51 protein-coding genes (2 of these 51 cut by a window edge) are annotated in these 57,671 nt (G+C 53.2%); 26 read left to right on the top strand and 25 right to left on the bottom strand.

Features of this window, described 5'->3' with window-relative positions:
* Positions 1–481: the 3' portion of a Si-specific NAD(P)(+) transhydrogenase gene (gene sthA, locus FDX14_RS23605; RefSeq protein WP_042313339.1), read on the top strand. The gene continues 920 nt to the left of window position 1, outside the view; only the last 481 of its 1,401 coding nucleotides appear in the window; its start codon lies beyond the left edge, outside the window; it ends in the stop codon at positions 479–481.
* On the opposite strand, the gene oxyR is transcribed toward sthA, so the two are convergent.
* The 4 genes from oxyR to argC all read right to left on the bottom strand — a co-directional run bounded on the left by oxyR (position 464) and on the right by argC (position 4,959).
* Complete coding sequence (gene oxyR, locus FDX14_RS23600; protein WP_038636079.1) at positions 464–1,381, bottom strand: DNA-binding transcriptional regulator OxyR; 918 nt, start codon at positions 1,379–1,381, stop codon at positions 464–466. The genes sthA and oxyR overlap by 18 nt on opposite strands.
* Before the next feature lie 298 nt (positions 1,382–1,679).
* Positions 1,680–3,053: an argininosuccinate lyase gene (gene argH / locus FDX14_RS23595; protein ID WP_137350367.1), complete on the bottom strand. Its 1,374-nt coding sequence runs from the start codon at positions 3,051–3,053 to the stop codon at positions 1,680–1,682.
* Between the two features lie 117 nt (positions 3,054–3,170).
* Complete coding sequence (gene argB / locus FDX14_RS23590; RefSeq protein ID WP_042313345.1) at positions 3,171–3,944, bottom strand: acetylglutamate kinase; 774 nt, start codon at positions 3,942–3,944, stop codon at positions 3,171–3,173.
* 10 nt (positions 3,945–3,954) lie between these two features.
* A complete protein-coding gene (argC, locus tag FDX14_RS23585) occupies positions 3,955–4,959 on the bottom strand; it encodes an N-acetyl-gamma-glutamyl-phosphate reductase (RefSeq protein ID WP_137350366.1) in 1,005 nt (334 codons plus the stop codon).
* 155 nt (positions 4,960–5,114) lie between these two features.
* Here argC and argE point away from each other — a divergent pair, with 155 nt between their 5' ends.
* The 6 genes from argE to gldA all read left to right on the top strand — a co-directional run bounded on the left by argE (position 5,115) and on the right by gldA (position 14,110).
* Positions 5,115–6,266 carry an acetylornithine deacetylase gene (gene argE / locus FDX14_RS23580; RefSeq protein WP_047025879.1) on the top strand — a complete coding sequence of 384 codons (1,152 nt, stop codon included), beginning with the start codon at positions 5,115–5,117 and terminating at the stop codon, positions 6,264–6,266.
* Positions 6,267–6,545: 279 nt separating this feature from the next.
* On the top strand, positions 6,546–9,197 hold the full coding sequence (gene ppc / locus FDX14_RS23575; RefSeq protein WP_079225698.1) for a phosphoenolpyruvate carboxylase: 2,652 nt from the start codon (positions 6,546–6,548) through the stop codon (positions 9,195–9,197).
* 209 nt (positions 9,198–9,406) lie between these two features.
* Positions 9,407–11,140, top strand: a complete 1,734-nt coding sequence (locus FDX14_RS23570) for a phosphoethanolamine transferase CptA (protein ID WP_042313354.1) — start codon at positions 9,407–9,409, stop codon at positions 11,138–11,140.
* A gap of 85 nt (positions 11,141–11,225) precedes the next feature.
* Complete coding sequence (locus FDX14_RS23560) at positions 11,226–12,086, top strand: helix-turn-helix transcriptional regulator (RefSeq protein ID WP_137350364.1); 861 nt, start codon at positions 11,226–11,228, stop codon at positions 12,084–12,086.
* Positions 12,087–12,331: 245 nt separating this feature from the next.
* Positions 12,332–12,994 carry a fructose-6-phosphate aldolase gene (fsa, locus tag FDX14_RS23555; RefSeq protein WP_137350363.1) on the top strand — a complete coding sequence of 221 codons (663 nt, stop codon included), beginning with the start codon at positions 12,332–12,334 and terminating at the stop codon, positions 12,992–12,994.
* Between the two features lie 12 nt (positions 12,995–13,006).
* On the top strand, positions 13,007–14,110 hold the full coding sequence (gene gldA, locus FDX14_RS23550) for a bifunctional L-1,2-propanediol dehydrogenase/glycerol dehydrogenase (protein WP_137350362.1): 1,104 nt from the start codon (positions 13,007–13,009) through the stop codon (positions 14,108–14,110).
* A gap of 85 nt (positions 14,111–14,195) precedes the next feature.
* On the opposite strand, the gene katG is transcribed toward gldA, so the two are convergent.
* The 3 genes from katG to FDX14_RS23535 form a co-directional block, all read right to left on the bottom strand.
* Complete coding sequence (gene katG / locus FDX14_RS23545; protein WP_042313364.1) at positions 14,196–16,376, bottom strand: catalase/peroxidase HPI; 2,181 nt, start codon at positions 16,374–16,376, stop codon at positions 14,196–14,198.
* A 167-nt stretch (positions 16,377–16,543) separates the two neighbouring features.
* Positions 16,544–17,431 (bottom strand): methylenetetrahydrofolate reductase, encoded by an 888-nt coding sequence (gene metF / locus FDX14_RS23540; protein ID WP_038636049.1) that lies wholly within the window; start codon positions 17,429–17,431, stop codon positions 16,544–16,546.
* Positions 17,432–17,588: 157 nt separating this feature from the next.
* Complete coding sequence (locus FDX14_RS23535; RefSeq protein ID WP_137350361.1) at positions 17,589–18,497, bottom strand: LysR family transcriptional regulator; 909 nt, start codon at positions 18,495–18,497, stop codon at positions 17,589–17,591.
* 89 nt (positions 18,498–18,586) lie between these two features.
* Here FDX14_RS23535 and FDX14_RS23530 point away from each other — a divergent pair, with 89 nt between their 5' ends.
* Complete coding sequence (locus FDX14_RS23530; protein WP_137350360.1) at positions 18,587–18,964, top strand: carboxymuconolactone decarboxylase family protein; 378 nt, start codon at positions 18,587–18,589, stop codon at positions 18,962–18,964.
* Between the two features lie 38 nt (positions 18,965–19,002).
* Here the strand turns inward: FDX14_RS23530 and FDX14_RS23525 are convergent, their stop codons facing one another.
* Entirely contained in the window at positions 19,003–20,559 is a 1,557-nt protein-coding gene (locus FDX14_RS23525; protein ID WP_137350359.1) for a bifunctional metallophosphatase/5'-nucleotidase, read from the bottom strand.
* A gap of 133 nt (positions 20,560–20,692) precedes the next feature.
* Between FDX14_RS23525 and FDX14_RS23520 the strand changes: the two genes are divergently transcribed.
* Positions 20,693–21,877 carry a cytoplasmic protein gene (locus FDX14_RS23520; RefSeq protein ID WP_137350358.1) on the top strand — a complete coding sequence of 395 codons (1,185 nt, stop codon included), beginning with the start codon at positions 20,693–20,695 and terminating at the stop codon, positions 21,875–21,877.
* A 26-nt stretch (positions 21,878–21,903) separates the two neighbouring features.
* Here FDX14_RS23520 and metL read toward each other — a convergent pair whose 3' ends face one another.
* Both metL and metB read right to left on the bottom strand, forming a co-directional pair.
* Positions 21,904–24,336, bottom strand: a complete 2,433-nt coding sequence (metL, locus tag FDX14_RS23515; RefSeq protein ID WP_042313376.1) for a bifunctional aspartate kinase/homoserine dehydrogenase II — start codon at positions 24,334–24,336, stop codon at positions 21,904–21,906.
* 2 nt (positions 24,337–24,338) lie between these two features.
* On the bottom strand, positions 24,339–25,499 hold the full coding sequence (gene metB, locus FDX14_RS23510) for a cystathionine gamma-synthase (protein ID WP_137350357.1): 1,161 nt from the start codon (positions 25,497–25,499) through the stop codon (positions 24,339–24,341).
* A 265-nt stretch (positions 25,500–25,764) separates the two neighbouring features.
* Between metB and metJ the strand changes: the two genes are divergently transcribed.
* Complete coding sequence (metJ, locus tag FDX14_RS23505; RefSeq protein WP_003825168.1) at positions 25,765–26,082, top strand: met regulon transcriptional regulator MetJ; 318 nt, start codon at positions 25,765–25,767, stop codon at positions 26,080–26,082.
* A 52-nt stretch (positions 26,083–26,134) separates the two neighbouring features.
* Here metJ and rpmE read toward each other — a convergent pair whose 3' ends face one another.
* Positions 26,135–26,347 carry a 50S ribosomal protein L31 gene (gene rpmE / locus FDX14_RS23500; RefSeq protein ID WP_003028810.1) on the bottom strand — a complete coding sequence of 71 codons (213 nt, stop codon included), beginning with the start codon at positions 26,345–26,347 and terminating at the stop codon, positions 26,135–26,137.
* 257 nt (positions 26,348–26,604) lie between these two features.
* Between rpmE and priA the strand changes: the two genes are divergently transcribed.
* From priA to rraA, 7 genes are all read left to right on the top strand, one after another.
* Positions 26,605–28,803, top strand: a complete 2,199-nt coding sequence (gene priA / locus FDX14_RS23495) for a primosomal protein N' (RefSeq protein ID WP_137350356.1) — start codon at positions 26,605–26,607, stop codon at positions 28,801–28,803.
* 154 nt (positions 28,804–28,957) lie between these two features.
* Positions 28,958–29,983, top strand: coding sequence for a DNA-binding transcriptional regulator CytR (gene cytR, locus FDX14_RS23485; RefSeq protein WP_042313387.1), 1,026 nt, complete (start codon positions 28,958–28,960; stop codon positions 29,981–29,983).
* A 93-nt stretch (positions 29,984–30,076) separates the two neighbouring features.
* Complete coding sequence (gene ftsN, locus FDX14_RS23480) at positions 30,077–31,051, top strand: cell division protein FtsN (RefSeq protein ID WP_137350354.1); 975 nt, start codon at positions 30,077–30,079, stop codon at positions 31,049–31,051.
* Between the two features lie 91 nt (positions 31,052–31,142).
* Entirely contained in the window at positions 31,143–31,673 is a 531-nt protein-coding gene (gene hslV / locus FDX14_RS23475; protein ID WP_003028805.1) for an ATP-dependent protease subunit HslV, read from the top strand.
* A 9-nt stretch (positions 31,674–31,682) separates the two neighbouring features.
* Positions 31,683–33,014, top strand: coding sequence for an ATP-dependent protease ATPase subunit HslU (gene hslU, locus FDX14_RS23470; RefSeq protein WP_003028803.1), 1,332 nt, complete (start codon positions 31,683–31,685; stop codon positions 33,012–33,014).
* Between the two features lie 67 nt (positions 33,015–33,081).
* A complete protein-coding gene (gene menA, locus FDX14_RS23465) occupies positions 33,082–34,011 on the top strand; it encodes a 1,4-dihydroxy-2-naphthoate polyprenyltransferase (RefSeq protein ID WP_038636012.1) in 930 nt (309 codons plus the stop codon).
* A 92-nt stretch (positions 34,012–34,103) separates the two neighbouring features.
* Entirely contained in the window at positions 34,104–34,589 is a 486-nt protein-coding gene (gene rraA / locus FDX14_RS23460) for a ribonuclease E activity regulator RraA (RefSeq protein WP_008787034.1), read from the top strand.
* Positions 34,590–34,810: 221 nt separating this feature from the next.
* On the opposite strand, the gene zapB is transcribed toward rraA, so the two are convergent.
* Positions 34,811–35,056: a septal ring assembly protein ZapB gene (gene zapB, locus FDX14_RS23455; protein ID WP_019077914.1), complete on the bottom strand. Its 246-nt coding sequence runs from the start codon at positions 35,054–35,056 to the stop codon at positions 34,811–34,813.
* 428 nt (positions 35,057–35,484) lie between these two features.
* On the opposite strand from zapB, the gene FDX14_RS23450 reads away from it, so the two are divergent.
* From FDX14_RS23450 to fpr, 4 genes are all read left to right on the top strand, one after another.
* Positions 35,485–36,330, top strand: coding sequence for an MIP/aquaporin family protein (locus FDX14_RS23450; protein WP_038635996.1), 846 nt, complete (start codon positions 35,485–35,487; stop codon positions 36,328–36,330).
* Positions 36,331–36,352: 22 nt separating this feature from the next.
* Positions 36,353–37,861: a glycerol kinase GlpK gene (gene glpK / locus FDX14_RS23445; protein ID WP_085049741.1), complete on the top strand. Its 1,509-nt coding sequence runs from the start codon at positions 36,353–36,355 to the stop codon at positions 37,859–37,861.
* Positions 37,862–38,001: 140 nt separating this feature from the next.
* Positions 38,002–39,012 carry a class II fructose-bisphosphatase gene (glpX, locus tag FDX14_RS23440; RefSeq protein WP_038635990.1) on the top strand — a complete coding sequence of 337 codons (1,011 nt, stop codon included), beginning with the start codon at positions 38,002–38,004 and terminating at the stop codon, positions 39,010–39,012.
* 95 nt (positions 39,013–39,107) lie between these two features.
* Entirely contained in the window at positions 39,108–39,854 is a 747-nt protein-coding gene (fpr, locus tag FDX14_RS23435; RefSeq protein WP_137350353.1) for a ferredoxin--NADP(+) reductase, read from the top strand.
* 39 nt (positions 39,855–39,893) lie between these two features.
* Here the strand turns inward: fpr and FDX14_RS23430 are convergent, their stop codons facing one another.
* A complete protein-coding gene (locus tag FDX14_RS23430; RefSeq protein ID WP_042313402.1) occupies positions 39,894–40,322 on the bottom strand; it encodes a DUF805 domain-containing protein in 429 nt (142 codons plus the stop codon).
* A gap of 100 nt (positions 40,323–40,422) precedes the next feature.
* Here FDX14_RS23430 and FDX14_RS23425 point away from each other — a divergent pair, with 100 nt between their 5' ends.
* Together FDX14_RS23425 and tpiA are read left to right on the top strand one after the other, a co-directional pair.
* Complete coding sequence (locus FDX14_RS23425) at positions 40,423–41,022, top strand: YiiQ family protein (protein ID WP_042313405.1); 600 nt, start codon at positions 40,423–40,425, stop codon at positions 41,020–41,022.
* A 108-nt stretch (positions 41,023–41,130) separates the two neighbouring features.
* Entirely contained in the window at positions 41,131–41,898 is a 768-nt protein-coding gene (gene tpiA / locus FDX14_RS23420; RefSeq protein ID WP_038635981.1) for a triose-phosphate isomerase, read from the top strand.
* A gap of 39 nt (positions 41,899–41,937) precedes the next feature.
* Here tpiA and FDX14_RS23415 read toward each other — a convergent pair whose 3' ends face one another.
* The 7 genes from FDX14_RS23415 to cpxP all read right to left on the bottom strand — a co-directional run bounded on the left by FDX14_RS23415 (position 41,938) and on the right by cpxP (position 49,648).
* Entirely contained in the window at positions 41,938–43,410 is a 1,473-nt protein-coding gene (locus FDX14_RS23415) for a DASS family sodium-coupled anion symporter (RefSeq protein WP_137350352.1), read from the bottom strand.
* A 113-nt stretch (positions 43,411–43,523) separates the two neighbouring features.
* Positions 43,524–44,828 carry an SLC13 family permease gene (locus FDX14_RS23410; protein ID WP_137350351.1) on the bottom strand — a complete coding sequence of 435 codons (1,305 nt, stop codon included), beginning with the start codon at positions 44,826–44,828 and terminating at the stop codon, positions 43,524–43,526.
* Positions 44,829–44,901: 73 nt separating this feature from the next.
* Positions 44,902–45,651, bottom strand: a complete 750-nt coding sequence (locus FDX14_RS23405) for a CDP-diacylglycerol diphosphatase (RefSeq protein ID WP_042313414.1) — start codon at positions 45,649–45,651, stop codon at positions 44,902–44,904.
* Positions 45,652–45,755: 104 nt separating this feature from the next.
* Positions 45,756–46,745, bottom strand: coding sequence for a sulfate/thiosulfate ABC transporter substrate-binding protein Sbp (sbp, locus tag FDX14_RS23400; RefSeq protein ID WP_042313417.1), 990 nt, complete (start codon positions 46,743–46,745; stop codon positions 45,756–45,758).
* A gap of 204 nt (positions 46,746–46,949) precedes the next feature.
* Positions 46,950–47,912 (bottom strand): 6-phosphofructokinase, encoded by a 963-nt coding sequence (pfkA, locus tag FDX14_RS23395; RefSeq protein ID WP_006686196.1) that lies wholly within the window; start codon positions 47,910–47,912, stop codon positions 46,950–46,952.
* A 185-nt stretch (positions 47,913–48,097) separates the two neighbouring features.
* Positions 48,098–49,000, bottom strand: coding sequence for a CDF family cation-efflux transporter FieF (gene fieF / locus FDX14_RS23390; protein ID WP_038635968.1), 903 nt, complete (start codon positions 48,998–49,000; stop codon positions 48,098–48,100).
* A gap of 147 nt (positions 49,001–49,147) precedes the next feature.
* The gene (cpxP, locus tag FDX14_RS23385; protein ID WP_042313421.1) at positions 49,148–49,648 is read right to left on the bottom strand and encodes a cell-envelope stress modulator CpxP; all 501 of its coding nucleotides are present in this window, start codon (positions 49,646–49,648) and stop codon (positions 49,148–49,150) included.
* Positions 49,649–49,798: 150 nt separating this feature from the next.
* Between cpxP and cpxR the strand changes: the two genes are divergently transcribed.
* The gene (cpxR, locus tag FDX14_RS23380; RefSeq protein ID WP_038635960.1) at positions 49,799–50,497 is read left to right on the top strand and encodes an envelope stress response regulator transcription factor CpxR; all 699 of its coding nucleotides are present in this window, start codon (positions 49,799–49,801) and stop codon (positions 50,495–50,497) included.
* On the top strand, positions 50,494–51,867 hold the full coding sequence (gene cpxA / locus FDX14_RS23375; RefSeq protein WP_042313425.1) for an envelope stress sensor histidine kinase CpxA: 1,374 nt from the start codon (positions 50,494–50,496) through the stop codon (positions 51,865–51,867). The genes cpxR and cpxA overlap by 4 nt, the downstream gene beginning before the upstream one ends.
* Before the next feature lie 40 nt (positions 51,868–51,907).
* On the opposite strand, the gene FDX14_RS23370 is transcribed toward cpxA, so the two are convergent.
* The 4 genes from FDX14_RS23370 to yiiM all read right to left on the bottom strand — a co-directional run bounded on the left by FDX14_RS23370 (position 51,908) and on the right by yiiM (position 55,837).
* Positions 51,908–53,158 (bottom strand): MFS transporter, encoded by a 1,251-nt coding sequence (locus FDX14_RS23370; RefSeq protein WP_087856673.1) that lies wholly within the window; start codon positions 53,156–53,158, stop codon positions 51,908–51,910.
* A gap of 117 nt (positions 53,159–53,275) precedes the next feature.
* Positions 53,276–54,232 (bottom strand): sugar phosphate isomerase/epimerase family protein, encoded by a 957-nt coding sequence (locus FDX14_RS23365; protein WP_042313589.1) that lies wholly within the window; start codon positions 54,230–54,232, stop codon positions 53,276–53,278.
* 7 nt (positions 54,233–54,239) lie between these two features.
* Positions 54,240–54,944: a GntR family transcriptional regulator gene (locus FDX14_RS23360; RefSeq protein ID WP_042313430.1), complete on the bottom strand. Its 705-nt coding sequence runs from the start codon at positions 54,942–54,944 to the stop codon at positions 54,240–54,242.
* Between the two features lie 218 nt (positions 54,945–55,162).
* Positions 55,163–55,837, bottom strand: coding sequence for a 6-hydroxyaminopurine reductase (gene yiiM / locus FDX14_RS23355; RefSeq protein ID WP_137350350.1), 675 nt, complete (start codon positions 55,835–55,837; stop codon positions 55,163–55,165).
* A 152-nt stretch (positions 55,838–55,989) separates the two neighbouring features.
* Here yiiM and FDX14_RS23350 point away from each other — a divergent pair, with 152 nt between their 5' ends.
* Positions 55,990–56,886 (top strand): dihydrodipicolinate synthase family protein, encoded by an 897-nt coding sequence (locus FDX14_RS23350; RefSeq protein WP_137350349.1) that lies wholly within the window; start codon positions 55,990–55,992, stop codon positions 56,884–56,886.
* Positions 56,887–56,927: 41 nt separating this feature from the next.
* On the opposite strand, the gene kdgT is transcribed toward FDX14_RS23350, so the two are convergent.
* On the bottom strand, positions 56,928–57,671 hold the 3' portion of the coding sequence (gene kdgT, locus FDX14_RS23345; protein ID WP_038635946.1) for a 2-keto-3-deoxygluconate transporter. Its footprint extends 240 nt past the window's final position; only the last 744 of its 984 coding nucleotides appear in the window; the start codon falls outside the window, past its right edge; it ends in the stop codon at positions 56,928–56,930.

Below are 57,671 nucleotides of genomic sequence, written 5' to 3'. Positions count from 1 at the left end.
TGCTGTAGGGGATGTGATCGGCTATCCGAGTCTGGCATCGGCGGCCTACGATCAGGGACGTATTGCCGCCCTGGCACTGGTGAAAGGCGAAGCCACCGCGCATCTGATCGAAGATATCCCAACCGGGATTTATACCATTCCTGAAATCAGCTCCGTTGGTAAAACCGAACAGCAGCTTACGGCGATGAAAGTCCCATACGAAGTCGGCCGCGCCCAGTTTAAACATCTGGCACGTGCGCAAATCGTGGGCATGAGTGTCGGCACGTTGAAGATTCTGTTCCATCGCGAAACCAAAGAGATTCTGGGGATCCACTGCTTTGGGGAACGCGCGGCCGAAATTATTCACATCGGTCAGGCGATAATGGAGCAAAAAGGTGGTGGTAACACCATCGAGTACTTCGTTAACACCACCTTTAACTACCCAACCATGGCCGAAGCCTATCGGGTAGCGGCGCTAAATGGCTTAAACCGCCTGTTTTAACGCACTGTCGAAATGGCCATCCATTGATCCACGGATGGCCTCTGCCAGCTGTTCATAACGGCTGCGCAGCGGCGAACCTGGACGATACACCAGGCCAATCGTGCGGCGCGGTTCTGGCTTAATGCATGGCAGATAGACAACACCATCACGCTTACGCTCCGACGGAACAGCCAGCGCAGGCAGTAACGTAATACCGCTACCTGCCGCCACCATATTACGCAGCGTTTCCAGACTGGTTGCCCGGAAATGGGTATCTTCATCCGCACCGGCTTCAAAGCAGAAGCCCATGGCCTGATCGCGCAGGCAGTGGCCATCTTCCAGCATCAGCAGTTTTTCACCCGCCAGATCGGACATCGGTACACAGTCACGGTTTGCCCACGGATGATCTTCATAGATCGCCAGCATCATTGGCTCATCAAATAACGGAACTTCGATGAATGCCTCACTCTCTTTCACCAGCGCCAGAATGACGCAGTCGAGCTTACCGCTATCCAGTTGCGCCAACAGCTGATGCGTCTGCGCCTCATGCAGATACATTTCCAGTTTTGGGAAGGTCTGGTGCAACATAGGAATGATATGCGGCAGTAGGTATGGCCCCACTGTTGGGATCAAACCTATATGCAGCGGGCCAGACATCGTCTCGCCTTGTTGGCTTGCCATCTCCTTGAGCACTTTGACCTCGCGCAGCACGGTGCGCGCCTGATCCACCAGCAGCAGACCTGCCTGAGTGAACAGCACCTTACGACTCGTACGCTCCAGCAGCATGACGCCCAGCTCATCTTCCAGCTTACGGATCTGTCCGCTCAGCGTTGGCTGGCTAACGTGACAGGAGTCTGCCGCCCGTCGGAAGTGACGATGTTCGGCAAGCGCCACCAGGTATTCAAGATCACGAATATTCATTATTCATCCTCCATCGCCACGATAGTTCGTAGCGATAGGTAGCATAGCAACGAACGATTATCCCTATCAAGCTTTCTGTTTAATAATGCACCACAGAAACGGAACGGTACCCCTTTAACCCTTGAAGCTACTGTCCGTTTAGAGAGTTTCTCTCATACTCGAAATAACTAAAGCCAACGTGAACTTTTGCGGACCTTGCGTCCGCATTTTTTTTGCATAAAAAAGCCCGGCGTGATGCCAGGCTCTGATCACTGTTTGCCTGATGGCGCTATGCTTATCAGGCCTACAAAGACAAAAGTTACGCCAGACGCGCCTTCGCGTAATCAATCGCTTGCGCAACCTGCTGCGGCGACACGCCACCTTTCGCCGCACGTTTATCCAGGCAAGATTGCAACGAGAGGATCGGGTAAACGTCATCGCCAATCACCTGGCTAAACTTTTGTAAGTCGGCAAGCGACAGCGCTTCCAGCGGTTTGCCCTGGCGAATCGCCTCAACCACCGTTTCGCCCACAATGTGGTGCGCTTCGCGGAACGGAACACCTTTCGCTACCAGATAATCCGCCAACTCAGTGGCGTTGGCATAACCCTGCTGCGCCGCTTCCTGACAACGTGGACGTTTCACCTGAATGCCATCCAGCACCAGCGCGGCCATATGCAGACAATCCAGCCAGGTGTCGAGCGCATCGAACAGCCCTTCTTTGTCTTCCTGCATATCTTTGTTATACGCCAGCGGTAGGCCTTTTAAGGTCATCATCATCCCGGTCAACGCTCCCTGCACACGACCGCATTTACCACGGATTAATTCCAACGCATCCGGGTTTTTCTTCTGCGGCATCAGGGATGAACCAGAGGTCACTCGATCGGACAGCTCGACAAAGCCCGCTTCACCGGTATTAAAGAAAATCAGGTCTTCAGCAAAACGCGACAGGTGCACCATGCCGATAGAGGCGTCGGAGAGTAACTCCAGCACGTGGTCACGATCGGAAACGCTGTCCAGACTGTTGCGCGTTGCCGAAGCAAAGCCCAGCCAGCCAGCCAGTTGTTCGCGATCGATTTCATATGCCGTACCCGCCAGCGCGCCGCAGCCCAGAGGACTGACGTCCAGACGCTTAAGCGCATCCTGCAGACGGCTCTCATCACGCGCCAGCATTTCGACATAGGCCAGGCACCAGTGGGCAAACGTCACCGGCTGCGCACGTTGCAGGTGGGTGTAACCCGGCATCACGGCATCCTGGTTATTCTCCGCCGTCACCACCAGCGCGCTTTGCAACTGGCGGTTGGCAGAGAGTAATTCAATAACCGTGTCTTTACACCACAGTTTAAGATCGGTCGCCACCTGATCATTACGGCTACGCCCGGTATGCAGTTTTTTACCAAGCTGGCCGACTTTATCAATCAGCTTACCTTCCACCCAACTGTGAATATCTTCGGCATCGCTTTGCAGGATCTGTTGCGGATTGGCACGAACCTCTTCCAGCAGCGTGTTCAGCGCCTCTTCCAGTTGCAGCTGTTCATCGGCAGTCAGTACGCCGACCGTTACCAACGCTTTGGACCAGGCCACAGAGCCGACAATATCCTGTTCTGCCAGGCGGTAGTCAAAACGCAACGAGTCGTTGAACTGTTTGAACCGCTGATCTGCTGCCTGTGTAAAACGCCCACCCCAAAGTGCCATAACATGCTTCCTTAAATTCTTTTAATTTCAATGCCGGATGGCGCTACGCTTATCCGGCCTACAGGTTCTGTTCACGTAGGCCCGATAAGGCGTAGCCGCCATCGGGCATACAAATACTTAAGCCAGAATACGGGTACCGATAGGCGTGCCGTTAAACAACGCCGGGAGTTGCTCAGCATGACGCCAGGAGGCGATATCCACCGGGCGGCCCAGCGTGCGTGCGGCATCCAGCGCCGCATTGACCTTCACGATCATGCCATCGGTAATAATCCCCTGGTCGATCAACTGCTCCGCTTTCGCGGCGGTCATTTCGGCAATGCGCTGACCTTTACCATCCAGAATACCACTCACATCAGAGAGCAGGATCAGATCCGCACCCAACGTTGCCGCCAGCGCTGTTGCCGCCTGATCGGCGTTAACGTTCATCAGCAGTCCATCTTCAGTGACGCCAATGGAGCTGACTACCGGCAGAAAGCCGCTTTCCAGCAGCGTGTTAATTAGCTTAGGCGAACCCGGTTGCGCGAGTCCAACATGACCTAGCTCTTTATCGAGCGGCGTCACTTTTACGCTGTCGCCATCGCCAAGATACAGGCCCACAGAGGCGATTTGATGTTTTTTCGCCCAGGCCAGTAAGGTTTTATTCGCCGTACCCGCCAGGGCGCCAGTGATAATGTCTATCTGATCGGCAGGGGTGACGCGCAGACCGTTTTTCTTTTTCACCGGCAGATTCAACTGCTTCATTAGTTCATCAACCACGCAGCCGCCGCCGTGCACAATAATCAGCGGACGCTGATGCGACTCACGATAATTCACCAGGGCGGTAAACAGTCGCTCCAGCGCCTCTTCGCTATCAAGTAAAACACCGCCCAGCTTGATAATTAATGGATTCATTGTTGCACCCTTAAATAAGAGACTGCGTTTCAGCAAAGCCGAAACGGATATTTGCGCACTGCATCGCCTGTGCCGCCGCGCCTTTTAATAAGTTATCTTCGGTCGCCACCACGATCAGGTGCTCTCCCTGCACGGCGAACCCAATATCACAAAACGGTAAGCCCACCACATTCTTCAGGGCCGGAACGCCTTTATCGTACAGGCGTACCAGTGGTTTATCACCATACGCTTGTTGCAGTGTCTGGGCCACCTGCGCATGGGTTACGCCCGCTTTCAGACGGCAAGTGATCGTTTCCAGAATTCCGCGCGGGAAGTTCCCCAGATGCGGGGTGAAGATCACTTCCGCGCCGAGGTGAGTTGCGATTTCCGGCTGATGACGATGGGTAAACACGCCATACGGCTGCAGGCTCACTTCGCAAAAGCTGTTCGAGATAGCCGCTTTACGGCCTGCCCCGCTGACGCCGCTGGTAGCGTTAATCACCGGCCACTGGCTGAGATCCAGCAGCCCAGCGTCAATCAGAGGTTTCAGCGACAATTGCGCCGCCGTCGGATAACAACCTGGTACGGCAACCAGATTTGCTTCTTTCAGTTGCTCTGCGTTCCACTCCGCCAGCCCGTACACCGCCTGCTCCAGCAGGTCGGGGTGCTGATGGGTAAAGCCATAATATTTTTCATAGAACGCGCCATCGTTAACACGAAACGCGCCTGAAAGATCAAACACCACACATCCGGCCTGCAAAAACTGCGGGGCCAGATCATGACTGACCTCATGCGCTGTGGCGAGGAACACAATGTCCACCCCTGCGCTAAACTCGCTGATATCCGACATTGGCTGCAACGGTAAATCGACAATGCCTTTCAACTGCGGATGCAAATCGGAGATGAGTTTTCCTGCATCATTGCTTTGCGCTGAGACGGTCAAAGCGGTTATGTTCATATCAGGATGGCGATTTACATAGGTCACAAGCTCTGCGCCAGCATAGCCGCTGGCGCCCACAATCAGCGTATTCAACATCGGGGCAGCTCACCTTCTTAGATTCTGTTGCCAGGTATAAGCCTTTATCACCTCACCTTACACTTGGTGGGTTTTATTACGCTCAACGTTAATGTATTTTTATTCACAAATATTGCATGAATATTGATACTATCATGACCCGAGGTGTGTCAACAATGAAAAACAATTTACCGCCATTTATCGAGATTTACCGCGCTCTGATTGCCACGCCATCGATTAGCGCCACCGAAGAAGCACTGGATCAAAGCAATGCAGGTTTAATCACTCTGCTGGCGGGCTGGTTTAAAGATTTAGGCTTCAATGTAGAGGTTCAGCCGGTTCCCGACACGCGCAATAAATTCAATATGCTGGCGAGCATTGGACAAGGGGCTGGCGGTCTGTTGTTAGCGGGTCATACCGATACCGTGCCGTTTGACGACGGACGCTGGACACGCGATCCGTTCACTCTGACCGAGCATGACAATAAGCTCTACGGCCTGGGTACGGCAGATATGAAGGGCTTCTTCGCGTTTATCCTCGACGCGCTGCGTGACGTGGACGTAACGAAGCTGAAAAAGCCCCTCTACATTTTGGCCACTGCCGACGAAGAGACCAGCATGGCGGGAGCGCGCTACTTTTCTGAAACCACCGCTCTGCGTCCGGACTGCGCGATCATTGGCGAACCCACCTCCCTGCAACCGGTGCGTGCGCACAAAGGGCATATCTCTAATGCAATTCGCATTTTGGGGCAGTCGGGTCACTCAAGCGATCCAGCGCGTGGCGTCAATGCGATTGAACTGATGCATGATGCCATCGGCCATATCATGACTCTGCGCGATGACCTGAAAGAACGCTATCACCATGACGCTTTTACCGTTCCGTACCCGACGTTAAATTTGGGTCATATCCACGGTGGCGACGCCGCCAACCGAATCTGCGCCTGCTGCGAGCTGCATATGGATATTCGCCCGCTGCCCGGCATGACGCTCAACGATCTTAATGGTTTACTTAACGATGCGCTGGCCCCTGTCAGCGAGCGTTGGCCGGGTCGCCTGACGGTGTCGGAACTGCATCCGCCTATTCCTGGCTATGAGTGTCCGCCAGACCATCAGTTGGTTGAAGTCGTCGAAAAACTGCTGGGAGCGCAAACGGAAGTGGTGAACTACTGCACTGAAGCGCCGTTTATCCAGACGCTTTGCCCGACGCTGGTGTTGGGCCCAGGCTCCATTAATCAGGCACATCAGCCAGATGAATACCTGGAAACACGCTTCATTAAGCCAACTCGCGAATTGATCACCCAGGTTGTGCATCATTTCTGCTGGCATTAATCGTTTATAACCTTGCTCATCCTTCAGCGGCGAGCAAGGTCATTTATTAACATTTTCATAAGCACAGCTTATTTGATTCGATGTGAATTAAATAACGTAAATTCCCGCCATTTTTTCGTTTGCTGAACCGATTTCGCAGCAATTGACGTCACGAGTTTTACGTGGCTTTATAAAAGACGGCGAAAAAATTAAGTCCGGAAAATTTCACGTTGCAGCAGTGTTGACGGCGGCGCGAAAGATACAGGACATTTACAAAAGAGATGGGGTGTCTGGGTTAATATGAACGAACAATATTCCGCGTTGCGTAGTAATGTCAGTATGCTCGGCAAAGTGCTGGGAGAGACCATTAAGGATGCGCTGGGAGAGCACATTCTTGATCGCGTAGAAACAATCCGTAAGCTGTCCAAATCATCCCGCGCTGGCAATGAAGTCAATCGCCAGGAGCTACTCACTACACTGCAAAACCTGTCTAACGACGAGCTGCTACCGGTTGCCCGTGCGTTTAGCCAGTTCCTGAACCTGGCTAACACCGCCGAGCAATACCACAGCATTTCGCCTAAAGGCGAAGCAGCCAGCAACCCGGAAGTGATTGCTCGCACTCTGCGTAAATTGAAAGACCAGCCCAATCTCGATGAAGCCACCATCAAAGAAGCCGTGGAGTCACTCTCCCTGGAGCTGGTTCTGACTGCCCACCCGACAGAAATCACCCGTCGTACGTTGATCCATAAAATGGGTGAAGTAAACGCCTGTCTCAAACAGCTTGATAACAAAGATCTCGTCGATTATGAACGCCATCAACTGATGCGCCGTCTGCGCCAGTTGATTGCCCAGTCCTGGCATACGGATGAGATCCGCAAGATACGCCCAAGCCCGGTCGATGAAGCCAAATGGGGCTTCGCCGTGGTCGAAAACAGCCTGTGGGAAGGCGTGCCGAACTATCTGCGCGAACTGAACGAACAGTTAGAAGAGAATCTGGGTTATAAGCTGCCCGTTGATTTTGTTCCGGTTCGCTTTACCTCCTGGATGGGCGGCGACCGTGACGGCAACCCGAACGTGACGGCGGATATCACCCGTCACGTGCTATTGCTCAGCCGTTGGAAAGCCACCGACCTGTTCCTGAAAGACATTCAGTTTCTGATCTCTGAACTGTCGATGGTGGATGCCACGCCGGAACTGCTGGCGCTGGTAGGTGAAGAAGGCGCAGCAGAACCATACCGTTATCTGATGAAAACCCTGCGTTCACGTCTGATGGCAACTCAAGCCTGGCTGGAAGCCCGTCTGAAAGGCGAGAAATTACCGAAACCTGCCGGCCTTCTCACCCAAAACGAACAGCTCTGGGATCCGCTGTACGCGTGTTATCAGTCTCTGCAAGCCTGTGGCATGGGCATCATCGCCAATGGCGAACTGCTCGACACCTTGCGCCGCGTGAAATGTTTCGGCGTGCCGCTGGTACGTATTGATATTCGTCAGGAAAGTACCCGTCACACTGAAGCGCTGGGCGAACTGACCCGGTATCTGGGCATTGGCGACTACGAAAACTGGTCAGAAGCGGATAAACAGGCTTTCTTGATCCGCGAACTGAACTCCAAGCGTCCGCTTCTGCCACGTAACTGGGAACCAAGCAATGATACCCGCGAAGTGCTCGACACCTGCCGCGTCATTGCCGAAGCTCCGTATGGCTCCATTGCCGCCTATGTTATCTCGATGGCGAAAACGCCGTCCGATGTATTGGCCGTACATCTGCTGTTGAAAGAAGCCGGGATCGGTTTTGCTATGCCGGTTGCGCCGCTGTTTGAAACGCTGGACGACCTCAACAATGCTGATGACGTCATGTCCCAGCTCTTGAATATCGACTGGTACCGCGGCTTTATTCAGGGCAAACAAATGGTCATGATTGGCTACTCTGATTCCGCAAAAGACGCGGGCGTGATGGCGGCCTCCTGGGCGCAATATCAGGCCCAGGACGCGCTGATCAAAACCTGCGAAAAAGCCGGCATCGAGCTGACGCTGTTCCACGGTCGCGGTGGTTCCATTGGCCGCGGCGGCGCGCCTGCGCATGCCGCACTGCTTTCTCAACCGCCAGGCAGCCTGAAAGGTGGCCTACGCGTGACGGAACAAGGGGAGATGATCCGCTTTAAGTACGGCCTGCCGGAAGTCACCATCAGCAGCCTGTCGCTTTATACCGCAGCCATCCTGGAGGCCAACCTGTTACCGCCGCCAGAGCCGAAAGATAACTGGCGCCATATCATGGATGAGCTTTCTGATATCTCGTGTGAGCTCTACCGTGGATATGTACGTGAAAACAAAGACTTCGTCCCTTACTTCCGCTCCGCAACACCAGAGCAGGAACTGGGTAAATTGCCGCTCGGCTCACGTCCGGCAAAACGCCGCCCGACTGGTGGGGTAGAGTCTCTGCGCGCCATTCCGTGGATCTTTGCCTGGACGCAAAACCGCCTGATGCTCCCGGCATGGCTGGGTGCTGGCACCGCGCTGCAAAAAGTGGTGGAAGACGGTAAGCAAAGCGAACTCGAAGCAATGTGCCGCGACTGGCCATTCTTCTCCACACGCCTTGGCATGCTGGAAATGGTTTTCGCTAAAGCAGACCTGTGGCTGGCTGAATACTACGATCAACGTCTGGTCAAAAAAGAGTTGTGGCCGCTCGGCGAAGAACTGCGTCAGCGCCTGGAAGCAGATATCGACGTCGTGCTGGCGATTGCCAATGATTCACATCTGATGGCCGACCTGCCGTGGATTGCCGAATCTATCCAGTTAAGGAATGTTTATACCGATCCGCTGAACGTTTTACAGGCAGAGCTGTTACATCGCTCGCGCCTGGCGGAAGAGCAAGGCAATGCGCCAGATCCACGCGTTGAACAAGCGCTGATGGTAACTATCGCTGGTGTTGCCGCCGGTATGCGTAACACAGGCTAACGTCCCCTCCCGTCGCCTTCGTGCTATTGCGTGAAGGCGACATCAAAAATCGCTGTTATAACTGCTTCATTTTCAATATATTCCCGCCTGTATATATTCACTCAATGAATATATAAACAACAGAACACGATACTAACATCGTGATGCTTCACTTCCTCTTAAGGTTTAGCCGCTACTCTTGGCGCTACGATTAAAGACAGGCTCACACTATGCAATCCTTACAACCCCAGTCTAAACCTGCATTTAGCTGGAAAGCCCTGGGTTGGGCGCTCCTCTATTTTTGGTTTTTTTCCTCATTACTGCAGGCCGTTATCTATTTTAGCGGCTACAGCGGATCTACCGGTTTACGCGACTCCTTGCTATTCAGTTCGCTATGGCTGATCCCTGTATTCCTGTTTCCAAACCGTATCCGCGCGATCGCTGCCGTTATTGGCGTCATGCTATGGGCGGCCTCGCTGGCGGCTCTGAGCTATTACGTCATTTATGGACAAGAGTTCTCGCAAAGCGTTCTGTACGTAATGTTTGAAACCAATGCGAACGAAGCCAGCGAATATCTGAGCCAATATTTCAGCCTGAAAATTGTGTTAATCGCGCTGGCGTATACGGCAATGGCGATTCTGCTGTGGACGCGTCTGCGCCCTGTTCATATTCCATCGCCCTGGCGCTATCTGGTGTCTTTCGCACTGTTATATGGCTTGATTCTGCACCCAATGGCGGTTAACACGTTCATCAAACATAAACCGTTTGAAAAAACGCTGGATGGTCTCGCTTCGCGGATGGAGCCCGCCGCACCGTGGCAATTTATCTCCGGTTATTATCAGTATCGCCAGCAGTTAACCGCACTGAATAGCCTGCTGAATGAAAACAATGCCCTGCCGCCGCTGGCCAACTTTAAGGACCATTCCGGTGACGCACCACGTACATTAGTGCTGGTAATTGGTGAGTCAACGCAGCGTGGTCGAATGAGCCTGTACGGTTACCCACGCGAAACCACACCGGAACTGGATGCGCTGCATAAAACCGATCCTAACTTCACCGTTTTCAATAATGTCGTGACCTCACGTCCGTATACCATTGAAATCCTGCAGCAGGCGCTGACCTTTGCCAACGAGAAGAACCCGGATCTGTATCTGACCCAGCCATCCCTGATGAACATGATGAAACAGGCGGGTTATAAAACATTCTGGATCACCAATCAGCAGACAATGACTGCCCGCAACACCATGCTGACGGTGTTCTCTAAGCAGACAGATAAGCAGTTCTATATGAACCAGCAGCGTACGCAAAGTGCGCGCGAATATGACAGCAATGTGCTGGCGCCATTTAAAGAAGTCCTGGCCGACCCGGCACCGAAAAAATTCATCATCGTTCACCTGCTGGGTACCCATATTAAGTACAAATTCCGTTATCCGGATGGTCAGGGCAAGTTCGACAACAATATCGACAACGTTCCCGCTGGTTTGGGTAATGATGAGCTGGAAGCCTACAACGATTACGACAGCGCGAATGTCTACAATGACCACATCATTGCCAGCCTGATCAAAGACTACAAAGCGACCGATCCGAACGGTTTCCTGCTGTATTTCTCCGATCATGGTGAAGAGGTGTACGACACGCCACCGCATAAAACGCAGGGCCGTAATGAAGACAATCCGACACGCCATATGTATACGGTGCCGTTCTTATTATGGACCTCGGAAAAATGGCAGGCCGCGCATCCTCGGGACTTCTCGCAGGATGTGAATCGTAAATACAGCAGCTCAGAGCTAATCCATACCTGGTCTGATTTAGCAGGCTTCACTTACGATGGCTTCGATCCAACGCGTTCCATTACCAGCCCGCAGTTCAAAGAGACGACTCGCTGGATTGGCAATCCATACAAGAAGAATGCCCTGATTGATTACGATACCTTGCCTTACGGCGATCAAATCGGTAATCAATAATCCCACACAGGCCACTCTTTAAGAGTGGCCTTTTTTTATGATGGCGGTTACTGTTCTCCCTGTCTGCTGCCTGCAAGGGATTAACATGTATCACGACATCAGCCATCTTCTCGCCCGCCTGATTAACGGCCCCACACCGCTGCGCCAGATTTATTTTGCCAGTACCAGTAGCCCAACGCCGGAACTGGCATATCAGGTTGATTTTCCCCGGCTGGAGATTGTGCTGGAAGGTGAGTTCACCGATAACGGCGTTGCAGGCGCTCCCGCGACGTTACTCCCTGGCGATGTACTGTTTGTTCCGGCTAGCGGCTGGAACTTCCCCCAGTGGCACACACCGGTGACCACACTCAGCATCCTGTTCGGCAAACAGCAATTGGGTTTCAACGTCGTTCAGTGGGACGGCAAGCAATATCAAAACCTCGCCAGGCAGCATGTCGCACGGCGTGGACCGCGTATTGGCTCTTTCCTGCTACAAACGCTTAATGAAATACAGATGCAGCCGCAGGAGCAGCAAACGGCCAGACTGATCGTCGCGAGCTTACTGAGCCACTGCCGCGATCTGCTCGGCAGCCAGATCCAGACCGCGTCGCGCAGTCAGGCGCTGTTCGAAGCCATTCGCGACTATATTGACGAGCGCTACGCTTCGCCGCTTACCCGGGAATCAGTCGCGCAAGCGTTCTACATCTCGCCCAATTACCTCTCCCACCTGTTTCAAAAAACGGGCGCAATCGGTTTTAACGAATACCTGAACCACACGCGACTTGAACACGCGAAGACGCTGCTGAAGGGTTATGAGCTGAAGATTAAAGAAGTGGCGCACACCTGCGGGTTTGTTGACAGCAACTACTTCTGCCGCCTGTTTCGCAAGAATACCGAACGTTCGCCATCAGAATATCGCCGGCAATATCACAGCCAGTTGACGGAGAAAGCGATCCGCCAGCAATAAAGAAGATAAAAACAACATTAACTGGATTTTTGTAATATCAAAAGCTAACTCACCATCCCCATCACCGCAACAAACCCTATCCGTAGCTGACATGTGAAGTAAATCTCACTTTTATAGATACATTACATTTATCCAGCTTTTGACAGATTTGTCAGATAGCGCGATGCGGCAAAACGCTCTTATCCTGTGCACAACAACGCATTCCGGCAACGGGCTGCTCACGCAAAATTAAGAGGGTGTTTTGTATGGAACTTTACCTTGATACCGCCAACGTCGCGGAAGTTGAACGTCTGGCCCGCATCTTCCCTATCGCGGGTGTCACCACCAACCCAAGCATTGTGGCGGCAAGCAAAGAATCCATCTGGGATGTGCTGCCGCGCCTGCAAAACGCCATTGGCGAAGAGGGCATTCTTTTTGCCCAAACCATGAGCCGCGACGCGCAGGGCATGGTGGAAGAAGCTAAACGTCTGAGCAATGCCGTACCGGGTATCGTGGTGAAAATTCCCGTTACTGCTGAAGGTCTGGCCGCCATCAAGTTACTGAAAAAAGAGGGTATCACCACCCTGGGAACCGCCGTGTACAGTGCTTCGCAAGGTCTACTGGCCGCGCTGGCTGGCGCAAAATATATCGCGCCTTACGTTAACCGCATTGACGCTCAGGGCGGCGACGGGATCCGCACGGTACAGGAACTGCAAACGCTACTGGAGCTACATGCGCCAAACAGCATGGTACTGGCGGCCAGCTTTAAAACCCCGCGTCAGGCGCTGGATTGCTTACTGGCAGGATGTGAAGCAATCACCCTGCCCTTAGACGTAGCGCAACAAATGCTCAATACCCCTGCGGTAGAGTCAGCAATAGAGAAGTTTGAGCAGGACTGGAACAACGCATTTGGTCACATCAACCTGTGAGGGAAATAAAGTATGGATCGCATTATTCAATCACCTGGTAAGTACATCCAGGGTGCCGATGTTATTACCCGTCTTGGCAGCTACCTCAAACCACTGGCAGCACGCTGGCTGGTCGTTGGGGACAAGTTTGTCTTAGGCTTCGCACAATCCGCGCTGGAAAAAAGCTTCCAGGATGCCGGACTGGCGCTGGAGATCGCGCCTTTTGGCGGTGAATGTTCGCAAAACGAAATCGACCGTTTGCGCGGCGTGGCGGAAAAAGCGCAATGTGGCGCAGTACTTGGTATTGGCGGCGGGAAAACGCTGGATACCGCCAAAGCGCTGGCGCATTTTATGGGCGTGCCTGTTGCCATTGCGCCAACCATCGCCTCTACCGATGCACCGTGCAGCGCCCTGTCCGTCATTTACACCGATGCGGGTGAATTCGATCGCTATCTGCTACTGCCGAACAACCCGGACAGGGTCATTGTTGATACTAAAATTGTCGCGGGCGCACCGGCACGTCTGTTAGCCGCAGGCATCGGTGATGCGTTGGCGACCTGGTTCGAAGCGCGTGCCTGTTCACGCAGCGGCGCAACTACCATGGCGGGCGGTCAGTGTACCCAGGCGGCGCTGGCACTGGCTGAGCTGTGCTTTAATACACTGATAGAAGAAGGTGAAAAAGCGATGCTGGCAGCCGAGCAGCACGTGGTTACACCTGCGCTGGAGCGCGTTATTGAGGCCAATACCTATCTGAGCGGCGTCGGTTTTGAAAGCGGTGGTCTGGCAGCGGCTCACGCCATTCATAACGGCCTGACGGCGATCCCGGATGCGCATCATTACTACCACGGCGAGAAAGTGGCGTTTGGTACGCTAACGCAGTTGGTGCTGGAAAACGCGCCGGTCGATGAAATCGAAACCGTGGCGGCACTCTGTCATTCCATTGGGTTGCCGATTACCCTGGCGCAACTGGATATCAAACAGGATATCCCGGCGAAAATGCGCATTGTGGCAGAGGCTGCCTGTGCTGAAGGCGAAACCATCCACAACATGCCTGGCGGCGCAACGCCGGATCAGGTGTATGCCGCATTGCTGGTCGCTGACCAGTATGGGCAGCGTTATCTGCAAGAGTGGGAATAACCTGCCAATAAAAAATCCCCGCAATCGCGGGGATTTTTTATTCATACCATGCCGGATACGCGCAAGCGCCATCCGGCGTTTTTGTTTACAGCAGATCGAAACGATCCAGGTTCATCACTTTCACCCATGCCGCCACAAAGTCCTTCACGAACTTCTCGTGCGCATCGCTGCAGGCATAAACTTCAGCCACTGCACGCAGTACAGAGTTAGAACCAAACACCAGATCGGCGCGAGTTGCGGTGTATTTTACTTCGCCACTCAGACGGTCACGACCTTCAAACAGCTCTTGTGACTCATCAACCGCTTTCCATTCGTAACGCATATCCAGCAAATTGACGAAGAAGTCAGTGCTGAGTACGCCAGGACGATCGGTAAAGACGCCGTGCTGACTACCATCGAAGTTGGTGCCCAGTACGCGCATACCGCCCACCAGCACAGTCATTTCCGGTGCGGTCAGCGTCAGCTGCTGTGCTTTATCGATCAGCAGTGACTCAGTGGTTGATACGTCAGGGCGAGAACGATAGTTACGGAACCCGTCCGCAATTGGCTTGAGCAGTTCAAACATCTCAATATCCGTTTGATCCTGACGCGCATCTACGCGGCCCGGCGCAAAAGGAACATTGATGCTGACACCCGCAGCGCTTGCAGCCTGCTCCACGCCTACGACACCAGCCAGCACGATAATATCGGCCAACGACGCGGTATGGGCTGATTTATAGATGCCCTCTAACACGGGTAGTACGCGTGCTGCAGTAGCATTCACATCCCAACCACGCTGTGGGTCGAGCGCCAGACGAGCGCCATTCGCGCCGCCACGTTTATCCCCACCGCGGAAGGTTGATGCCGAAGCCCACGCTACCGATACCAGTTCGCCCACGGACAACCCGGAAGCCGCAATGGTCGCCTTCAGGTTAAGAATATCTTCTTCGCTTGGGTTGAAGAACGCATGCGGCAACGGATCCTGCCAAATCAGATCTTCTTTTGGCACTTCCGGTCCGATGTAACGCGCTTTCGGCCCCATATCGCGGTGCGTCAGTTTAAACCACGCACGGGCAAAGGCTTCGTTGAACGCCTGCGGATCATTGAGGAAACGACGAGAGATCTTCTCGAACTCAGGATCGAAACGCAGCGTCAGGTCGGTGACCAGCATCGTCGGCTTGCGTTTTTTCTCAGGATCAAACGGATCGGGGATAATCTCCGGCGCATCCACCGCTTCGAACTGGATAGCACCAGCCGGACTGCGAGTCTGGACCCACTCATATTTGAACAGGTTCTCGAAGAAATAGTTGCTCCACTGGGTCGGCGTTTGCGTCCAGACCACTTCCAGGCCGGAAGTAATCGCGTCTGCACCCGCGCCGCTACCATAGCTGCTGGCCCAGCCTAAGCCTTGCGCTTCAATCGGCGCAGATTCAGGATCGGCCCCAACGTGGGAAGCTGCTGCTGCGCCGTGGGTTTTACCTAACGTATGACCGCCGCCAATCAGCGCCACGGTTTCTTCGTCGTTCATTCCCATGTTACCGAAGGTCGCGCGAATCGCCGCGGCCGCAGAAAGCGGTTCGCCGCTATGATCCGGCCCTTCCGGGTTCACATAGATAAGACCCATTTCGGTTGCGCCCAGCGGCGCTTTTGCCAGTTCTTCCGGGTGACGGTGGGTCAGCCAGGCTTTTTCATCCCCCCAGTTTACGTCGAGATCCGGTTCCCAGACATCTTCACGACCCGCGCCAAAACCGAAGGTACGGAAGCCGGAGTTTTCCAGCGCCACGTTGCCCGCGAGGATAAACAGGTCGGCCCAGGAGATTTTCTGGCCATATTTCTGCTTGATTGGCCACAGCAGACGACGCGCTTTATCCAGGCTGACGTTGTCCGGCCAGGAGTTCAGTGGTGCAAAACGCTGTTGTCCGCGACCCGCGCCACCGCGTCCATCGATGGAACGATAGGTCCCTGCCCCGTGCCATGCCATACGGATAAACAAACCGGCATAAGAGCCCCAGTCAGCAGGCCACCACGGTTGAGATTCGGACAGAAGGGCTCTGAGATCCCCTTTCAGGGCAGAGTAGTCAAGTTTGCTAAATTCTTTGCGGTAGTCGAAGTCCTCACCCAGCGGGTTCGAACGATTGGAATGTTGGTTCAAAAGATCAACGCGGAGTTGATTAGGCCACCAGTCGCGGTTACTTCTTCCTGCTCCCGCGCTGTGATCCGGCCCGCCCTGATGGAAAGGACACTTACCGGCAGTTGATGCGTTCTGGCTATCGTCGGACATGCTCATCTATATGCTCCCTTTACAGTGTTATGACTACGATATACACCACCAAAGATTAGATATAGTCGAAATAACCCACAGATTCGATAGCCAGATCCTTTTATATTTTTAGTTACAGAGATGTAGATCAAAATGATCAATAAAAAACCCTCCGCAGAGGGCTGACGTACTGATTATGCCGGTCTTACTCCCAGCGTGTGACAAATTGCGTAGCTCATTTCGGCGCGATTGAGAGTATAGAAATGGAAATCTTTCACCCCTTCGCGGCTGAGAATTTTCACCATATCCATGGCGATGTTTGCGCCCACCAGCTTGCGGGTTTCCGCATCGTCATCCAGGCCAGCAAACATAGTCGACATCCATGCCGGAATGCGGACGTTGGTCATGTCGGCAAATTTTTTCGCCTGTTTAAAGTTAGATACCGGCAGGATGCCCGGAATAATTTCCACATCGATACCCGCTGACACGCAGCGATCGCGAAAACGCAGATAGCTTTCTACATCGAAGAAAAATTGGGTGATCGCGCGATTCGCACCGGCATCAACCTTACGCTTCAGGTTCAGCAGATCGGCCTGAGCACTCTTCGCTTCCGGGTGTACTTCCGGGTAAGCCGCAACGGAGATATCAAAGTCCGCAACGTCTTTTAGCAGAGTCACCAGGTCAGAGGCATACATATCCGGTTTACCGCTTCCCGGCGGCAGGTCACCGCGCAGGGCAACAATATGACGAATACCGTTATTCCAGTAGTCCTGAGCAATAGTGCGCAGCTCATCGCGGGTCGCATCAATACAGGTCAGGTGCGGCGCCGCTTCAAGCCCGGTGCGATCCTTAATCCCTTTAATAATGCTATGCGTGCGGTCGCGCTCACCAGAGTTTGCACCGTAAGTGACTGAAACAAACTTCGGCTTCAGGCTGCTCAGGCGATCGATAGAGTTCCACAGGGTTTGCTCCATTTCACTGGTGCGCGGCGGGAAAAATTCGAAAGAAACGTTAATCTGCCCCTGTACTTCGGCCAGACTCTGATTCAGCGCTTCCCGCTGGTTGGCGTGAAAAAAGCTCATACCTTACCTCATCAATCTTTTGTCGTTATATGTTGTGTTGTGAACTGCTATACGTTTAGACGTCTAGATGTAAAAATGACGGAAAAGCACGCTGGCGTCAACACAAAAATCATCGTTAAAGGTGAGGAATACTCAGTCAACGTGAAAAAAATTCACATCAACCTGAAAGACCGAGGGATTGGTTCGCAACCGTCTGCAACCACTGCAACGTTGCTTCGCTCTCAGGCAGCATTACCAATCCCACGTGGATACGTAATGCGGAATCGGTAAGCGGCAGGAATATCACGCCCTGACGCTGGATAGCGGAAAAGGAGGCCGGGAGTAAACTCAGACCGTCGCCATGGGCGATCCGCGCCAGCAGCACGTCATGTTCCAGCGGCTCTTCAATACAGGCGGGAGAGTAACCGGCGCGACGAAAAATATGTCGGGTGTAATCAAAAAAGGCAGGGTTCCGTTCGCGTTTAAACCAGAACAGTGGCCGGTGGTTCAGCGTCGTTAATGAGAGTGACGGCAGGCTCGCCTCTGGCCAGATCGCGGGTAATGCGGCAATCATCGGCTCTTGCCAGCCAAGTTGCATAACGGTAAGCCCAGGAGTCTCAAGCGGTAATGCCACCAGCGCTGCATCCAGTTTTCCCCGACGAACCTGCCGCACCAGCTCAGGCGAACCATGACGAACAATATGTAGTTTCTCCGTACACCCGTGTAGCTGCGATTCAAGCGAAGCAAAAACACCTTGTTCAAACGCCGTACTTAGCCCCAGGCGCAAAGAGTGCTCCCCAGCTTGCGCTAACTGACTCAACGTGGTGCAGGTTTCTTCGTACATCGTCAGCAGCGGACGCACTATTTCCAGTACGCGCAGACCGTCTTCCGTCAGCGTCAAACCACGGGTATGACGGACAAAAAGCGTCATCCCCAGACGTTCTTCAAGCTGGCGAATATGGCGACTCAGCGGCGGCTGCGACATAAATAAACGCTGCGCCGCCCGGCTCATATTGTTCTCTTCCGCCACTACGGAAAAGTAACGCAGCAGGCGAATATCCAGAGTGTGCAAAGGCGATGTTGTCATACCGAAAAGGTATCACGGAAACGGTATTATCCCAATCATTCTGCACGCTCTATCCTCAGACCATATACCAGACAAATGAGGAAGAGATTATGCATTCAGAACGCTTTATTACCGGTCAGAAGATGCTGCAAAAAGTGGATGGTAAAGGGGGCGATGCGGTCGTCGAAAGTCTGCAAGATATTGCGCCAGACTTCGCCCGCTACCTGCTCGAATTTCCTTTTGGCGACATCTATTCAAGACCGGGTCTGGATTTACGCAGTAGAGAGATTGCTACCGTCGCGGCGTTAACGGCGCTGGGTAATGCCGCCCCGCAATTGAAGGTGCATATTGGCGCAGCATTACACGTAGGCTTAACGCAGGATGAGATCGTCGAAGTGATTATGCAGATGGCCGTCTATGCTGGCTTCCCCGCGGCACTCAACGGCTTGTTCGCCGCAAAAGAGGTGTTTGCCTCCCACAGAAGCTAAAACAACAGGCCAGCGGATTGTCTGCTGGCCTGAACGAGTTACTTTTTCACCTCTTCCACACGCATGCCTTTCAGTTGCTCATCCGTCAGCGTATTTCCCGCTTTGAAATAATCAACCACGGCATTAGAGACATAGTAACCGCCGGATGTATTACGCGCGGTGCCTTCGGTGAATGCCGTAAAACCATCACCGCCGTCTGCCAGGAAGCTATTGGTGGCAATGTGATAAATCACAGCGTCCTCAATTGGCTTACCGTTCAGCGTCAATACGGTGACCCGTTGACCAACCGGTTTGCTGCTGTCGTACTTCATCTCAAGCCCTTTGGATACCTGCAGTACGCCGTTGCTTAAACCCGCGCCGTGCTCCATCAAACTACGCAGTTGCTTACCGGTAAGATCCATCGTAGACAGCTCGTTCGGGAACGGGAAGGTACTAATAACTGCGCCCATCGTAATCGCACCTGACGGGATTTCATTACGAATGCCACCTGAGTTGGTAAGCGCTAACTGGGTATCTTTACCCGCCGCAGCCAGTAATGCATCCGCCGCCAGATTCCCTAACGAGGAGGATTCCCCATAAGCACGCGTCAGCTCAACCGGCGAGTTGGCAACCGTCTGTTGTACCACTTCATCAAGCTTTTTATTCCAGCCATCAATCACCTGTTTCGTCTGCGGATCGGGTTTCCACTCATCGGCGTAGATAGTCTTCAGCTCGAAATTCTTCACGGTAAATTGATGCGGTTTTTGCTGGTAATCCAACACCAGTTTACCGACATCAATACCGCCGCTGTCGGTGGAGAGAATTAAGGTATTACCGACTTTAATCGGCTCTGGCGTGCCCACATGCGCATGGCCGGTGATCAGGATATCCAGGCCATGCACCTGACCTGCAGTCTGGATATCTTTATCCAGCGCACGACGCACATCTGTACTTCCCTGGCTGGACTGACGCGCCGGCGTACCTTCGTGGATCAACGCCACCGTCAGATCGACCTTACCTTTTAATTCATCGATATAACGTTGCAGCCACTTCACCTCATCCCGCGCCTCAATGCCAACGCGCGTCGCAGCCGAAACCGTATCATCAAAAGCAAATACACCGTGCAGACCTATGACGCCAATCTTTACGCCATCTTTTTCAATAATGGTCCAGGGCTTATCCCAGAACATTTTGCTGCTGTTCTGGTAAAAGATATTGCCCTGCACAATGGGGAATTTCGCCTGGCTCAGTTGCAACAACGTATTATCCCAGCCGTGATCGAACTCATGATTACCCATAGTGACGGCATCGAAATTCATCGTATTCATGATATCGATAATCGCCTTGCCCTTTGTCAGGCTGCTGATGTACGGCCCGGTGAAGTAATCACCCGCGTCAAAGAACCAGGTAGCGCTATTTTTCGCTTTTTCCTGCTTCACCATCGTCGTGATATTGGCCCAACCGCCAATATCGCGTGTGCCATTAGCAATCCACGGGACTTTATAAGGTTCGACGTGGGCATGGAGATCGTTGGTATAGATAATCGTGACGTCTTTCGCTGACGCCCATAACGGCAGCGATACCAGAACACCGACAGCAAGCATTTTTAACTTCATAATCAATCCCTTTCAGTCATATAAAGAATCGCTACGTTACGTTCTGAAAGGTTTTTTTATGTGAGAAGACTCACACCCATCGGTAATAGTTGCAGGGCAAAATCAACGACCATTAAAAATCGTTGGTAATGCGATGACCTCTCTGTTCACCATCAACTGCTGCAAGTCTTTTGGCTGCAAAAATCTGGGGCTGGCAAACTCAGTTGATTACAGCTGGCCCGATTACCGGCTGGGCTACGCCGCCCTGCACTGCCGGGCATGCGGAAGTTATCCCCCGCTGTTTAACGCTGAACATTTCCGCGAGTGGTTGGCCGCCTGTTTTACACATTTTGCAATTAAAAGCGGTCTTTTTTGCCCAAATTGCTATCAGCGGGAACCGATCCGTTATGGACATAACCCACAGGGAACCCAGCGCCTACAGTGCCGGAGCTGTAGAAAAGTCTGGACCCCCAGACAACCGCCATCGACGACTATTGATCCGCCAGAACAGATAGTGACGGTGCCGCTTATCGTCCCTTTTCAAGGCGCAAGTGCAGATCAGAAACTGTATGTATTACTCAGTTTTGATGCTATTCGTGGCAATATTTTGCATCTTTCCAGCAACTTCACTCCTCATTCTGTTGGCGAGTCATTAGTTTACCGCTGGCGCGGGATGGTCGAGGCCACAGCGAAGCATGACGATGTTATCCAGCGTGTAAATCAGCGAGAAACGCAGTTTTTACGCCGCAGCCAGTTTGACGAAATTCAGTACGGCAGCGCGATGCTCAAACGTAACGCCAGCGGTGAGATTTTACGCCCGGTCATTACCGCGCATGGGCATTTCCGCGTTCTGAGCCATCTCTGGCCAACGGTTAAAATGCACATCATCGCCCACGAATGTTTTCTGCGCGGTGCTGTGATTACCGCATGGGCGGAACAATTTCGCGAACATCACGCCTCGCTTTGGTTTGTGGATGAAGAAATGGGCGACGACCAACACACCATGCCCTGGCAATTACTGGGCAAAAGTTATCAGGGATGGTGGCAAAACCAGTGGCAGATTTGGCAACAGAACAACAGGCGTAAAATGGTGTGTTTGTTAACGGAGGGACAGGTTGAAAAAGGAGCCTCGATAACGCTGAGGGCAAGTCATCATTTTATCGCCTGGCTGCAGCAACAGCCGGAATTTCGGGATAGCGCCCGTTACTCGGCCCATTCGGTGTTTCAGACGATAAGGACGCTGACGGAGAAATACAACACCCTAATCACCCAGAGCGATTTGCCCGGTGGCGCTGCCGCTTCCCGGGCCTACGGTTGGTGTCATAGCCAGGCCGGATAAGCGTAAACGCCATCCGGCATCGCAAACTACAGCAACTGCGCCAGGCGGTTGATATCCGATTGAATGGCTCCGGCGGTCACATCGCGGCCTGCGCCAGGTCCGCGAATCACCAGCGGGTTATCGCGATACCAGCGGCTTTCAATGGCGAACACATTATCGCACGGCAACAATGCCGCCAGCGGGTGCTCAGAACGTACCGCTTCAACACCCACACGTGCTTTACCGTTAGCGTCAAAACGCGCCACATAGCGCAGCACCAGCCCCATTTCACGCGCCGCTTCCAGACGCTGCACCATCTGCTCGTTCAGTTCATCGCCATTTTCAAAGAAATGGTCAATAGAGCCTTCTTCACAATGCGCAGGCACCAGCGACTCCACGCGAACCTGATCCGGCTCGATGTCGTAACCCGCTTCACGCGCCAGAATCACCAGCTTACGCATCACATCCTTGCCGGAAAGATCCACGCGCGGGTCTGGTTCGGTCAGCCCCTGCTGCCACGCCTGATCCACCAGATCGGTGAATGGCACCGTGCCATCAAATTGCAGGAACAGCCACGACAACGTGCCAGAGAAGATCCCGCTGATCGACAGAATGGTATCTCCGCTATCAATCAAATCGCGCACGGTATGGTTGATCGGCAAACCTGCACCCACGGTGGCGTTATACAGCCAGTGGCGACCTGTTTTTTCAAACGCATCATGAATTTGGCGGTACTTATTACTGCTGCTCGCACCTGCCAGTTTGTTGGCGCTGATAACATGGAAACCGTGGCTGGCGAAATCCAGATATTGATCAGCCAACTGCTCACTGGCAGTTACGTCCAGCACCACTAAGTCATCATACGGGTGGGCGCGCATCCACAGGAACAACGACTCTTCATCCTGTTCCACTGCCTCATCATCAAAGAAGGCCAACGCGCGGCTGGCATCCAGCCCTTCATAATTCAGCAAGCTACGGCGGCTATCAACCACGCCTGCCAGCACGAACTCTAATCCGGTACGCGCCGAGAGCGTACTTTGCTCACGGGCGAATAGCTCCAGCCAACGTGATCCAATATTCCCCTTCCCGAACAACACCAGGCCGATACGTTTTTCCGCGCGGAAAATTGACTGATGCAGACCTTGGATCAGGCTCTCCGTCGGTCCAGTACGCAGTACGGCGACCAGGCTGATGCCCTCCTCCGACTGCCAGGTGAACTCAACCGGCTGACCTTTCAGTTGCTGCCAGAAGCGGTGGCAGTGCAACGGGTTACGGGTGACGCCCGCCCCGACCATCGCCACCAGCGCCAGCCCTTGACGCAGACGCAGCTCGCCCGGCAATCCGGCCTCATCAAGAATTCTCAACGCGCCGTCAGCGACTTCGGAGGTATAGCAAAATTGCAGCAGTTGGCGATCGGGATGCACACCCACCGCCAGCGGACGCACCTGGGTGCGTTTTAAAATCTGGTCGACCTCTTTGTGGGCCAGCTTAAAGTCCTGACCGGTGGGAACCTGAAACTCAATCAGGCAGACGTCGTCATGACTGGTCACGATACGCGCCCCGGTCCCGGAAGCCAGCACGCGTTCAATACGCGTTGAACCTTGCTCCGGCGTATAGCTACAACGCAGCTGGAGATCAATATCACTGCCGGAAACCGGCTGTAAGGTACGGGCATGGAGGACCGGAGCCGCCAGACGCGCCAGTTCGCTGGCTTCATCCAGACGCAGCAGCGGTAGCAGGCAGGCATCTTTCACTTTACGCGGATCCGCACTGTAAACCCCGGCGACATCGCTCCAGATAGTTACGCGAGAAACCCCAGCCAACGCGCCAACCTGCGTCGCCGAGTAGTCAGAACCATTACGCCCCAGCAGTACCGTTTCACCGGCGTTGCTACGGCTAATAAAACCGGTAACGACCAGGCGTTTACCCGGATGTTGCGCCAACAGTTGCTGCAGCAATGGGTAAGAGAGACCTTCATCCACCTGCGGCTGAGCGCTACGCTCCGCACGTAAAAAATCGCGCGCATCCAGCCAGGCCGATTCCATACCTTGTTGGTTAAGGACGGCGGACATCAAACGCGCCGACCATACCTCACCATGTCCGACAACTTCAGCATAAACGGCATCGTTCACGCCGCTGTCGAGTAATCCGGCCAGACGCTCCAGGTCGTGAATAAACGCACCGATCAGGCCGTCGGCCACTTCTGGTGGTAACAAACCGCTAATCAGCTCGCTCTGATAGCGACGTAACGTCTGCTGAACCTGATGCGCAGAAAGACGATCGGTCTGGCTTAACTTCAGCCAGCTAATCAACTGGTTAGTGGTGCTGCCTGCGGCTGAAACAACCATCATGTCATCAGGCTGCGAGTACTCCGCCATAATGCCTGCGACACGCAGATAACATTTCACATCAGCCAGACTACTACCACCAAATTTGTGCAGTTGACGACCCTTCGCCCCTGCCTGCGCAATCACACTCATGTTTACCCCTTGTTTGCAGCCCGGAAGCCATTTTCCAGGTCGGCAATTAAATCTTCGCCATCTTCAATACCGGTGGAGATACGCAGCAGCGTTTCCGAAATCCCTGCTGCCGCGCGCGCTTCTGGTGCCATTCCCGCGTGTGTCATGGTTGCAGCGTGGGAGATCAGACTTTCAACGCCTCCTAACGATTCCGCCAGCGTAAACAATGACAGCCCGCCAAGGAAGCGACGCAGCGTTTGCTCATCGCCATCCAGTTCAAAACTCAGCATCGCGCCAAACCCTTTTTGCTGACGCGCGGCAATCTCATGCCCCTGATTATCCGGCAATGACGGGTGATACAATTTTTTCACCAGCGGCTGCGTTTGCAGATAATCAACAATCGCCTGAGCATTACGTTGCGCCAGCTCCATACGCGGTACCAGAGTTCGCAAACCGCGCAGCAGCAGATAACTATCAAACGCGCCGCCGGTCACGCCAATATTGTTCGCCCACCACGCCAGTTCAGTGACCGTTTCCGGATCTTTCGCTATCACCACGCCAGCCACCACGTCTGAGTGACCGTTTAAATATTTCGTGCATGAATGCAACACCAGATCGGCGCCCAATGCCAGTGGATTTTGCAGTGCCGGGCTTAAAAAAGTGTTGTCTACCACGCTGACTGCACCAGCTTCACGCGCCAATTGACAGATTTTCGCAATATCCACCACGCGTAGTAGCGGGTTGCTGGGGCTTTCTACCAGCACCAGCTTCGGTTTTTCCGCCAGCGCCGCCTGCAATGCCCGCTCATCGCCTTGATCGACAAACAGTACGCGATAACAGCCACGCTTTGCCAGACTGTCAAACAGGCGATAGCTGCCACCGTAACAGTCGTGCGGCGCGACCAGCAGATCGCCAGGTTTCAGGAATACCGTCGTCACCAGATGAATCGCCGACATACCGGTATTGGTTAGTACCGCGCCCGCGCCACCTTCCAGTTCTGCCAACGCGCGCTGAACCACATCGCGCGTCGGGTTACCGCGGCGTGAATAGTCATGGGCGCGAGGTTCATTAAAACCGGTAAAGTTATAGGTACTGGAGAGGTGAATCGGCGGGACAACGCAACCGTACTGTTCGTCGTCATTTAATCCGCTACGCACTGCGATGGTGGCCTGTTTACGCGTCATATTGAGGAGATCCTGGCTGAGTCGGTGAAAAGTCAGGCACCAGATTAATCATAGTTACAATAGACGTCAATACATCTGGACATCTAAACTTCTTTGCGTATAGATTGAGCAAACCGCAAATAGCCGTTAAAATTATATGCATTAGCGTACATCCGCGTCGGCTTACTTCGTGTCAGGGCCGCGCCACTACGATAAACTACGCGCAATTATGGTCCGGGCTCAGGTTCTGGCCTCAATATTAATGACGAAGAGGATTAGGTATCTCATGGCTGAATGGAGCGGCGAATATATCAGCCCATACGCTGAGCACGGTAAGAAGAGTGAGCAAGTAAAAAAAATTACGGTTTCCATTCCTCTGAAGGTGTTAAAAATCCTTACCGATGAACGCACGCGTCGTCAGGTGAACAACCTGCGCCACGCCACCAATAGCGAACTGCTGTGTGAAGCGTTTCTGCATGCTTTTACCGGGCAACCACTACCCAACGATGACGACCTGCGTAAAGAGCGCAGTGATGAAATCCCGGAAGAAGCAAAGGTAATCATGCGTGAACTGGGTATCAACCCGGAAACGTGGGAATACTAAATGACAGATACAAAAAAAGCGCCGTAAGGCGCTTTTTTCTGACAGCTGAAACTTACTTGCTGCCTGGGATGCTGAAACGCTTGTTGAAGCGATCAACACGGCCACCGGTAGCAACATCACGCTGCTTGCCAGTATAGAACGGGTGGCACTTGCTGCACACGTCGAGGTTCAGATCGTGACCGACAGTAGAGCGGATTTTAATGACGTTACCGCAAGAGCAGTTTGCAGTAATTTCTTCGTATTTCGGGTGAATATCTTTTTTCATGGGAAAACCTCGGTTTAAGGCCGCGTCGCTCTTCCAGCCCTAACGCCAGACACCACGCGATGTTAATTATTCCCCGTCACCTTTCACACTGCATCAACAGCTTGAAATTCTCGGGTAATGGTCAGTATTTGACGCAATCAATTTGCATCAAAGGCGGCGAATCATACAGAAATTAACCTGCTCATGCAAACTGATCCGCATTCTACCCTTCACTAATGTGTATACTAACCCGCCAGATTTCAAGTCAGGATGATTCAATGCCCGTTGCGCACGTTGCCTTACCCGTTCCGCTACCTCGCACCTTTGACTACCTTCTGCCGGAAGGCATGAGCGCCAAAGCCGGGTGTCGTGTACGCGTGCCTTTTGGCAAGCAGCAGGAGCGCGTGGGCATCGTCCTTTCCATTAGCGAGCACAGCGAACTGCCGCGGAGCGAATTAAAAGCCGTTCTCGAAGTGCTGGACAGCGAACCGGTCTATTCGACCTCCGTCTGGCGTCTGCTGTTGTGGGCAGCTGACTATTATCATCATCCTATTGGCGACGTGCTGTTTCATGCCCTGCCGATTCTGCTACGCCAGGGACGCCCGGCTACCAACACGCCCATGTGGTACTGGTTTGCCACTGAAGAGGGCCAGGTTATTGATCTCAACGGCCTGAAGCGTTCTCCCAAGCAGCAGCAGGCGCTGGCAGCATTACGCCAGGGAAAAATCTGGCGCGACCAGGTGGCAGAGCTGGAATTTAATGACGCCGCCTTGCAGGCGCTGCGTAAAAAAGGCCTGTGCGATCTGGCAAGCGAAACGCCAGGGTTTAGCGACTGGCGTACACACTACGCGGTTTCCGGTGAGCGTCTGCGGCTGAATACCGAACAGGCTACCGCCGTCGGGGCGATCCACAGCGCTTCTGACAGTTTTAGCGCCTGGCTATTAGCGGGCGTGACGGGATCGGGTAAAACAGAGGTCTATTTAAGCGTACTGGAAAATGTGCTCGCCCAAGGCAAACAAGCACTGGTAATGGTGCCGGAGATTGGCCTGACGCCGCAAACTATTGCCCGTTTTCGCGGGCGCTTCAATGCGCCGGTCGAAGTCCTGCACTCGGGTTTAAATGACAGTGAACGTCTTTCGGCATGGCTGAAGGCGAAAAATGGCGAAGCGGCGATTGTTATCGGCACTCGCTCGTCGCTGTTTACGCCGTTTAAAAATCTGGGCGTGATTGTCATCGACGAAGAGCACGACAGCTCTTATAAACAGCAGGAAGGCTGGCGCTATCATGCGCGCGACCTCGCGGTTTATCGCGCCCATAGCGAACAAATTCCCATCATTCTCGGCTCAGCCACCCCAGCACTGGAAACGCTGTGCAACGTGCGGCAGAAAAAATACCGCATGCTGCGCCTGACGCGCCGCGCCGGGAATGCCCGCCCAGCCACTCAGCACGTGCTGGATCTGAAAGGTCAGCAGGTGCAGGCCGGACTCGCCCCTGCGCTTATCGCCCGTATGCGTCAGCACCTGCAGGCGGATAATCAGGTGATCCTGTTTTTGAATCGCCGGGGCTTTGCTCCTGCCCTGCTGTGTCACGATTGTGGCTGGATTGCTGAATGCCCGCGCTGCGATCACTACTACACGCTGCATCAGGCGCAGCACCATCTGCGCTGCCACCACTGCGACAGTCAGCGTCCGATACCGCGTCAGTGCCCTTCCTGCGGCTCAACGCATATGGTTCCGGTAGGACTCGGCACCGAACAGCTTGAGCAGGCTCTGGCGCCTTTTTTCCCCGGCGTGCCAATCTCACGCATCGATCGCGACACGACCAGCCGTAAAGGCTCGCTGGAGCAGCATCTGGCGGAAGTACACCGCGGCGGCGCGCGGATCCTGATCGGCACGCAAATGCTGGCAAAAGGCCACCATTTCCCGGACGTCACCCTGGTGGCGCTGCTGGACGTTGACGGCGCGCTGTTCTCCGCAGATTTCCGGTCGGCAGAACGCTTCGCCCAGCTCTACACGCAGGTTTCCGGGCGTGCCGGTCGCGCCGGGAAGCAGGGCGAAGTGGTACTACAAACGCACCACCCTGAACATCCGCTGCTGCAAACCTTGCTGTATAAAGGTTATGACGCCTTTGCCGAACAGGCGCTGGCCGAGCGACAAACGCTCCAGCTTCCCCCATGGACCAGCCATGTCATCGTGCGGGCAGAAGATCACAACAACCAGCATGCGCCGATGTTCTTGCAGCAGTTACGAAATCTGATTCAGGCCAGTCCGCTGGCCGATGAAAAACTGTGGGTGTTAGGCCCGGTTCCTGCCCTGGCGCCCAAACGTGGCGGTCGCTATCGCTGGCAAATTTTGTTGCAGCACCCGTCGCGAATTCGCCTGCAGCATATCGTCAGCGGCACGCTGGCGCTGATTAATACATTACCCGATGCACGTAAGGTTAAATGGGTGCTGGATGTCGATCCCATCGAGGGATAATCCCTCACGATGCGAGGCGGATCGTAAAATTAAATATCCATCACACTTTTTATGAAAATTCTGTAACCGCTTCCATTCACTATCTGATAAAAATGTTTCAGATGAAGGTTATCCAGGGACGAGTCTGTGCCAGCCGCCCTGGCGAGGAGAAAGAGTGAAACCGAATAAGCAGGTTGCCGCCGCTACGATGAAAGATGTTGCTCTGAAGGCGAAAGTCTCAACGGCAACCGTATCCCGCGCATTAATGAACCCAGACAAAGTTTCGCAGTCAACCCGTAACAAGGTTGAGCAAGCTGCTCTGGAAGTGGGATATCTACCTCAATCGATGGGACGCAACGTAAAGCGTAATGAGTCACGTACCATTCTGGTGATTGTACCGGATATCTGCGATCCGTTTTTTAGCGAAGTCATTCGTGGCATAGAAGTCACCGCCGCAGAACAGGGATATCTGGTGCTTATCGGCGATTGCGCGCACCAGAATCAGCAGGAAAAGACCTTTCTTAACCTCATTATCACCAAGCAGATCGATGGCATGGTGCTGCTCAGCTCGCGCCTGCCGTTTGATGCCAGCGTGGAAGAGCAGCGTAATTTACCGCCGATGGTTATGTCCAACGAGTTCGCGCCAGAGCTGGAACTTCCCACCGTGCACATTGATAACCTCACCGCCGCCTTTAACGCGATGAACTATCTGCTGGAACTGGGACATAAACGCATTGGCTGTATCGCCGGACCAGAGGATATGCCGCTGTGCCATTACCGTCTGCAAGGTTACGTTCAGGCACTGCGCCGCAACGGAATTACGGTCGATCCGCATTTCATCGCGCGCGGTGACTTTACCTATGAAGCGGGAGCCAATGCGCTTAAACAGCTCCTGGCGCTACCACAGCCGCCTACCGCGGTCTTTTGTCACAGCGATGTCATGGCGCTTGGCGCCCTCTCTTACGCCAAACGTCAGGGCCTGAAGGTGCCCGATGATTTATCGATTATCGGCTTCGATAACATTTCGCTCGCGGAATTTTGTGATCCACCCCTGACAACCGTCGCACAGCCGCGTTTCGATATCGGACGTGAAGCTATGCTGTTACTGCTCGATCAATTACAAGGGCAGAACGTCAGCAGTGGCTCACGTTTACTGGACTGCGAGCTTATTATTCGGGGTACAACCCGGGCACTGACGTAAAGTAAAGTGCTTTCGGACTCCCCTGTCTGGTCAAAGGCCCGCCGCTTAAGTAACATGGCGGGCTGACGAACGAATAAATACAGCGAAACGATAGTGGCACAACGAGATTATGTACGTCGCGGCCAACCGGCACCTTCGCGGCGCAAAAAGAGCACATCACGGAAAAAACAACGCAATACGCCTGCGGTATCGCCCGCAATGGTTGCTATTGCTGCAGCCGTACTCGTGACCTTTATCGGTGGTCTGTACTTCATTACGCATCACAAGAAAGAAGAGTCCGAAACGCTGCAAAACCAGAAAGTCACCGGCAATGGCATTCCACCAAAACCGGAAGAGCGCTGGCGATACATCAAAGAGCTGGAAAGCCGTCAGCCTGGCGTACGCGCGCCTACCGAACCGTCCGCCGGCGGCGAGGTGCTGAACGCCGACCAGTTAACCAATGAGCAACGCCAGTTGTTGGCGCAGATGCAGGCTGACATGCGTCAACAGCCAACGCAGCTCAACGAAGTCCCGTGGAACGAACAAACGCCTGAACAACGCCAGCAAACGCTGCAGCGTCAGCGTCAGGTGCAACAGCAGCAGTGGAACACTACGCAGCAGCAGGCTCAACAGCCACGCCAACGAGCAACGGAACAGCCTTACCAGCAGCCGCAAACGCGTACGGCGCAAACCGCACCGGTACAACAGCCGAAACCGCAGCCAAAACCGGCGGCGCAACAGCCGTATCAGGATCTGCTGCAAACGCCTGCGCATACCACCGCCGTTCAGCCGAAAACGCAACCGGCCGCGCCAATAACGAATGAAACGCAACCGCCAAAACAGACGGCGGAGAAAAAAGATGAACGCCGCTGGATGGTTCAGTGCGGGTCATTTAAAGGCGCTGAGCAGGCAGAAACCGTGCGCGCGCAGCTGGCCTTCGAAGGGTTCAACTCGCGTATCACCACCAACAACGGCTGGAATCGCGTGGTCATTGGTCCGGTCAAAGGCAAAGAGAATGCCGACAACACCATCAGCCGCCTGAAGGTTGCTGGTCACACAAACTGCATTCGACTCGCCACTGGGGGTTGAAACCCCCAAAATCCCCCCCATCTATACTTGCATTACGCCCCGCATCCTGTGCGGGGCCTGTATTCTGCATTTGTAACCAAGGGGTCTGCTCGTGACAACAATAGTAAGCGTACGCCGTAACGGCCATGTGGTAATCGCCGGTGATGGTCAGGCCACACTGGGTAACACCGTAATGAAAGGCAACGTGAAGAAAGTCCGCCGTCTGTATAACGACAAAGTCATTGCGGGCTTTGCGGGCGGTACTGCGGATGCATTCACGCTGTTCGAACTGTTCGAACGCAAGCTGGAAATGCACCAGGGTCACCTGGTGAAAGCGGCCGTTGAACTGGCAAAAGACTGGCGTACCGACCGTATGCTGCGCAAACTCGAAGCGCTGCTGGCCGTCGCAGATGAAACGGCATCACTCATCATCACCGGTAACGGCGACGTCATCCAGCCAGAAAACGATCTGATTGCCATCGGCTCCGGCGGTCCCTACGCCCAGGCTGCTGCACGGGCTCTGCTGGAAAACACCGAGCTTGGCGCGCGCGAGATTGCTGAGAAAGCGTTGGATATTGCAGGGGATATCTGCATTTATACCAACCACTTCCATACCATCGAAGAATTGAACTCCAAAGCGTAAGGATCCCCCATGTCTGAAATGACCCCACGCGAAATTGTCAGCGAACTGAACAAACACATCATCGGCCAGGATAACGCTAAGCGTTCCGTGGCGATTGCCCTGCGTAACCGCTGGCGCCGTATGCAGCTCAACGAAGAGCTGCGCCATGAAGTGACGCCGAAAAATATTCTGATGATTGGCCCGACCGGCGTCGGTAAAACCGAAATCGCCCGTCGCCTGGCAAAACTGGCCAACGCGCCGTTCATCAAAGTTGAAGCAACCAAATTCACCGAAGTTGGCTATGTTGGTAAAGAAGTTGACTCCATCATCCGCGATCTGACCGACGCTGCCATTAAGATGGTTCGCGTTCAGGCAATTGAGAAAAACCGCTTCCGCGCTGAAGAGATGGCGGAAGAGCGCATTCTCGACGTGCTGATCCCACCAGCTAAAAATAACTGGGGGCAGTCTGAACAACCGCAGGAACCTTCTGCTGCGCGTCAGGCGTTCCGTAAAAAACTGCGCGAAGGCCAGCTCGACGATAAAGAGATCGAAATCGATCTCGCCGCCGCACCGATGGGCGTTGAAATCATGGCGCCTCCGGGCATGGAAGAGATGACCAGCCAACTGCAGTCCATGTTCCAGAACCTGGGCGGTCAGAAGCAAAAACCGCGTAAGCTGAAAATCAAAGACGCGATGAAGCTGCTGATTGAAGAAGAAGCGGCCAAACTGGTGAACCCGGAAGAGCTGAAACAGGAAGCTATCGACGCCGTTGAGCAGCACGGGATCGTGTTTATCGACGAAATCGACAAAATCTGTAAGCGCGGCGAATCCTCTGGTCCGGATGTGTCCCGTGAAGGCGTACAGCGCGACCTGCTGCCGCTGGTTGAAGGCTGCACGGTCTCCACCAAGCACGGCATGGTGAAAACCGATCATATTCTGTTTATCGCTTCTGGCGCATTCCAGGTCGCGAAACCGTCGGACCTGATCCCGGAACTGCAGGGTCGTCTACCGATTCGCGTTGAACTACAGGCGCTGACCACCAGCGATTTTGAGCGTATCCTGACCGAACCGAATGCCTCTATCACCGTTCAGTACAAAGCGCTGATGGCGACCGAAGGTGTGGACATTAACTTCACCGAATCGGGCATTAAACGCATTGCCGAAGCGGCCTGGCAGGTTAACGAAACCACCGAAAACATCGGTGCGCGTCGTCTGCACACCGTTCTGGAACGTCTGATGGAAGATATTTCCTATGATGCGAGCGATTTGAACGGCCAAAGCATCACAATTGATGCCGAATATGTGAGCAAACATCTGGATGCGCTGGTCGCAGATGAAGATCTGAGCCGTTTTATCCTATAATCGCGTTCAATGCATTTTCATCACTGTTGATGGGGCTGATAAAGCCCCATTTTTATTGGCGCTAAATATGACTGAACAACAACAAATTAGCCGCTCACAAGCCTGGCTGGAAAGTTTACGACCTAAGACCTTACCGCTCGCCTTCGCGGCGATCATCGTCGGTACGGCATTAGCATGGTGGCAAGGATACTTCGATCCGCTGGTTGCTCTGCTGGCATTAATTACGGCGGGACTGCTGCAAATTCTGTCCAATCTCGCTAACGACTATGGCGATGCCGTCAAAGGCAGCGACAAGCCCGATCGCATTGGACCGCTGCGCGGGATGCAAAAAGGGGTTATCACCCAAGAGCAGATGAAGCGCGCGCTGATCGTCACCGTAGTGTTGATCTGTCTGTCTGGTCTGGCCCTGGTTGCCGTGGCCTGTCACACGCTGGCGGATTTTGTCGGTTTCCTGGTGCTCGGGGGGCTGTCGATTATCGCCGCGATCACTTACACCGTGGGTAATCGCCCTTACGGGTATATCGGCCTGGGCGATATTTCCGTGCTGGTATTCTTCGGCTGGCTCAGCGTGATGGGAAGCTGGTATTTGCAGGCGCATACGCTGATTCCGGCGCTGATTCTGCCTGCCACCGCCTGCGGCCTGCTGGCAACCGCCGTGCTCAACGTCAACAACCTGCGCGATATCAACAGCGACAGAGAGAACGGCAAGAACACGCTGGTCGTGCGTTTAGGCGCCGTCAATGCCCGCCGCTACCATGCCTGCCTGCTGATGGGTACGCTGGTCTGCCTGGCGCTGTTTAACCTGTTCTCGCTGCAAAGCCTGTGGGGATGGCTGTTTATTCTCGCCGCTCCGCTGCTTTTCAAACAGGCGCGTTACGTGATGCGTGAGATGAACCCTGAGGCAATGCGCCCGATGCTGGAACGCACCGTAAAAGCGGCACTATTAACTAACCTGCTGTTTGTCGTTGGGATTTTCTTAAGTCAGTGGTCTCTTTAACTGACAAATATCAATTAACAATTGATGATTTTGCCAACAGTACACATAGCGCGATATACTAAAAATTCTCGCAGCAACTAAACGTTAAGCCTATGAAATACGATACATCCGAGCTTTGTGACATCTATCAGGAAGATGTCAACGTCGTGGAACCGCTGTTCTCTAACTTTGGGGGACGGTCGTCGTTTGGCGGACAAATCATCACGGTAAAATGTTTCGAGGACAACGGGTTGCTGTACGATCTGCTCGAACAAAACGGCCGTGGTCGCATTCTGCTGGTCGATGGCGGCGGTTCTGTCCGTCGCGCGCTGGTCGATGCCGAACTGGCGCGGCTGGCCGTACAGAATGAATGGGAAGGTCTGGTCATCTACGGCTCAGTACGCCAGGTAGACGATCTGGAAGAACTGGATATTGGCATTCAGGCGATTGCCGCAATTCCGGTAGGCGCTTCAGGTGAGGGCATTGGGGAAAGCGATGTGCGCGTCAACTTTGGCGGCGTGACGTTCTTCTCCGGCGACCACCTGTACGCCGACAACACCGGGATAATTCTCTCCGAAGACCCGCTCGATATCGAGTGATCAAAAAGGCACCGCAAAGTGCCTTTTTTTATGCGTTGTCGCTGATTGCCGGATGTCGGCTCACGCCTTATCCGGCCTACAGGTATCCGCATTCTAAATCCTCTATAGATTTCGCGTCAGGGCAAGGCGGCAAGTAAGTGAATCCCCAGGAGCATAGGCCACTATGTGACTGGGGTGAACGCACGCAGCCAACGCCGCCATAACGTGAAATATGACGAGGATTAGACTTCTTCCATACGACCCAGCAGGGCATGCAGACGATCCTGCCAGCCGTTCTGCTGTTCTTTCAGGTTGTTGTTCTCACGCTCCAGTTCTTCACGCTGCTGCTGTGCAGACTGAACTTCCTGCGACAGTGAGTTGTTCTTTTCTTTCAGCTCTTCGATTTCCATCTGCAACAGCGTGATGGTATCAATCGCCTGCTGTACTTTTGCTTCCAGTTTCTCAAACACTTCTAATGACATCGTCATACCTCTCCTGAATTGCAAGGCGTTGATGGATAAAAATCCTCGTCCCGATAACCGGCGACGCCTTAATAAAAACGAGCGCACTCTACTTAACACCGATTGTATGAAGCCGCGTCATCCCTGTCCAGCGGCATCCCGCGCAGATTGCGGTTTGCAACACTTTTAGTCTTTCTCCTGGTGACATGACTGTCATAACGCTTAAGTGTTAAGAGATTGATCGGTGAAATGATTCAGCTCACACTATTTTTGTATAACAAATACCGCGGAATGGCGCGAAAACGCTCATTTTGTTGATGCAGTACACACATTTTAATTTCGATATTTCTCGTTTTTGAGCGTTAACGATAAATTAACAGTGTGCCTACCGGCTCCGGGGATGTCAGTGACCTTCTCGCACACAATAAACATTAAACTCTCTTCAGGATCCGATTATGAGTCAAACATCAACCTTAAAAGGCCAGTGCATTGCTGAATTCCTCGGTACCGGGTTGTTGATTTTCTTCGGTGTGGGCTGTGTCGCTGCACTCAAAGTGGCCGGGGCAACTTTTGGTCAGTGGGAAATCAGCATCATCTGGGGTCTGGGGGTAGCAATGGCTATCTATCTGACCGCAGGCGTTTCTGGTGCACACCTGAATCCAGCGGTCACCATCGCACTCTGGCTGTTTGCCTGTTTTGATAAACGCAAAGTCGTCCCTTTTATTATTTCGCAAATTGCCGGCGCCTTTTGCGCAGCGGCACTGGTTTACGGGCTTTATTACAATCTTTTCCTCGATTTCGAACAAACCAACCATATCGTGCGTGGCAGTACGGAAAGCCTGGGTCTGGCGGGTACTTTCTCCACCTATCCGAACCCGCATATCAATTTTGTGCAGGCCTTCGCGGTTGAAATGGTCATTACCGCTATTCTAATGGGGCTGATTCTGGCCCTGACCGACGATGGTAACGGTGTACCTCGTGGTCCGCTGGCACCACTGCTGATCGGCTTACTGATTGCCGTTATTGGTGCTTCCATGGGTCCGCTAACCGGTTTTGCGATGAACCCGGCTCGTGACTTCGGACCGAAACTCTTCGCCGGACTGGCCGGATGGGGTGAGATTGCCTTCACGGGTGGTCGCGATATCCCTTACTTCCTGGTACCGGTGTTTGGCCCAATTACTGGCGCAATTTTAGGCGCATGGGCCTATCGCAAACTGATTGGTCGCCATTTGCCGTGCGATGTCTGCGCGATTGAAGAGAAAGACGTTGCGGCCAACACTCAACAAAAAGCTTCGCAGTAATGTGACTACGGGACAAAAAATTATGACTGAAAAAAAATATATCGTTGCGCTCGACCAGGGCACCACCAGCTCCCGCGCGGTCGTAATGGACCACGATGCGAATATCGTTGCCGTTTCACAGCGCGAATTCGAGCAAATCTACCCGAAAGCCGGTTGGGTAGAACACGACCCAATGGAAATTTGGGCGACCCAAAGCTCCACGCTGGTAGAAGTGCTGGCGAAAGCCGATATCAGTTCCGATGAAATTGCCGCGATCGGTATTACCAACCAGCGTGAAACCACCATCGTCTGGGAACGTGAGACCGGTAAACCTATCTATAACGCCATTGTGTGGCAGTGTCGTCGTACCGCGGATATCTGCGAGAAGCTCAAGCGCGACGGTATGGAAGAGTACATCCGTAACAACACTGGCCTGGTGATTGACCCGTACTTCTCCGGTACCAAAGTGAAGTGGATCCTCGACCACGTAGAAGGTTCGCGTGAGCGCGCTCGTCGCGGTGAACTGCTGTTCGGTACCGTAGACACCTGGCTTATCTGGAAAATGACGCAGGGGCGTGTACACGTCACCGATTACACCAACGCCTCACGTACCATGCTGTTCAACATCCACTCCCTGGACTGGGACGACAAGATGCTGGATGCGCTGGATATTCCGCGTGCCATGCTGCCGGAAGTACGTCGTTCTTCTGAAGTGTACGGTCAGACCAACATCGGTGGTAAGGGCGGCATTCGTATTCCTATCTCCGGTATCGCCGGTGACCAGCAGGCGGCGCTGTTCGGCCAGCTGTGCGTGAAGGAAGGGATGGCGAAAAACACCTACGGTACCGGCTGCTTCATGCTGATGAACACTGGCGAGAAAGCCGTTAAGTCCGAAAACGGGCTGCTGACCACCATCGCCTGCGGACCGACCGGGGAAGTGAACTACGCGCTGGAAGGCGCGGTGTTTATGGCGGGTGCCTCTATCCAGTGGCTGCGTGATGAAATGAAACTCATCAGCGATGCATTCGACTCTGAGTATTTCGCCACCAAAGTGAAAGACACCAACGGCGTGTACGTCGTTCCGGCATTCACCGGTCTGGGCGCACCGTACTGGGACCCGTATGCGCGTGGCGCCATCTTCGGTCTGACCCGTGGTGTAAACTCCAACCACATCATCCGCGCAACGCTTGAGTCTATCGCTTACCAGACCCGTGACGTACTGGAAGCGATGCAGGCTGACTCCGGCATTCGTCTGCACGCCCTGCGCGTCGATGGCGGTGCGGTCGCCAACAACTTCCTGATGCAGTTCCAGTCGGATATTCTCGGCACGCGCGTTGAGCGTCCGGAAGTCCGCGAAGTCACTGCGCTGGGTGCGGCGTACCTGGCCGGTCTGGCGGTCGGCTTCTGGCAAAACCTGGATGAGCTGCAGGAAAAAGCGGTCATCGAGCGTGAATTCCGTCCTGGCATCGAAACCACCGAACGTAACTTCCGTTACAGCGGCTGGAAAAAAGCAGTCAAACGCGCCATGGCGTGGGAAGATCACGACGAGTAATACGTCATTGCCGGATGGCGACGCTAAGGTGTCTTATCCGGCAATATCTTCGTGCGGGGACAACCCCGCACACACATCAATAATCTCGCCCCCTCCCCTGTGCTACACTTCGCGCCATTCCTTTCAGCTACGAGTTTGCAATGAGACGAGAACTTGCCATTGAATTTTCACGCGTGACCGAAGCGGCCGCGCTGGCTGGCTACAAATGGCTGGGCCGCGGCGATAAAAATACCGCTGACGGCGCGGCGGTGAACGCCATGCGTATTATGCTCAACCAGGTCAACATCGACGGCACCATCGTGATTGGCGAAGGTGAAATCGATGAAGCGCCGATGCTGTTTATCGGTGAGAAAGTCGGTACGGGTCTTGGTGATGCGGTAGACATCGCCGTCGATCCTATCGAAGGCACGCGTATGACGGCAATGGGCCAGGCAAATGCGCTGGCGGTACTGGCCGTGGGCGACAAAGGCTGCTTCCTGAACGCGCCGGACATGTATATGGAAAAGCTGATTGTCGGCCCAGGCGCAAAAGGGTCCATTGACCTGAACCTGTCGCTGGAAGCTAACCTGCGTAACATTGCCGCCGCGCTGAACAAACCCCTGAGTGACCTGACCGTCACTATTCTGGCGAAACCTCGCCATGATGACGTTATTGCAGAGATGACGAAACTGGGCGTGCGCGTATTCGCTATTCCCGACGGCGACGTTGCGGCTTCAATTCTGACCTGCATGCCTGACAGCGAAGTTGACGTGCTGTACGGCATTGGCGGCGCACCGGAAGGTGTGGTCTCCGCCGCCGTTATCCGAGCGCTGGATGGCGATATGCAGGGCCGTCTCCTGGCGCGTCATGACGTCAAAGGCGACAGCGAAGAAAACCGCCGCATTGGCGAACAGGAACTGGCCCGCTGCACCGCGATGGGCATTGAAGCGGGCAAAGCGCTGCGTCTGGACGAAATGGCGCGCAGCGACAACGTCATTTTCTCTGCCACCGGCATCACCAAAGGCGATCTGCTAGAAGGCATTAGCCGCAAAGGCAATATCGCGACCACCGAAACGCTGCTGATCCGCGGCAAATCGCGCACAATCCGCCGCATTCAGTCGATTCACTATCTCGATCGCAAAGATCCCGATGTGCAGGCGCACATCCTGTAATTGATTTGATCAATAGAGCCTTCCAGCCCATCCGGGCTGGAAATCTTTCGTCCAACGAACGAAGATAAGGCAATCAAAGCAGACAGGAGAAAACCATGGCAGATTGGGTAACAGGCAAAGTCACAAAGGTGCAGAACTGGACCGATGCCTTATTTAGTTTGACCGTGCGAGCTCCAGTTCTTCCTTTTACTGCTGGCCAGTTTACCAAGCTTGGCCTGGAAATCGACGGCGAGCGCGTCCAGCGCGCCTATTCCTACGTCAATGCGCCCGACAATCCCGATTTAGAGTTTTATCTGGTGACGGTTCCCGACGGCAAACTCAGCCCTCGTTTGGCCGCGCTGAAGCCTGGCGATGACGTTCAGGTGGTCAGTGAAGCCGCTGGCTTCTTCGTGCTGGATGAGGTCCCCGATTGCGACACGCTGTGGATGCTGGCGACCGGCACGGCTATCGGCCCGTATTTGTCGATTTTGCAGTTAGGCAAAGATCTGGATCGCTTTAAAAATCTGGTGCTGGTCCACGCCGCGCGCTATGCCGCCGATTTGAGCTATCTGCCGTTGATGCAGGAGCTGGAAAAGCGCTACGAAGGTAAATTACGTATCCAGACCGTTGTTAGCCGTGAAACTGCGGCAAATTCGTTGACTGGGCGAGTGCCGGCGCTGATTGAAAGCGGTGAGCTGGAAAAAGCGGTAGGTCTGCCAATGGATAAAGAAACCAGCCACGTAATGCTATGTGGAAATCCACAAATGGTACGCGACACGCAGCAACTGTTGAAAGAGACCCGGCAGATGACCAAACACCTGCGCCGTCGACCGGGCCATATGACTGCTGAGCACTACTGGTAAGGGCTTGCCGGATGGCGACGCTAACGCGCCTTATCCGGCCTACGAGTCAGCTCTGTACTTTACGTCCTGCGTATCTTTACCATATTTATTTTCGTCCTGGGTGCCGACAAACGCGCCCAGATCGATAAGCATGCCGACCAGAATCAGCGTCGGAAGAAAACGGCCTACCGCCCATTGCCAGACGCCAGGTAACATCGCCCAGTTTCCGGCCAGCAGCATCCACGCCAGAATCATCAGCAACGCCCACGCCCCTGAACGCCCTCGGTCATGCAGACGCTTTACCGTCACCGCCGCCGTCGGCCATAGCAGACACACCAGACAAAATGCCGCGGTTTGAATATCGAGTAATTGCTTACTCGCCAGGGAGAACAACGCCAACATACTGACGAGCCACAGACCTATCCAAATCCAGAAATCACGGCGTCCAATACGCCCTTTAAATGAGAATAACCACTGCTGTATGGTCATGTAGGTTCCTTTATTATTACCTTCCAGGACAGTTTACTCTTTTGACAAGCCGGACGGTTACCGTTTTAATCGTGAGCAGTGAGAATGAAAGGTACAATTGATGAAGCAAGGATTTACACTGTTTTTATTACTGTTTTCAGCCTTAACCGTAAGCACTACGGCGCAGGCGGAAGAGCCATCGACGGCAATCACGGCCCCCTATTTGTTGGCGGGCGCGCCAACTTTTGATCTATCGATTAGCCAGTTTCGTGAAAACTTTAATACACAGAATCCGAAGCTTATCCTCAATGAGTTCCGCGCCATCGACAGCAGTCGCGACCGAGCGAATCTCACCCGCGCCGCCAGTAAAATCAACGAAAACCTGTATGCGTCCTCCGCCCTTGAGCGCGGCACCTTAAAAATCAAAAGCATGCAGATAACCTGGCTGCCGATTCAGGGGCCAGAACAAAAGGCGGCGAAAGCGAAAGCGCTGGAATATATGAGCGCCGTCATCCGTACCGTCGCGCCGCTGCTGACGAAAGAACAGAGCCAGAAAAAGCTGCAAAAATTGCTCGCCGCAGGCAAAGGTAAGCACTATTACGCCGAAACAGAAGGCGCTATTCGCTATGTCATAGCAGATAACGGTGAAAAGGGGCTGACCTTCGCTGTTGAACCGATTAAGCTGGCTCTATCTGAAAACCTCGAAGGGTCGAATAAGTGACAAAAAGCAAAGCCTTTCTGGGGATGAATCTCTATACTGTTTCACAGACCATGCTGCCCTGACGGGCGGCCATCTTCCTTAATTCGCTGATAAGCGTGGAGAAATGAAATGCGACATCCTTTAGTGATGGGTAACTGGAAACTGAACGGCAGCCGCCATATGGTAAACGAACTGGTTGCTAATCTGCGTAAAGAACTGGCTGGCGTTGCTGGCTGTGCAGTAGCGATTGCTCCGCCGGAAATGTATATCGACCTGGCGAAACACGCCGCTGCCGGTAGCCACATCATCCTGGGCGCGCAGAACGTTGACCTGAACCTGTCTGGCGCATTCACTGGTGAAACAAGCGCTGAAATGCTGAAAGATATCGGCGCGCAGTACATCATTATCGGTCACTCTGAGCGTCGTACTTATCACAAAGAGTCTGACGAGCTGATCGCGAAGAAATTCGCTGTGCTGAAAGAGCAGGGTCTGACTCCAGTTCTGTGCATCGGTGAAACCGAAGCAGAAAACGAAGCGGGCAAAACTGAAGAAGTCTGCGCACGTCAGATCGACGCCGTTCTGAAAACTCAGGGCGCTGCGGCATTCGAAGGCGTAGTCATCGCTTACGAACCAGTATGGGCTATCGGTACCGGTAAATCTGCAACTCCGGCTCAGGCTCAGGCTGTTCACAAATTCATCCGTGACCACATTGCTAAAGCTGACGCGAAAATCGCTGAACAGGTTATTATCCAGTACGGCGGTTCCGTAAATGCGGGCAACGCGGCAGAACTGTTCGCTCAGCCGGACATCGACGGCGCGCTGGTTGGCGGTGCTTCTCTGAAAGCAGACGCTTTCGCAGTCATCGTTAAAGCAGCAGAAGCCGCTAAACAGGCTTAAGTTGTTAAGGCGGGAGGAGCACTCCTCCCGCTGTATTAACTACCAGTATCCCAACCAGTGCCACCAGAAGGCGCCGGTCACACCCCAAATGGTCAGGTTGACCACACTCATTACCAGCCCCGTTTTCCACCACTCCGCCAGCGTGACATAGCCCGAACCAAAGATAATAGGCGCAGTACCCGTGCCATAGTGCGTGAGCGACATCATCAAGGAGGAGGAGAAACCGAGCATTAAACCAAGCAGCGCTGGCGGCGCGCCGAGGCCTAAACCTGCAGCGAAGAACGCAGCGAACATCGCCGTAATATGCGCAGTTGTACTGGCGAAAAAGTAGTGCGAATAGACGTAAAGCAGAATCAACAACAGCGTCGCAATGCTCCAGTGCACACCCAGATGGTCGATTGCACTACCCACGCTGGTCGCCAGCCAACCAACCAACCCAAGCTTGCTGAGAAAATCCGCCATCATTACCAGCGCCGCGAACCACAGTATGGTATCCCACGCTCCACGGCATTTAAGAATGTCTTCCCAGCTTAATACTCCCGCCATCAACAGAATCGACAAACCAATTAACGCGGCGCTTGTGGGGTTTACGCTCCAGGCGCTGCCCATCAACATCGCGGGCACTCCCGCCCACAGGCAGAGCAGCAAAATGAAGACGGCCAGGGTAATTTTCTCTGCCAGTGAAAGCGGACCTAGCGCCTCCAGTTTTTGTCGTGCGAACTGCGGCGCATTTGGCGTGCGCGTGATAGCTGGCGGATAGAGCCACCAGATTACAATCGGCATGACGACCAGCGAGACCACAGCGGGAAGCAGCGCCGCAATAGCCCACATTCCCCAGGTCATGTTCAGCACGCCATCCGTCCCCTTCGTTAAAAAGCTAACGATTAAGGGGTTAGGTGCGGTCGCGGTGATGAACATTGCCGAGCTGATGGGGTTAATGTTGTAATTCACCAGCGCCAGATAGCGACCCGTTGAACCATTCTCGTTGTTTCCCGGTTGCGATCCGAGGCTTTCCGCAATCGCCCGCATTACTGGGTGGATAATACCACCGCCACGCGCCGTGTTGCTGGGCGTAACCGGCGCAATCAGCGTTTCCGCAAGGGTTAATGCCCACGCAATACCCAGCGTTCTTTTACCAAACAGCGCAATAAACCCGTAGCCAATTCGCGCCCCCAGGCCGGTCTTTAACAGACTTTGCGACAGCATAATGGATAAACCAATCAGCCAGATTAACTGGTTAGAAAAGCCACTCAACGCATCGTTCAGTGCGGCCGAGGGTTTACCGGGGTTAGTGACGCCGGTCATCGCCACCAGCATAATCGCCACAACCGCAATGGCGCCAATGGGCATGGCTTTACCGATAATCGCTGCGATCGTACCTATGAACAACGCCAGCAGATGCCACGCTTGCGGAGTGACATCAGGCGGACACGGGATAACAAACCAGATGGTCAGCGTGATCGCGAGCGAAATGATGGCAGGCCAACAGCGGATAGGGGTCAAACTGTCCATGAATCAATCCTTGAGTTTCCAGTGCACAAATCTGCGCCCCGGTATTAACCGCCATCAGCCCAAATAAAACAATTCATCATCTCACAAAACAAAAAATTAACATTTAGATACAGTTATAATTTACCCAGCATACTGAACCAGAGGTAATCCAACGGCAGAAGCACCAGATACGTTGCCGCCGCCAGCGCAATACACAGCAGCATCCCCGCCCTCGCAGGCACTTTCCCAAGCGCCATCGCCACAACAATGGGTGAAGCCTGATACGGAAGTAGCGGTGTGGAATATCCCAGTACCTGAATCATAATCACCGACAGCAGCGGGAATCCCGTCGCATCGGCAAAGCTTTGCGCCAGCGTGGTATATAGCGCCGGAACGCCGTTTGCCGTCATAATAAAATTGAGTGCGGTGGTAATGCCAGTCAGCGCGAGGAAGCTGGTAAACGGTTTTTCCGCGTCCAGCGGCATCACCTGTAACAGCGCCTCGCCCACCGCACTGCCAATACCGGTCTGCGTGACGGTGATCGCCAGCCCCAGAATACCCGCCACATAGATACAGGTACGGATATTGACCCCACTGGAAAACTCCTCGCCATTAATAAAGCCAACCCGAGGTAGCAGCGTGATAACCGCCGCCGCCAGTCCGGTCCACGCTGGACCAATGCCGTGCCAGCTTTCGCTTACCCACAAAAACAACACCACCGCTAACATCCATGCCAGACGTTTTTCATCCCGGCTCATCGGCTCAGGCGGCGTCAGATCGCGCGGCGCATGGGGCTTACCAGGAAACAGCCAGCAGATAAGTACGATGAGTACCGCGCCCTTGAGCCAGCCCAGAACCGGCGTATGTAACAGTAAATAGGGCAGATAATTCAGGTGGATACCGTAAGAACCTTCCGCTGCGCCGCTCATCAACAGATTCGGCACGTTAGCGGGTAAAATCGTCGCGGAAAGCTGGAACGTCCCAAACCCGACGGCCAGCGCCAGACCATACCAGGCTCGCGTGCCGTCGTTAATTCCCGCCCGTTTCGCCATCGCCGCGACAATCGGCATCAGCAGCGCAATGCGCCCCATATTGGACGGCATTACAAACGCCAGCGCATAACTTAGCAGTACCACACTCGCTACCATTAACGGCCAGGAGTCGGTCAATCGCGATGACAGCGCCCTCGCCGCCCTGTCCGCCAATCCCGTTTTACGAATCGCGATACCCAGCACGAAGCCACTGAAGACCAGCCAGAATGCCGATGACGCAAAGCCGCCAAAAATCACATCCGGTGGCGCGATTTTGGCCACCATCGCCACAGCAAAGAACAGCAGCGCCGTTATAAATTCCGGTAGTAGCGATGTCGCCCAGAGAATAATGGTGATGCCAACCACCAGAGAAGGAATAAACAGAGGGTGTGAAAGCCAGAGCGACATGCCTGTCTCCTGTTGTTTTTTTCAACAAGAATACGGGGACAGGCATGCGGAGTAAACGCCAGATTAGGTAGGGTTAGCGCAGAATATCACATTGATGATCCTGAATTTCCTCAGCAGAGGCGAGATTCAGCGACAGCAAGTTACGCTGAGTCGCCAGCAGGACAAAAGACTCATCGCTTTGGCGCACCATCGCCAGCGCATAGCGGCCCATATGTTCTCGCGCATTCGGTACTTCTTCCGCCAGCATAATAAACGGGCTGCGTTGCGCCAGTTCGTTTTCCGTGACGCGACGCGCCAGATATTCATGCCCGCGTAATCCACCCGGCAAAGGCAACCAGCGGGTGCTGATTTTCGCCATGTTGTCATCCAGCTGCTTTCTGACATCGGTTCGCAGGCAGGAGATATGAATGTGCAGGTGATTTTGCGTACGCCCGCTACGCGAGTTAATGGTCAGCGATACCGCTTTGTCAGGGATCTCCTGACCGTATTTTTGGCTCATAAAGCTACGCGCCTGCCAGGCCAGCCAGAAAAAGTTCGGCGTGCCTGATTCCAACAGCAACGGGCTTTCCGTACCATTGATACGGTAACCAGGCATCAACAGATATTGCAGCGGACCATTACGATCTTTGAACACCACATATCCGGCGTCTGGTTTCACTTCCACGCACGGTGCGGGATCCTGCTGCTGCAACTGGTGCGGCAAGCATTGCTGAAGAACAATCTGGCGTAACGCGTCCGGGTTGCCGGTGAATTTCCAGTAACCAATGCCAGCAGCGGCAGCCACCACAATCACCGCCAGTAAAAGATAGCCTGCTTTTTTCATTACGCGTTCCCTGTATCCTATTGAGGGGCAAGAGTAACGCAAAACCATGACAAATAAAAAACCCGGTCGCGTTATGCCACCGGGTTGGTAACTCACAGATTTATTTAGCGCTTGCTGATTTGGTCGAACGTACCGCCGTTAGAGAAGTGCTCTTTCTGTGCTTTCGTCCAGCCGCCAAACTCTTCGTCAATGGTGAACAGCTTCAGCTTCGGAAAGGCATTTTCGTATTTCTTCGCCACTTCAGCATCACGCGGACGGTAGAAGTTTTTCGCTGCTATCTCCTGACCTTCCGGCGAGTAGAGATACTTCAGGTAGGCTTCCGCTACCGCTTTGGTGTCTTTCTTTTCCACCACTTTGTCGACCACGGAAACGGTCGGCTCCGCGAGAATAGATTCACTCGGAGTGACTATCTCGAATTTATCTTTACCCAGTTCGTTCGTCGCCAGTAGCGCTTCGTTTTCCCAGGCAATCAGCACATCACCGATACCGCGTTCAACGAAGGTATTGGTTGAGCCACGCGCACCGGAGTCCAGCACTTCAACGTTTTTAAACAGGGCTTTGACGAAGTCCTGGGCTTTGGCCTGATCGTTATTGTTGTGGTGCAGGGCGTAGCCCCATGCTGCCAGATAGTTCCAGCGTGCGCCGCCTGAGCTTTTCGGGTTTGGCGTAATGACGGACACACCCGGTTTGACAAGATCGTTCCAGTCATGAATTTGTTTTGGATTGCCCTTGCGGACCAGGAAAACGATGGTGGAAGTGTAAGGTGCTGAGTTATCCGGCAGACGCTTGATCCAGTTTTTATCGATACGACCACGTTCAGCAATAGCGTCCACATCGTAAGCCAGCGCCAGCGTCACGACATCGGCTTCAATGCCGTTAATGACGGAAGTCGCCTGTTTACCCGAACCGCCGTGCGATTGGCGGATCACGACGTTGTCGCCGGTTTCCTGCTTCCAGTGCGCGCTAAAAGCTTTGTTGTACTGCTCGTACAGCTCACGCGTTGGATCGTACGATACGTTAAGTAACTGAATATCCTTTGCCAGAACGCTGGTCGATGCCAGCAATAATGTTAACCCTACGCCCCATTTGTTCATCGCCCAGCTCTCTTATGTGGTGTTGTGATGAGCAAAGCGTGCCAGAAAGCGATCCAAACATTAAAGAATAAAAAAAGATTTGCTATAACTTCGAGGAATAAATCTGAGGGATTGCCGGATGGCGGCTAGCGCCTAATCCGGCCTACACGTTTCTGCAACCTGTAGGCCTGATAAGCGTAGCGCCATCAGGCGCGCAAAAAACAATCAGTACAGTTTTTTCGCGCAGTCCAGCCAGTCACCTTTGAAAGGACGCTTCATGTTTTCGATAGCGTCGATGATGTCATGGTGAACCAGTTTTTCGTTCTGAATACCTACGCAACGGCCACCGTGACCTTCGAGCAGCAGTTCAATGGCATACGCGCCCATACGGGACGCCAGAATACGGTCATAAGGAACCGGAGAACCACCACGCTGGATGTGACCCAGTACGGTTGAACGCGTTTCACGGCCCGTTTCTTTCTCGATGTAATGCGCCAGTTCGTCAACGTCACACATGTGTTCAGTGATCGCTACAATCGCGTGTTTTTTACCTTTCGCGATACCGGCTTTGATTTCAGCAACCAGATCGTCACGGCTGAATTCTACTTCCGGAACCACCACGAACTCACAACCGCCGGCAATCGCTGCCGCCAGAGTCAGATCACCACAGTAGCGGCCCATCACTTCAACGATGGAAATACGCTGGTGAGAAGAAGAGGTATCACGCAGACGGTCAATCGCTTCGACTACAGTACCCAGCGCGGTGAAATAACCGATGGTGTAGTCGGTGCCCTTGATATCGTTGTCGATAGTGCCCGGCAGACCGATGCACGGGAAGCCCATTTCAGTCAGGCGTTTCGCACCCATGTAAGAACCGTCACCACCGATAACAACCAGGGCGTCGATGCCACGCTTCTTCAGGTTTTCGATAGCCACCGCACGCACGTTTTCGTCGCGGAATTCCGGGAAGCGGGCAGAACCGAGGAAGGTACCGCCACGGTTGATCATGTCGGACACGCTATAGCGGTCAAGCTGGACCATACGGTCTTCATACAAACCCAGGTAGCCATCATGGATCCCCATGACTTCCAGCCCTTCCGTCAACGCTGCACGCACAACACCACGGATTGCTGCGTTCATGCCCGGCGCATCACCGCCGCTTGTCAACACACCGATTTTCTTAATCATGACTACCTCTGAACTTTGGAATGCAAAATGAAATCTGCTGCCGGAAGTCGATTCCGCATATCGAAACGATCCAACGAATATGCAGATAGTATAACAATCACTTCCTGCTGAATTGATTCAGGTCAGGCCAAATGGTGGTAATTTATACACAAAATGCTGGCCTGGTTCACTTTTTTTACAACGAATTATGAAAGCTCAAACATCTTGCCTTCCTTGGGTACGACGGAACAGGGATCCTGATGAATAATGACATCCGATCCCGGGAAACGTCGCAAAATTGCCTGCTCGACCTGCTCAGCCACTACATGCGCCTGAACGAGCGGCAGATTATCTTCCATTTCCAAATGAATCTGAATAAAGCGGGTCGGCCCTGACTGCCGCGTGCGAAGATCGTGAGCGCCGCTGACTCCCGGCCATGACGTCACGATATCAATAATTTCCTGACGTTCTTCATCGGGTAAAGCGCGATCCAGCAATGACTGCACCGCCTCATACCCCATGCGTAATGCGCTATATAAAATATAGATGCCAATCCCGAGCGCAAACAAGGCATCTGCGCGATGCCAGCCGTACCATGCCAGCCCAAGCGCAATGAGAATCGCACCGTTCATCATAACATCAGACTGATAATGAAGCATATCCGCCCTAACAGCCTGACTTTGCGTACGCTTCACCACCCAGCGCTGAAACGAGACCAGTATGATGGTGCACACTAACGCAATGATGGTAACAATCACCCCGACGCCGGGATCTTTCATCGGCGTGGGTTGGATAAGATGCTGAATCCCGGTCAGGAATAAAAACAGCGCCGAACCGGAAATAAACATACTTTGCGCCAACGCCGCCAATGATTCCGCTTTACCGTGTCCAAACGTGTGTTCATCATCGGCCGGTTGCAATGAATAACGCACCACCAACAGATTGGTTAACGACGCCGCGATATCCACCAAAGAATCCACCAGTGCAGCCAGAATACTGACCGATCCGGTGTACCACCACGCAAAAATTTTGATCAAAAGTAACAGCGATGCCATCACGGTCGCCGCGATTGCCGCCCGGCTAACCAGCCGCCCATAGGTTTGATTCATAAACACTCCTGCCAGGATATGCCGCTAGTATAACGGATGAAGTAAAACAGTCAGGCAATTACCGAGTGACAAATTTTGGGCAAAAAAAACCCCCACATCATGTGGGGGAAGACAGGGATGGTGTCTATGGCAAGGAAAACAGGGTTACTACTGGGAACGTGAGTTGCTACTACTCAATAAATTCAACGATGAGCTTTTTTGCCAGTGCGCGACGTCGCGCAGTTGCTCCATTCGTTGTTCATGTTTCTCATTTAAAACCGCTTGCTGCTCGGGCGTTAACAGGCGATACATCTGGTTGCGAACCTTGGCTATTTCAACCTGGCGGGCAACCTGTTCCTGCGCCATTCTTTCTGCCTGAGCGCGCACAGCGCTTTCATCAAATTTCTCTGCGGTGACAAGGCGATGCATTGTCTCCATTTCGCTAACATTAACAGGAGGCTGTTCGTGTCTTGCCTGCTGCATTAAATCTCGCATCTGTTGACGTTGATGTTCGGTTAAACTGATACCGTCAAACATGTGGCTCTGTACGCTGCGTTGCGAGGAGCCTTCACCCAGGTGCCAGTGATCGCCTGTGACGACTTCAGCTGCATGGCTTAAAGTACTGAGTGCCAGCGTTGAGGCCATGACGGCAGCGGTTACTTTGCCCATCACTTGCTCCCAAAATCTTTTCTGTCGCGATTCAACGAGAGACAGTTTACGATTCGGGCTGCAAACATGCGTCAGGGGGTGTAAAACAACGTAAAGTCATAGATTAGCGACGCCTGATGACGTAATTTCTGCCTCGGAGGTACGTAAACAATGAATAAAATCCTGTTAGTTGATGATGACCGAGAGCTGACTTCCCTGTTAAAGGAGTTGCTCGAAATGGAAGGTTTCGATGTGCTGGTTGCCCATGATGGGGAACAGGCGCTCGAGCTTCTGGATGACAGCATCGATTTACTTTTGCTCGACGTCATGATGCCAAAGAAAAACGGCATCGATACACTGAAAGCGCTTCGCCAGACACACCAGACCCCCGTAATCATGCTGACCGCTCGCGGCAGCGAATTGGATCGCGTTCTCGGCCTTGAACTGGGCGCGGACGACTATTTACCTAAACCGTTTAACGACCGCGAACTGGTCGCGCGCATCCGCGCTATTCTGCGTCGCTCGCACTGGAGCGAACAGCAGCAGAGCAGCGACAACGGCTCACCGACTCTGGAAGTGGATGCGTTAAGCCTCAACCCGGGTCGCCAGGAAGCCAGCTTCGACGGGCAAACGCTGGAGCTAACCGGCACCGAATTCACCCTGCTCTATTTGCTGGCGCAGCATCTCGGCCAGGTGGTTTCGCGTGAACATCTGAGCCAGGAAGTGCTGGGCAAACGCCTGACGCCTTTCGATCGCGCGATCGACATGCATATCTCAAACCTGCGTCGTAAGCTGCCAGAGCGTAAAGATGGGCATCCGTGGTTTAAAACGCTACGTGGTCGCGGCTACCTGATGGTCTCCGCTTCATGATAGGGAGTTTAACCGCACGCATCTTTGCCATCTTCTGGTTGACGCTGGCACTGGTGTTGATGTTGGTACTGATGCTACCCAAGCTCGACTCACGTCAGATGACCGAGCTACTGGACAGCGAGCAGCGCCAGGGGTTGATGATTGAGCAACACGTTGAAGCTGAACTGGCGAACGATCCCCCCAACGATTTAATGTGGTGGCGTCGCTTGTTTCGGGCGATAGACAAGTGGGCGCCGCCAGGACAGCGGTTATTACTTGTTACCACGGAAGGACGCGTGATCGGCGCAGAACGCAACGAAATGCAGATCATTCGTAACTTTATTGGTCAGGCCGATAACGCCGACCATCCGCAAAAGAAAAAATACGGTCGCGTGGAGATGGTCGGGCCTTTTTCCGTCAGAGACGGTGAAGATAACTACCAACTGTATCTCATTCGACCTGCCAGCAGCTCGCAATCTGACTTTATCAACCTGCTGTTCGACCGACCGCTGTTGTTGCTGATCGTCACCATGTTAGTCAGCTCTCCGTTATTGCTCTGGCTTGCCTGGAGCCTGGCGAAACCGGCGCGTAAGCTGAAAAATGCAGCGGATGAAGTGGCCCAGGGCAACCTGCGTCAGCATCCGGAGCTGGAAGCCGGTCCGCAGGAGTTTCTGGCGGCGGGCGCCAGCTTTAACCAGATGGTGACGGCGCTGGAGCGGATGATGACCACGCAGCAGCGCCTGCTGTCGGACATCTCTCACGAGTTGAGAACGCCGTTGACACGTCTGCAACTGGGAACCGCTCTGCTGCGCCGTCGTAGCGGTGAGAGCAAAGAGCTGGAGCGCATTGAAACAGAAGCGCATCGGCTGGACAGCATGATCAACGACCTGCTGGTGATGTCACGTAATCAGCAGAAAAACGCGCTGGTCAGTGAAACGGTGAAAGCCAATCAGCTATGGGGCGAAGTACTGGATAACGCCGCCTTTGAAGCCGAGCAGATGGGTAAATCGCTCACGGTGAATTTCCCGCCGGGTCCGTGGCCGCTGTACGGCAACCCAAATGCGCTGGAAAGCGCGCTGGAAAATATTGTGCGCAACGCCCTACGCTATTCACACACGCAGATTGAAGTGGGCTTCGCGGTGGATAAAGACGGGATCACCATCACCGTTGACGACGATGGTCCGGGCGTCAGCCCTGAGGACCGGGAGCAGATTTTCCGTCCGTTCTATCGTACCGATGAGGCGCGCGATCGCGAGTCTGGCGGAACGGGTCTGGGTCTGGCGATTGTGGAAACCGCGATCCAGCAGCATCGTGGCTGGGTGAAGGCCGAAGACAGCCCGCTGGGTGGTTTACGGCTGGTGATTTGGTTACCGCTGTATAAACGCGCTTAACAGGCTTCCCCGGTCACGTATCGCCGGGGAAGCACTCACATTATGCAGTTGCGGTCGCAGCCGCTAGCTTTTGCTTTTTGATCCGCTTCACCAGAATTGTCGAACAGATAAAGCCCATTAAGCTGAACGCAATCATCACGCTAAAAACATAGTTGTAGCCTGTGATGCCGCTATTGGTATCCAGCAAATATCCGTATAACGTGTACGCAAACATGGCGGGCATATAACCGATGATGCAACCAAACGCCATTGCCGAACCGGCATACTCACGTGGCGTACCAATCTCATCCATCGGCGCGAAGAAAATCGCACGCTGTGAGAAGATAATCGCCCCGAATCCTAATGTCGCGGCCATACCGATATACACGTTCATTGTTTGATGCGGCAACTGCATGAAAACAAGCATCGCAACGGCAGAGATCAGAAAGGTCCATTTCAGGTACACCGTAGGCGATTTAGCAACCTTATCCGCCAGCAGCCCACCAATCGGCCCTCCTACCATTTTTAACGCATACTGGTTAATGATACCGTACGCGCCTACCAGTGCTACCGGCAACATGTAGATGTCTTTTAAGAAGGGGATAAAGTAAGTCAGCCCACAATATGCGGCGTAAACGAAGAAAATCCCTAAAGAAGCCAACCAGACGTTAGGACAGGACAAAACATGTTTAATCCCCTTTAACACTTCCATATTGGCACTGGTATTCTCGCCGCCTTTCACTTTGTCGTCATCGACAATAAAGTACGTCACAATACCTGCCGCAAGCGTAATGACCGTATAAAACAACAGACCCGCCTGCATTCCCGCTTTGCCTTCACCAAACTGAACAAAAACAAACAGGGCACCAGAAGCGACGATGACATCCACCACGCCACGTCCGGCTTCTAAAAAGCCAAACATGCGGCCTTGTTCTTCTTTCGTACCCAGCAGACGTACGGCTTTCAGCAATACCGGCCAATACACCACATCGGCAAAAAACGCCATTGCGGCAAAGCAAATGAGATAACCGGTAAATGACGGTAGCGTTGCCAGATATAAACCGCAAAGCCCAACACCGATCAGACCAAAGGGTAATAATATTTTCTTAGAATAACGGTCTGCAATATAGAGCGAAAGAAACAGGCCGGTTGTCTGAACAATCGTATAAACCGTAAAACTCAAGCCAATCTGCGTATTGGTTAAACCCCAGTCATTTTGCATTGGCACATAGAAAACATCTTTCATACTTGAAAGTTTGAATATTGTGCCGCCGCCTAAAATCAAAAAACAAAGCCTTGCCCATTTATTCATGAACATGAGTAAACCCTCATTGCTTGTTGAGAGAAATATTAAGATTAATTTATATAATTAATAAAATTGTAGAGTTATTTTCATAACCCTGTTCGCATTTAGTAAAATTTTAAAAAGTTATTGATTACCTATAAATTTATTACACAAGTCACGAATATATTTTATTTGAGCCAGAGCATGTTCTTTTTCCTGCGCCAGTCGCGCATCAATCATGTCAGCGTCGGGTAGCGGCGTATAACTTGCATCGCGCCATGGGATCCAGGGATTATCACCTTCATCATCGAAACGAAATGCCGGAGCATAATATTCAACTTCTTCTTCCAGACCAAAAGCATGTACTTGTGGTTTATCTTCACCTAAGAGTAATAATGCCTTGAGCATCTCCTCCATGGGTAAGTCGCCGTATCCTGAACGACAAGCCTCATGCCCCCAGCCTTTACCTTCTTTAATAATTTTAGCGTCTTTAATATGTACCTGAGTGATCCAAGGAGACATGACCTCTAACGCAGAAAGCGGCTGCTCATTAGCGTTAATCATGTTGCCAAAATCAAACAGAATAGAGAGATTCTTCATCCCACTATTCTTAACCAGCGTCACCAGTTCATGACCTTGCAGATCTTCATGCTGTTCGATGGTAAAGCTTAGGCCGCAGTCATCATGCTGAGACAACCACGCAATATCATTGGCGATCTTCGCCATAACATCGTTGAGATGCCCTTCATAGCGCGGGTAGAAACGAACTGACGTTGCGCCAGTTGCCATGGCAATACGGATCGCATCCGTCAATGTCGCCTGGTCCGATGCGCTGGTTTCAATATGCACATCCAAATTATATTTTTTGGCCTTTTCTTTAAAATCGTGTAACTGCCGATCGTTTAGTTTCTGCAGTGACTGGGACTCGCCATCCTCAACATGTATTTTTACACCTTTTAATTTTTGCTGATATGCAATATCCAGAAGATCGCCAGGGAGGACTCTCTCATAGCGCATATTCAGATGAAAGGCATAAGCATGTAGGTACAGCGGTATATTTCTCGCGCGTTCAGCGAGAAGTTCCTGGTTATATTTTCCCATAGTTTTCTCATTCATCACGAATAACAAGTTCCACTGATTCAAGTCGCCAGTATTCAAAATCAACCTGAACCACTTTTTTGTCTCGGGTTGCCCGATGTTTTTCTACTAAAATTCCATAAGTATTTGGCGCAACGCCCAGTTCTTTGCAGGCCACTTCCGGCATATTGACCGGTTTAAAAATCATCTCTTTGATATTTAAAACATGACCGAACGCATCTTCCCAGACGCTGGCAAAAGACTGATTGCCAAGTTTGTTTATGAATCCCGGTGCAACATCGGCATCAATATAGGATTCATGGTAAAACACTTTATGTGAATCAAGACCACACCAGCCGGTAACTAAATAGCGATCGCCGGAGGAGAGAAAAACATCATCAACATGGTGCGGAACCGTCTCAATCGTTTCCTTGGTCAAATAATCCCAAAAAGGTTTACGTCCCTGGGCACAGGCCTCGGCATTGAAGCTGGAAAGTGATTTCGGGTTATAAATGAATCGCTTCGATGAAATAAACCACCCGCTACGGTTCTTGCGGAAAATACGTGCATCAATCTCCAGCTCGATCAGAACCTGACGTAAGGTCATGCGCTTTGCATCCAGCAGCTCACATAGCTCTCTCTCCGAAGGCAATTTGGAGCCCGCTGGCAAATTATTCTCGTTTAACCAGCTTTCAAAGCGCTCTCTGAGCACATCAACATTGTTTTTCTTTTTCATCTCATTCAATCTGGTTTAAACCAATTTGAAGCTAAGATATTTGAGTGCACGAAATACTCAAGTTTTTTTTCAACGCAGCGTTTCTTTTTGTGGGCCAGGTATCAAGAATGGCCTGGACACATGGCGCGACAGGCAGGTTTTAGTACGTGAGGAGATGAACCATGAGGAAGATAAATCAGGTGTCGCCACCTGATTTAATGGCAAGCTAAAGGTGAGAGTTATTTGCCCCACAAACGGCGGGAATTATCTTCGATCTTGCCGCTTAAACGGCGCTTTTGCATCGTTCTGGTCCAGCTCTTCGATAACCCGGCAACCGACAGTAAACGGTGATACTGCGAGTCATCAAACGGCATATGCCAGGCAATGGCAATCGCCTCGCGCACGCTGACGTCGCTCACGCGTGACGCCAGGATCAACGGCGCGTCTGCCGACACCTGGCCGGGAGCGATGACGCTACACAGCCAGCCCGTCTTGCCCGCATCCTGCATCTGGCTGGCCATATCGCTGATGCCAAAATGGAAATTCAGCTTAAAGCACGGCGAGCGCGGCTGTGTGACCTGAATCAGCGCGTCTCCCCACTGGAAAATGTCGCCAATATACACATTCTCTTCTGTCAGCCCCTCAGTGGAGAGGTTTTCGCCAAAAGCGGGGGCGACAAATAACTCCGCCTGCTCCGGAAACTCTTGTCTCCAGTGCTGATAGTGTTCACGCGGATAGTGGCACAGCGCGCGATCCGGCCCGCCGTGAATTTTCGTTTCCGCCTGTTCATCCCCCGTCAGGCCCAGCTCGGTCAGCATCAGCTCACCATCAACCTGAACTTTAGCAATCGCGCTGGGACGACTTCCCGTATAGTCCCGAATCTTGCCTGTAAAAACATCGACCGGATATCGCATCTGTTCCCTCTCCCGATAAATTTCCCCCATTACACCATATTTATTTTATCCCAGTCGCTCAAAATGAGAGCACGGTTCACATGAAGCTTAGGGACACATGCTATCAATGTAAGCTGGTTTTGAAACATCATTTCAAATAAGGAGTCGACTACGTGACTGGTCAATCGCAATTTGCTGGCGTCTGGTGCCCTTCCATTACGCCAATGGACAATGACGGCAAGATCGATCTCAACGGTCTGAGCCAGCATCTTAAACGCCTTACCGAGGCCAAAATCGACGTGATTTTGCTGATGGGCAGCATCGGGGAGTTTGCTTCCTTTACGCTCGAAGAACGACTGCTGCTGATCCGTGAAGCCCGGGCCATGAGCTCGCTGAAGATGGTCGCCAACGTCTCATCCACCTGCCAGAATGATGTTCTGTTGATGGCGCAGGAAGCGTATCGCGCAGGTTATGATGCCGTGATGATCCTGCCGCCTTATTACTACGGACAAACGGCGAAACAGCTGCTGAGTTACTTCCGCCAGTTGGGACAGAAACTCAGCGGTAAATGGTTTGCCTATAATTTCCCGGCGCGTACCGGCTGTGATTTAACGCCGGAGCTGGTTGCCACTCTCGCTGCCGAGTTCCCAAATTTCGCAGGCATCAAAGATACCGTCGACTGTCAGTCACATACCCGCAGCATGATTCAGACAACGCGCGCCGTGCGGGAAGATTTTGCCGTACTGTCCGGTTATGACGAATACTACATTCCTAACCTGCTGGCAGGCGGGGCGGGGATTATTTCAGGGTTGAACAACGTTATGCCGGAACTGTTTGTCAGTGCGCGGGAGGCGTTTAAGCAGGGCGATCTGGCGACGCTTCTCGATATTCAGGACCAGATTGGCACCTATATGTCCATCTACGCCATTGGCGAAGATTTTGTCACCACCATCAAAACCGTGGTATCGCGTAAGTTTGGCTACTGCACCGGTGTGTCACGTAATGCTGGCGGAGAGTTGAATGAGGGGGAATGTCGGACTATTGATGAGGTGTTCGTCGTCAAAGGTTAACTGACTAAGCCGGATGGCGCAGACCATCCGGCAAAAGAGGCTTACTTCACGGTACCACGAAGATCAATTTCCGCCGCCCTGGCTTTGACCTTTTTCGACCAGATGGACGTGATAATCGGTACCAGAATGGAGGTCACAATCACCGAGGTCGCCACCAGAGAGGTTGCCGCTGGCGCCATCGGTTTAAATGCCGGAACCATTTCAGCAATCAGTACCGGTGTAGCAACCGCCGCACCCGCTGAGCTGGAAGCGGCAATCCCCGCTGTTCCATCGCCGCCGCCAATCAGTTTATCAGCGATAATCAATGGGATCCCGGTGATGATAATCACCGCCACGCCCAACAGAATCCCCAGCACGCCGGTCTGCGCAATCACGCTCAAATCAATGGTGTTACCCAGCGCGAAGGCGAAGAACGGGATCAGAGTCTGCACAGCTTTGCTGAAGAACTCCCGCAGTTCAGGGTCCAGATTACCCAGCGCAAAACCAATCAGGAAGGGTAATACGGCCCCCACAAACACGTGTGGTTCAAACGAAGCAATCCCCGCGGTACCCAGAATCACCATGGTCATCAGCGGGCCTGATTCCAGAGACATCAGGACAAATGCCCCGGCCTCTTCTTTGGTGCCATACTGCTGCATAATCGAGGCGTACAGCCCACCGTTGGTCATATCCATGGCGGCCACCAGCGCCAACGTGGACAACCCGGCGAAGAACCCGACTTCCACACCGTGTTCCGGCAGGATGCGTGAGGCAATCGCCGCTACCACCCACGCCACCAGAATTTT

The organism is Citrobacter sp. wls710 (assembly GCF_005281115.1).
GTDB lineage: Bacteria > Pseudomonadota > Gammaproteobacteria > Enterobacterales > Enterobacteriaceae > Citrobacter > Citrobacter werkmanii.
The sequence above is the reverse complement of the archived record's forward strand: the minus strand, read 5'-3'. Positions and strand labels throughout refer to the sequence as shown.

Excerpts from the sequence above, each read along its gene's own strand:
- oxyR (WP_038636079.1), bottom strand. The coding sequence starts at position 1,381 with ATGAATATTCGTGATCTTGAATACCTGGTGGCGCTTGCCGAACATCGT.
- argH (WP_137350367.1), bottom strand. The coding sequence starts at position 3,053 with ATGGCACTTTGGGGTGGGCGTTTTACACAGGCAGCAGATCAGCGGTTC.
- argB (WP_042313345.1), bottom strand. The coding sequence starts at position 3,944 with ATGAATCCATTAATTATCAAGCTGGGCGGTGTTTTACTTGATAGCGAA.
- argC (WP_137350366.1), bottom strand. The coding sequence starts at position 4,959 with ATGTTGAATACGCTGATTGTGGGCGCCAGCGGCTATGCTGGCGCAGAG.
- argE (WP_047025879.1), top strand. The coding sequence starts at position 5,115 with ATGAAAAACAATTTACCGCCATTTATCGAGATTTACCGCGCTCTGATT.
- ppc (WP_079225698.1), top strand. The coding sequence starts at position 6,546 with ATGAACGAACAATATTCCGCGTTGCGTAGTAATGTCAGTATGCTCGGC.
- FDX14_RS23570 (WP_042313354.1), top strand. The coding sequence starts at position 9,407 with ATGCAATCCTTACAACCCCAGTCTAAACCTGCATTTAGCTGGAAAGCC.
- FDX14_RS23560 (WP_137350364.1), top strand. The coding sequence starts at position 11,226 with ATGTATCACGACATCAGCCATCTTCTCGCCCGCCTGATTAACGGCCCC.
- fsa (WP_137350363.1), top strand. The coding sequence starts at position 12,332 with ATGGAACTTTACCTTGATACCGCCAACGTCGCGGAAGTTGAACGTCTG.
- gldA (WP_137350362.1), top strand. The coding sequence starts at position 13,007 with ATGGATCGCATTATTCAATCACCTGGTAAGTACATCCAGGGTGCCGAT.
- katG (WP_042313364.1), bottom strand. The coding sequence starts at position 16,376 with ATGAGCATGTCCGACGATAGCCAGAACGCATCAACTGCCGGTAAGTGT.
- metF (WP_038636049.1), bottom strand. The coding sequence starts at position 17,431 with ATGAGCTTTTTTCACGCCAACCAGCGGGAAGCGCTGAATCAGAGTCTG.
- FDX14_RS23535 (WP_137350361.1), bottom strand. The coding sequence starts at position 18,497 with ATGACAACATCGCCTTTGCACACTCTGGATATTCGCCTGCTGCGTTAC.
- FDX14_RS23530 (WP_137350360.1), top strand. The coding sequence starts at position 18,587 with ATGCATTCAGAACGCTTTATTACCGGTCAGAAGATGCTGCAAAAAGTG.
- FDX14_RS23525 (WP_137350359.1), bottom strand. The coding sequence starts at position 20,559 with ATGAAGTTAAAAATGCTTGCTGTCGGTGTTCTGGTATCGCTGCCGTTA.
- FDX14_RS23520 (WP_137350358.1), top strand. The coding sequence starts at position 20,693 with ATGACCTCTCTGTTCACCATCAACTGCTGCAAGTCTTTTGGCTGCAAA.
- metL (WP_042313376.1), bottom strand. The coding sequence starts at position 24,336 with ATGAGTGTGATTGCGCAGGCAGGGGCGAAGGGTCGTCAACTGCACAAA.
- metB (WP_137350357.1), bottom strand. The coding sequence starts at position 25,499 with ATGACGCGTAAACAGGCCACCATCGCAGTGCGTAGCGGATTAAATGAC.
- metJ (WP_003825168.1), top strand. The coding sequence starts at position 25,765 with ATGGCTGAATGGAGCGGCGAATATATCAGCCCATACGCTGAGCACGGT.
- rpmE (WP_003028810.1), bottom strand. The coding sequence starts at position 26,347 with ATGAAAAAAGATATTCACCCGAAATACGAAGAAATTACTGCAAACTGC.
- priA (WP_137350356.1), top strand. The coding sequence starts at position 26,605 with ATGCCCGTTGCGCACGTTGCCTTACCCGTTCCGCTACCTCGCACCTTT.
- hslU (WP_003028803.1), top strand. The coding sequence starts at position 31,683 with ATGTCTGAAATGACCCCACGCGAAATTGTCAGCGAACTGAACAAACAC.
- menA (WP_038636012.1), top strand. The coding sequence starts at position 33,082 with ATGACTGAACAACAACAAATTAGCCGCTCACAAGCCTGGCTGGAAAGT.
- rraA (WP_008787034.1), top strand. The coding sequence starts at position 34,104 with ATGAAATACGATACATCCGAGCTTTGTGACATCTATCAGGAAGATGTC.
- zapB (WP_019077914.1), bottom strand. The coding sequence starts at position 35,056 with ATGACGATGTCATTAGAAGTGTTTGAGAAACTGGAAGCAAAAGTACAG.
- FDX14_RS23450 (WP_038635996.1), top strand. The coding sequence starts at position 35,485 with ATGAGTCAAACATCAACCTTAAAAGGCCAGTGCATTGCTGAATTCCTC.
- glpK (WP_085049741.1), top strand. The coding sequence starts at position 36,353 with ATGACTGAAAAAAAATATATCGTTGCGCTCGACCAGGGCACCACCAGC.
- glpX (WP_038635990.1), top strand. The coding sequence starts at position 38,002 with ATGAGACGAGAACTTGCCATTGAATTTTCACGCGTGACCGAAGCGGCC.
- fpr (WP_137350353.1), top strand. The coding sequence starts at position 39,108 with ATGGCAGATTGGGTAACAGGCAAAGTCACAAAGGTGCAGAACTGGACC.
- FDX14_RS23430 (WP_042313402.1), bottom strand. The coding sequence starts at position 40,322 with ATGACCATACAGCAGTGGTTATTCTCATTTAAAGGGCGTATTGGACGC.
- FDX14_RS23425 (WP_042313405.1), top strand. The coding sequence starts at position 40,423 with ATGAAGCAAGGATTTACACTGTTTTTATTACTGTTTTCAGCCTTAACC.
- tpiA (WP_038635981.1), top strand. The coding sequence starts at position 41,131 with ATGCGACATCCTTTAGTGATGGGTAACTGGAAACTGAACGGCAGCCGC.
- FDX14_RS23415 (WP_137350352.1), bottom strand. The coding sequence starts at position 43,410 with ATGGACAGTTTGACCCCTATCCGCTGTTGGCCTGCCATCATTTCGCTC.
- FDX14_RS23410 (WP_137350351.1), bottom strand. The coding sequence starts at position 44,828 with ATGTCGCTCTGGCTTTCACACCCTCTGTTTATTCCTTCTCTGGTGGTT.
- FDX14_RS23405 (WP_042313414.1), bottom strand. The coding sequence starts at position 45,651 with ATGAAAAAAGCAGGCTATCTTTTACTGGCGGTGATTGTGGTGGCTGCC.
- sbp (WP_042313417.1), bottom strand. The coding sequence starts at position 46,745 with ATGAACAAATGGGGCGTAGGGTTAACATTATTGCTGGCATCGACCAGC.
- pfkA (WP_006686196.1), bottom strand. The coding sequence starts at position 47,912 with ATGATTAAGAAAATCGGTGTGTTGACAAGCGGCGGTGATGCGCCGGGC.
- fieF (WP_038635968.1), bottom strand. The coding sequence starts at position 49,000 with ATGAATCAAACCTATGGGCGGCTGGTTAGCCGGGCGGCAATCGCGGCG.
- cpxP (WP_042313421.1), bottom strand. The coding sequence starts at position 49,648 with ATGGGCAAAGTAACCGCTGCCGTCATGGCCTCAACGCTGGCACTCAGT.
- cpxR (WP_038635960.1), top strand. The coding sequence starts at position 49,799 with ATGAATAAAATCCTGTTAGTTGATGATGACCGAGAGCTGACTTCCCTG.
- cpxA (WP_042313425.1), top strand. The coding sequence starts at position 50,494 with ATGATAGGGAGTTTAACCGCACGCATCTTTGCCATCTTCTGGTTGACG.
- FDX14_RS23370 (WP_087856673.1), bottom strand. The coding sequence starts at position 53,158 with ATGAATAAATGGGCAAGGCTTTGTTTTTTGATTTTAGGCGGCGGCACA.
- FDX14_RS23365 (WP_042313589.1), bottom strand. The coding sequence starts at position 54,232 with ATGGGAAAATATAACCAGGAACTTCTCGCTGAACGCGCGAGAAATATA.
- FDX14_RS23360 (WP_042313430.1), bottom strand. The coding sequence starts at position 54,944 with ATGAAAAAGAAAAACAATGTTGATGTGCTCAGAGAGCGCTTTGAAAGC.
- yiiM (WP_137350350.1), bottom strand. The coding sequence starts at position 55,837 with ATGCGATATCCGGTCGATGTTTTTACAGGCAAGATTCGGGACTATACG.